Here is a 57,060-nt window from a genome sequence, read left to right as displayed (position 1 = left end):
CGACCCACGGCGCTATAGTCTGAAACTCTCGGACGGAACCTGGCGCTATTACGCGATGGAAGGCGCAGTCTACCGGGTCCAGAACGAGACGGGTGTCGTGCTGGAGGTGATCCGCAACCGCCGCACGGCGCATCTGCGCTGAGTCTTGCCGACCCCAGCGGCAAACGTCGAAGTGAATGGAACCTTTTGTGCGCCGCTGGCATTCCGTCTGGCAAAGACAGGAAACCCAATGATAACGAAGCCCAGCATCATCACCGCCGTAACTCTTGCCATCGCGCTGACCGGGTTCTCGGTCGAGGCAAAGGACGCCCGCCACTGTCCGCCGGGCCTTGCCAAGAAAGAGGTGCCTTGCGTGCCGCCCGGGCAGGCGAAAAAGGGGAACAAGCACGCTCATGACGACTGGCGTCATGGCGACCGCGTCTATGGAGATTACGTCCTGATCCCGCGGTCCGACTGGGAACGTCTCAAGCTGCGGGACTACCGCGATGGCAGCACATACCTGACCGTGGACAGCCAGATCCTGCGCGTTGCGCGGGATACCCTTATCGTCCTCGAGGCCGTGCGGATACTTGATCGCGCGCTTGACTGACGCGGGCTGGCCGGGCGGAGTGTCCGGCCTTACTCGGCAGCCAGACGGCGCGGTTTCAGGAGGTCCTTGAGGTAGCGGCCGGTGTGGCTGCCCTCGACCTTTACCACGTCCTCGGGCGTGCCGGTGGCCACGATCTCGCCCCCGCCATCGCCGCCTTCGGGGCCGATGTCGATCACCCAGTCGGCGGTCTTGACCACGTCCAGATTGTGCTCGATCACCACCACCGTATTCCCCTGTTCCACAAGGGAATGAAGCACTTCCAGAAGCTTCCTCACGTCCTCGAAATGCAGGCCAGTGGTCGGCTCATCGAGGATATACAGCGTCCGCCCGGTGGCGCGGCGGCTGAGTTCCTTCGAGAGCTTCACCCGTTGCGCCTCGCCGCCTGACAGCGTCGTCGCCTGCTGGCCGACCTTGATATAGCCAAGGCCCACCTCGCTCAGCGCTTCCATCTTCTCGCGGATCGCCGGGACTGCCTGGAAGAACTCGCGGGCATCTTCGCATGTCATGTCAAGAACGTCGGCGATGCTTTTGTTCTTGAACTTGATTTCCAAGGTTTCGCGGTTGTAGCGGTGGCCCTTGCAGGTCTCGCAGGTCACGTAGACATCCGGTAGGAAGTTCATCTCGATCTTGAGGACGCCATCGCCCTGGCAGGCCTCACAGCGGCCGCCCTTGACGTTGAAGCTGAACCGCCCCGGTCCGTAGCCCCGCGCCTTGGATTCGGGCAGTCCGGCAAACCAGTCGCGGATCGGGGTGAAAGCGCCGGTGTAGGTCGCGGGGTTCGACCGGGGGGTCCGACCGATCGGCCGCTGGTCGATGTCGATCACCTTGTCGAGGTGTTCGAACCCCTTGATCGTCTCGCAAGGCGCCGGGGTTTCGTGGGCACCGTTCAGGCGCATGGCGGCGGTCTTGAACAGCGTCTCGATGGTGAGCGAGGACTTTCCGCCCCCCGACACGCCCGTCACGCAGACGAACTTGCCCAAGGGGAACTCGGCCGTGACGTTCTTGAGGTTGTTGCCCGTGGCGCCAACCACGGTCAGTGTCTTGCCGTTGCCTTTCCGCCGCGTCTTCGGCACGGAAATCTCCCGCGCGCCAGAGAGGTACTGGCCCGTGAGGCTCGCCGGATCGGCCGCCACTTCGGCAGGTGTCCCATGGCTGACCACCACCCCGCCATGCACCCCAGCCCCCGGCCCCATGTCGAAGACATAATCCGCCTCGCGGATCGCGTCCTCGTCATGTTCGACCACCAGCACCGTATTCCCCGCGTCGCGGAGGTTCTTCAGCGTGGTCAGGAGCCGGTCATTGTCGCGCTGGTGGAGGCCGATGGAGGGCTCGTCCAGCACATAGAGCACCCCGGTCAGGCCGCTGCCGATCTGGGACGCCAGACGAATCCGCTGCGATTCCCCGCCGGACAGCGTACCCGCCGCGCGGCTCATCGTCAGATAGTTCAGGCCGACATTCACAAGGAATCCAAGGCGTTCGCGGATTTCCTTCAGGATGGCCCGCGCGATTTCGTTCTGCTGTTTCGTCAGTGTGCCGGCCACACCTTCCACCCAGGCGAAGGCCTCGGTGATCGACATCTGCACCACCTGCCCGATGTGCAGCCCGGCGATCTTGACCGCCAGCGCCTCGGGCTTCAGGCGATAGCCGCCACAGGCCCCGCAGGCGCGGTTAGACTGATAGCGCTCCATCTCCTCGCGGCTCCAGGCGCTGTCGGTCTCGCGGTATCTGCGTTCCATGTTGGGAATGATCCCCTCATAGACCCGCTTCACCTGATAGACCCGCCCGCCCTCGTCATAGCGGAACTCGATCTCCTCGCCTTTCGAGCCGCGCAGGAACAGGTCCTTCACCGTGTCAGGCAGGTCCTTCCACTTGGCTTTCAGATTGAAGCCATAGTGCTTGGACAGCGCCTCCATCGTCTGGGTCAGGTAGGGCGATTTCGACTTGGCCCATGGCGCGATAGCGCCTTGCATCAGGGTCAGGTTCTGGTCGGGCACGACGAGGCGTTCGTCGAAGAACAGCTCCATCCCCAGCCCGTCGCAGACCGGGCAGGCGCCGAAGGGCGCGTTGAAGGAGAAGAGCCGCGGTTCGATCTCGGCGATGGTGAAGCCGCTGACCGGGCAGGCGAATTTCTCGGAATAGGTGATGCGGGTGGGCTCCGCGCCCTCGGCGACATCGGCCAGCTCGATGACCGCAATCCCGTCAGCAAGGTTCAGCGCGGTGCGGAAGCTGTCGGCCAGCCGCGTCTCGATGCCTTCCCGCACGACGATCCGGTCCACCACAACGTCGATGTTGTGGCGGAACTTCTTGTCGAGCGTCGGGGGTTCCTCCAATTCGTAGAAGGCCCCGTTGACCTTGACGCGCTGGAAGCCTTGCTTCCGAAGCTCCAGGAACTCTTTCTTGTACTCACCCTTGCGGTCCCGGATGATCGGGGCCAGCAGATAGGCCCGCGTCCCCTCTTCCATCGCCATCACGGCATCGACCATGTCCTGCACCTGCATCGCCGTGATCGGCAGGCCGGTCGCGGGGGAGTACGGCGTACCGACCCGGGCGAACAAGAGGCGCAGGTAGTCGTAGATCTCGGTCACCGTCCCGACGGTCGACCGAGGGTTCTTCGAGGTGGTCTTCTGCTCGATGGAAATCGCCGGGGACAGGCCCGAGATGTGGTCAACATCCGGCTTGCCCATCATGTCGAGGAACTGGCGCGCATAGGCCGAAAGCGACTCGACATAGCGCCGCTGGCCTTCGGCATAGATCGTGTCGAAGGCGAGGGACGACTTGCCCGACCCCGACAGCCCGGTGATCACCACCAGCTGATCGCGCGGGATCGCGACATCCACGCCCTTCAGGTTATGTTCGCGCGCGCCGCGCACTTCGATGAACTTCTGTTCGGCCATGACCTGTCCCTTGGACCAGCAGGCGCAAGACATAGGTCACTTTTGATGAGTCTCCAACCCGAAAGTGTGAACGTATCATGAACAATACAGCCGGATCAGCCGGGCTTTACTTTATCATCTTCCAAGCTATATAGGTTTTATCAACCAAACGAGGTCTCCCATGTTCTCTGCCTTCCGCTCTGCACCTTCTGCCGCCCGCCCCAGCGTGACCGAGGTGGCCGAACTGGTCGCCGAGGAACGGATGATCCTGATTGATGTCCGTGAGGTCGCCGAAGCCAAGGCTTCGGGCGTGGCCAAGGGTGCAAGACTGATCCCGCTGTCGCTTCTGGGCCTCAAGGCCGATCCCAAGCACTCGGATTGCGAGCTGCCGCATGGGCTGCCCATCGCGGTCTATTGCGCTTCCGGCGGGCGGTCGGGAATGGCGGCTGACGTGCTGACCCGGCTGGGCTATGGCCCAGTCCACAACCTTGGCGGCCTGCGCGACTGGGCGGCGGGCGGCGGGGCTGTCGTCGCCTACTGAGGCACCGCTTCGCGGCGGGCCTTTTGCAGGGCGTGGATCGCTATCCCCAGCCCGCACAGGATGACCGCCGCCACCACAAGACCCGTAGGGCCCGCGCTAGCCAGCAGTGCCGCGAGAACCGGGGTCCCGGTTGTCGTGCCAAGGTTCCCAAGCTGCGCCACCGCCCCGGCGGCCCGCGCGCGGTCTTCGGGCGTCGCGTTCAGTTCGGGGATCGAGGCGAAGCTGGCGCCCTGAACGATGCCAAGCGCGGCAGAGAGCAGGAACCCACCCGCCACCATTCCGGCGCCCTGCCCCCATGTCAGCCAAAGCAGCAGAAAGCCCGGGATCGCCACCGCATAGCCCGCCTGTACCAGCCGGACGGCGGACATGCGGCCAAGAAGCCGCACCCCCAGCGTCAGTGAGACGGCTATGGAAACCAGCGGCATCCCGGCGGCGATCAGGGCGCGGTGGCTCTCGGGCGTCTCGGGCGGGAGGAGCGTCAGGACCGCGACATAGAGGAAGGTGTAGCAGCAGAACCCCATCGCCGGGGCGGCGAGGCGGGGGGAGAGGTAGATCGCCGCGTGCTGGGAAAGAAGGTTGCCCATCGGCAGGGCCTGCCCGCGCGGGTCGGGCGGCAGGGTCAGGGCCAAGATGACGGCGAGGGCGGCCATGTAACCGGCGTGGCCGAGGAAGAGGCCGGTCGGCGTCGCATGGGGACCGATCACGGCCAGGATCGTGTAGGTCACGCCAAAGAAGGACGACCAGAGGGTCATCGCCAGCGGTCTTCGGTGCTCTGGGGCCAAGGCCGCGATCATCGTAGGGCCGACAACGACGATGGACAGGTGGGATGCGCCCTCGATGATACGGGAGGCGAGCATCAGGGGATAGGCGGGCATCAGGCTTTGAAGGGCGGACATCGCAGCCCCGGCGGCCAGCGCGGCGACGATGGCGCGGCGGGGGCCGATGAGGGCGACCAGCAGTCCGGCGGTCGTCCCGAAGATCAGGCCAACCATGCCGACGATCGAGACGACGAGGCCGAGGGCGACCTCTCCGTTGCCACCGTAGGAGGCGCGGAGGTCCTCATAAAGGATCGAGATCTTTCCGAACTGGGCGGCGGCCCCCAGGCCAGCGGCCCAGAGGAGGACGACGACGAGCATGGGGGGAAGCGGGCGCATTCCGGATTGGTAGCCCGTTTGGGGATGGGATACCAGAGGGCCGTCCACGGTGGCAGAAACCCCGTCATTCAATGATTCCAGACACTTGCTTGCGCGCGTCAGGAGAGTCTCAACATCCGGATTTTCGCTTTCCGGCCAGGCGGCACCCACGTCACAAAACGTGGCTGCACAGCTTCATGTCAGGCTTGCAAAGTTTTCATGAAGCTGCAGCATGGGTTTCATGAAGCCCCTTGCTGCCATCCTGCTTCTGGCCCCCGTCCTGCTGGCCCCATCGGTCCGGGCCGCGGACCTGTGCCCGCTGGTGGCCAAGCTGAATCTTGCGCTGGTCGATACCACGGACTACCAGCCGGTCCCCTGCCCCGAGATCGGCTTTGCGGCACTGGAGGGTCTGCCGGGAATGCGCTCTCAGGCCGGGGCCTATTTCCCCGAGACCGGGCGGATCGAGCTGGCCCCGGACCTGGACCTGACCACGGCCTATGGGCAAAGCTTCCTGTTGCACGAAATGGTCTACGCCGCCCAGTTCGCCGAGGGGGCGGACAGCCGCGCGCCCTGCCCAGCCGCGCTGGAGGCCGAGGCCTATCGGGTGCAGGCACAGTTCCTGCACGAGGCAGGGCTGGTGCGGGATGCGCTGTTCACGCGGATGCTGGGCGACCAGTTGGGGAGTTGCGGGGAGCCACCGGATTACTAACGGGCCGCTCCTCGTCGACTTCGTCGCTCCTCGCTGCGCTCTCCGACGCAACGCCGAAGGCGCAGGAGGAGGCGTCAGTCCTTCTGCGCCATCGCCCAGGCAACGACCGGAAACTCGGGGTCATTGGTCAGGTCGTCGTCGTCGCGCAAGACGGGCGGCCAGGGGACCTCAAGATTGCGCTGCGCGACGTGGCGGTTGCCCCATTGGAAGGACTGCACCCGGTCCGCCTCGAACCCAGCCTCGACCAGCAGGTTCTTCAGCCCCCGCGCAGTCCAGCGCGAACAGTCGACTGGGGCGCCGTGGAACGGCGCGAAGAACGGGACCGCGACCCAGAACCAGCCGCCCTTGCGCAGCATCCGGTAGATGTTGCGCGTCGCGGCATAGGGGCGATCCAGATGTTCCCACACCTGGTTGGCGAGGATCAGGTCAAAGCGGATGACCTTGCCGTTGCCATCCAGCATCGGCCCCTTGCAGGGATCGAATTTCCAGCGGTTCAGCGCCTGATAGCTGCGGAAGGGGAAGGACTCGCCCCACTTCCCCGACAGTTCCAGCACGTCCAGCCGTTCGGGGCCAAGACCAGAGATCCAGTCCCGGCTTTCCTTCTGCATCACCACCCGGTTCAGTGAGCGCATTCGTCGGCCATGCCCTGGATACCCGGCCCACCGATACGACATTCCGGATCAGCGGCCAATCCCCGGCCGCAGCGACCCGTCACGCGGTTGTGACGTGGGACGCGGCGACATCCCGCACTACCTTTGACGGGACCCCAGCACGGAAGGACCCCGCCATGCTCAGCCGACGCCTGCTTCTCGCTGCAATCCTGACCCTGGCCACCCCTGCCCTTGCCCATCACGGCTGGCGCTGGACCGACGATGGCGAGTTCGAGTTGAGCGGGATCGTCACCGCCGCCGAGTTGGGCAATCCGCACGGCCTGCTGACCGTGGACGCGGCAGGAGAGGTCTGGACGGTCGAGGTCGGCCAGCCCTGGCGGAACGATCAGGCAGGGATAACTGATGACATGCTGGCCCCGGGGGTCGAGATCGTGGCGCGTGGCCACCGCTCGGCTGATCCCGCGCAGCTGGTGATGAAGGCGGAACGGCTGATCCTGGGCGGCGTGACCTACGATCTTTACCCTGACCGGTCGTGACTTTGATCGAGACCCTGGAAGCGAGCACCCTGGCCGAGCATCTGCGCAGGTCGCGCTGGACTTATCCGCTGGTCAGTTCGGGGCATATCGCGGGAATCGCGCTTCTGTTCGGGACGGTGGTGCCGATGGCGGTGACCTCGCTTGGCGACCGCCGGGCCGGAAGGGCGACGATCCGCGCGCTGAGACCCTATGCCGTGTCCGGGCTGGTGCTGGCGGCGGGCTGTGGTGCGCTGCTGTTCATCGCCCAGGCCGGGGATTATGTCGGCAACCGCTGGTTCCAGGCCAAGCTGGCGCTGATTGCCCTGGCCCTGGCCAATGCCGCCTGGCACCTGCGGGCCGGGGAACTTTCCGCCCCGGCGGCGCTGGCCTCGCTTCTGCTGTGGAGCGCGGCGCTGGTCGCGGGGCGGATGATCGGCTTCAGCTGACTAGATGTGCAGCGCGCGTCCGTAGGCGTCGAGCACGGCTTCGTGCATCATTTCAGACAGGGTCGGGTGCGGGAAGACGGTGTTCATCAGGTCTTCCTCGGTCGTCTCAAGGCTGCGGCCGACGACATAGCCCTGGATCAGCTCGGTCACTTCCGCGCCAACCATGTGGGCGCCCAGAAGCTCCCCCGTATTAGCGTCGAAGACGGTCTTTATCATGCCTTCGCTTTCACCCAGAGCGATGGCCTTGCCATTGCCGAGAAAGGGGAAACGGCCGACCTTCACCGTATAGCCAGCCTCTTTCGCCTTGGCTTCCGTCAGGCCGACGCTGGCGACCTGCGGATGGCAATAGGTGCAGCCCGCGATGGAGTTCGGCTTGATCGGATGCGGATGGCCGCCCGCGATCAGTTCGGCAACCATAACGCCCTCATGGCTTGCCTTGTGCGCAAGCCAGGGCGCGCCGGCGATGTCGCCGATGGCATAAAGACCCTCGACGCCAGTGCGGCAGTATTCGTCCGTGACGACATGGGTGCGGTCGATCTTCACGCCCAGGGCTTCGAGGCCGAGGTTTTCGACGTTGCCGACGATGCCCACGGCAGAGATGACGGTGTCAAACTCCTGCGTGGTGACTTTCCCGTCCTGCTCGATATGGGCAGTCACACCGACGCCCGGCTTGCGGTCCAGCTTCTTGACCGCGGCCTTTTCCAGGATCTTCATCCCCTGCTTGACGAAGGACTTCTTGGCGAAGGCGGAGATTTCGGCGTCTTCCACCGGCAGGATGCGGTCCATCACTTCGACAACCGTGGTATCGGCGCCCAAGGTGTTGAAGAAACTGGCGAATTCGATGCCGATGGCGCCCGAGCCGATCACCAGCAGCTTCTTCGGCATCCGCGCGGCGACGAGGGCATGCTTGTAGGACCAGACGAGATCGCCGTCCGCCTCCAGCCCCGGCAGTTCCCGCGCCCGCGCACCGGTGGCGAGGATGATCGACTTCGCGGTCAGCTCTTCCGTGCCCTTGTCGGTCTTGACCGAAACGGTGCCCTTCTTCGGCAGGGTGGCCGCGCCCATGAAGACGGTAACCTTGTTCTTCTTCATCAGATGGCCGATGCCGCCCGACAGCTGCTTCGCGACGGCGCGAGACCGCGCCACAACGGCGGGCAGGTCGTAGCCGATGCCTTGCGCGGAAAGGCCGAATTCCTTGGCGCGATGCATCAGGTGGAAGACCTCGGCACTGCGGAGAAGCGCCTTGGTCGGGATGCAACCCCAGTTGAGGCAGATGCCGCCCAGGTGTTCCCGTTCGACGATGGCGACCTTCTGGCCAAGCTGGCTGGCACGGATGGCGGCAACATAGCCCCCCGGTCCGGCACCGATCACGATTACGTCGAAGCTTTGGGCAGCCATCTTTCCCTCCTCCAGAAAAAGTAGTTTGCCATTAAACTATCTGAAATCCTCAAGCAACACTGGCCTTGCCGTGGCCCTATGCACCGGATGCATGGCTTTTCAGCCGGTTGACGACGGCCATGTAGCCCCCGTCAGCGAGGTAAGTCTGTTCCTCGGCACTGCTGGCCCGCCCCAGCGCCTCGTTGCGGGTCGGAAAGCGGCCAAAGCGGGCGATGACCTCTTGATGCGCGCGGGCGTGCAGCGCCATTTCGGGATCCGAGGCCAGCCGTTCGGTCAGAAGCTGCACCGACAGAGCCTGATCGGCGGGGTCCTCGGAATGCTCGAACGGCATGTAGAAGAACTGGCGTTCGGGTTCCGGGGCGTTCATGTCCCAGCCCGCCTCAAGCGCCTTGCGGGCGGCGGCCCGGGCGCGGGCGTCGGTGGCGAAGGCGAGCGCGGTGCCGCGATGGATGTTGCGCGGGATCTGGTCGGTCAGGATCAGGTAGGCCAGCGTGCCCACGGTGCCGTCGACCCAATGGTCGAGGCCTCCGTCATGGGCGGCTTGCCAGAGATCCTCGAACCGATCGCGACAGAGAGTGTCGATCTCTTCCCCGCCCGCGTACCAGCCGTCCGGCCCGATCTCATGCAGCCAGAAGTCCAGAAGCTCGATCGGATCGGACATCGGTTTCCTCCCTGCGTCAGGCAAAGCCTTGCAGGGATTGGCCGATATCGCAACCACCGATCTCAGGTGGCGGTCCCGGGCGGGGGATCTTCCTTAACGGCCTCGTCCAGCACGGCCTCGACCGCGAGGGGCGAGGCGCCGGGGGTGACGCCGCGGAACGCGCCGGAGACGGTGGGGGAGGCCCGGCGGGTCATGCGGTAGACCGCGTAACCGGCAAGGGCGGCGTAGAGGATGCCGATGAAGAGAAAGAAGCCCGAGGGGCCGATCTGCTCCATCACCCAGCCGGTCGAGGTGGGTCCGAAGATCGCGCCAAAACCGTTGAGGAAGATGAGACCGGCCGAGGCGCCCGCCATCTGTTCGCGCGACAGGAAGTCGTTCGTGTAGGCGATGAGCAGCGCATAGACCGGGTTGGTGATGCCGCCAAGGATCAGGGCGACGCCGACATAGGCCGGGAAGGGCAAGGGAACGAAGGCCGCAAGGGTCATGACAACCGCTGCAACGGCCGATAGACCCATGATGAGCGTCCGGCGGTCCATCCGGTCCGAGGCCCAGCCGATCGGGTACTGCAGGACCAGGCCGCCGACATAAAGCGCACCGACGAAGATCGAGATCTGACCCAGCGTCAGTCCCTCTTGCGCGCCCCAGACCGAGGCCATGCCGAACATCGCCGAGAAGACGCCGCCGGTCAGCAGCATCCCGACGCAGCCGAGCGGGGAGATTGTGAAGAGCCGTCGGAAGGAAAGGCGGCGGGTGGAATCGAAGGCGGGCGCGGGCGTGGGGGCAAGGAGGATCGGCATGAAGGCCAGCGACACCAGCACGGAAGGCAGGATGAACAAGGCAAAGCCCGAGGGGTCGGGCAGGTTCAGCAGCACCTGGGAGGCGATGATGCCGATCATCTGCACGATCATGTAGGCCGACAACGCCTGGCCGCGGGTGTCATTGCTGGCGGTGTTGTTGATCCAGCTTTCGGCGGTGATGTAGATGCCGGAAAAGCAGAAGCCCGCGAAGACGCGCAGCAGGGTCCAGATGACCCAGTCCGGGTAGACCGGATAGATCACCAGAATCGCCGAAATCAGCGAGCCGAGGGCGGCAAAGACCCGGACATGGCCCACCCGGCGGATCATCCGGGGCGCAGCCCAGGAGCCGAAGAGGAAGCCCAGGAAATAGGCGGCCATCACATAGGACAGCTGATAGGTCGTGAAGCCCTCGATATTGCCGCGGATGCCCAGAAGCGTGCCCTGGATGCCGTTGCCGACCATCAGAAGCATGACGCCCATCAAGAGCGGCCAGGATTGGGTGAGAACCTTCAGCATGGGCGGAGCCTTTTCAGAGCGGAAGGTTGAAGCGGGGTGCCAGCCACATCAGACCGAAGTACAGCGCGACCGTCAGGGCGCAGCCAAGCGACAGCGCGGGCCAAAAGCCGACATCCTGCCGCATCAGCCAGGGCACCAGCAGAAACATCGGCAGCGAAGGCAGGACATACCAGAACGTCGCCTCGGAATGCGAGGCGATCCGGGCGCCGTCGCGCGTATCGTTCCAGAGCCAGATCATCCCCAGGATCGACACCAGGGGCAGTGACGCCACCAGCGCGGCAAAGCCGGGACTGCGCAGGGCGATCTGGGAAATCGCCGCGATGAGAAGCCCGGAGAGGATGGCCTTGACGGCAAGGTAGCTCATGCTTCGTCCTTTCCCTGCTTTGTCCTGTTCCCTGCCCGAACTCCCCCGCTCTGGCAAGCCGCACGCGATTGTTTCCGGTTTGGCCTGTTGAAATCCCCAACCGCCTTCCCATCTGCGGGATCATAGTAAATCAGCATTCTTCTGGAGGACGTATGGCACGGCACGGCAACGATCTTCGCAAACGATTTGACGGTGTCCTGGATGCGCGCGAGTTGGAAGAAGCCCGCGTCGTTGGTGCCGATCTTGCCTATTGTCCGCTCCAGCAGGGCTGGGTCCACTATGTCCCGGAGGAGGACGAAGACCTCGCCGCGCCACTCTCTTGGCAGGTGGGCGCAATTCCGCTGCACAAGCAGATCGGTGGCACGCCGGTCTACCACAAGGACCCCGCACTGACCCTGCGGGTCTGGGTCGAGGATGACCTGGCCGTCTATCGCGCCCTGATGTCCGACCCCGGCCTTTGGACCTGGATGTTGGAGGATCGGCCCGCGGCCCTCAATGACGACACGGCGCGGGCCCTGATCGCGCTGTCGACCGAAGGCGGCCATCACAAGGTCCGGGTCGCGACGCTGGGCGGCCAGCCCATCGGCCAGGTCCGCCTGGAATATGGCGTGACGCCCGACACGGGCGAGTTGAGTTACTGGATCGGCGCAGCCCATCGCGGCAAGGGGCTGGGACGGCAGATGGTGCAGCGGTTCCTGGATCGGCTGGCCCTTCGCAAGCCGCAGATCACCCGGATCACCGCGCGCGTGCACCCCGAAAACCGGGCCTCGGCACGGCTGCTTCTGTCCTGCGGCTTCAAGGCCTGCGACCGGGCGGCGCTGGACCTTGCCCCGCGCGGGCGGGACCGGGGCGACTGGCAGGGCTTCGTCTTCACCCGTTAGGGATCAGAAGCGAGCTGTCGCCATAGCTGAAGAAGCGATACCCTTCGCGGATCGCATGGGCATAGATTTCGCGGATGCGCGCCTCGCCCATCAGGGCCGAGACCAGCATCACCAGCGTCGATTTCGGCAGGTGGAAGTTGGTCATCAGCGCATCGGTGACCCGGAAACGATAGCCGGGATAGATGAAGATGTCGGTCGCGGCCTCATAGGGGTGCAGGACGCCCTCCTCGTCGGCCGCACTTTCGATCAGGCGGAGCGCGGTGGTGCCGACCGGGATTACCCGGCCCCCTGCCCGTTTGGTCGCGTTGATCTCCTCGGCCGCGGCCGCCGAGACCCGGCCCCATTCGGCGTGCATCCGGTGGGTGGTCACGTCCTGAACCTTGACCGGCAGGAAGGTTCCCGCGCCGACATGCAGGGTGACTTCGGTGAACTCGACCCCTTTGGCGGCAAGGGTCTTGAGAAGATCCTCGTCGAAATGCAGCGAGGCGGTCGGCGCGGCAACGGCCCCGGCATGGCGGGCAAAGACCGTCTGGTAGTCGGTGCGGTCCTGGTCATCCGCCGCGCGCTTGGCGGCGATATAGGGCGGCAGCGGCATCACGCCTGCCTCGGCCAAGGCGGCATCGAAATCCTCGCCGGTCAGGTCGAAGGCCAGCGTCAGGTCGGTTTCCGTCTTCTCGGCCACGGTGGCAGACAGACGGTCAGAGAAGCGGATCACCTCGCCCGGCTGGACCTTCCGCAGGGGCTTGGCCAGGGCGCGCCAGCCCCTGGGCTGGGGTTCCAGAAGCGTGACCTCGACCTTCGCTACGGCCTCGCCGCGCTGGCGGGTGCCGAAGAGGCGCGCGGGCAGGACCCTGGTGTTGTTCAGGACCAGACGGTCGCCGGGACGGAAGATGTCCACCAGATCGGAGACATGCCGGTCGCTGATCCGGTCGCCCTCGGCCAGCAGCAGCCGCGCCGACGTGCGGGGCCGGGCCGGCCGAGTGGCGATCAGGCCCTCCGGCAGGTCAAAGTCGAAATCGTCCAGCTTCATCCGCCCGTATCCCCTTCGGCGTCCTTCAGGTTCGGCGGGCGCTGGCGGAACAGTTCGCGGAACATGCCCGGGGTCAGCACCGACAGCGGGTTGACCGACACATTGGGATCGGCGGTCGTCCCGGTCAGCCGGTAGTTGAAGCCGAAGAGCCCCTCGCCGCGCCGTGTCAGGATCTGTCCCACCCCGTTCACCAGATAGATCGGCGAGATCACCCCCTGAAGGTCGATCCGCCCGCTGCCGGTCAGATAGAGGCCTGCAAAGGAAATGCCAAGCGAGGCCCCGACCGCCGAACCTTGCGTGATCTCGACGGCCTTCGGCGACAGGATGAACGAGACTTCGCCGTTGTTGAAGGCAAGGCCTTCGCCGTTCATCTGTTCCAGCAGGCCCACGACAGATACCGCGGACAAAAGCTCGGCCAGTGCGGGCGCACCTTGCACGCGCAGGCGGGTGAAGGTCGCCTTGCCGCTGTATTCGCCCTTGGGACCGCGCGGAACCATCGTCATGTCCAAGGTCCCGCCGCGCCCCTGATCGAAGATGCCTGCCGCGGCCATCACCGCGCCTGCGTTCTGCGAGGTGATGCGGACGGCGGTGCCAAACTTGGCCGGCGCAGCGACACCCGCGATCTCGGCGCTGCCGTTGACCCCTGCGGTGAAGGTCCCGTTGAACCCGCCATTCGATCCGAAATCGCCGCGGAAGTCGGTCAGCCGGATGCCTTCGGAAATCCGCAGCGCATCAAGGCGAACCCTGATCGGCCCGCCGCCCCCGGCGCCACTGTCGCCTTCGGGCATCCTGCGCATGTCCAGCGTGCCGCCAGTCAGCGCGACATCGACCGCGGCTCCCTTTCCGCGCCCGGTCAGCGTGACGGGGGCGTCCAGCCAGTCGCCCGCGACCACCCGGTCGAATTCGGCCTTGTCGAGCCCGCCGTTCTCCCGCGTGGTGATCCGACCCCGCGCGTCCAGCCCCGCGGCCTTCAGGGTCAGACGCTCCACCACCGGTTGGCGGGACAGCGTCGCCTCCAGGTCAAGCGCGGCCTTGGCCGTGGCCCCCTTCGACCAGCCAAGCGCATCCAGCCGCAGGGCAAGGCCGGTCAGATTCGAGGTCAGGGTCAGCTGCGGGGGTTCGTCCTTGACCATGGCCACGTCAATCGCCGCTGGCCCCTCGCCCCTGACCGATCCGGCGGGCAGTTCGACCCCGAAGTCGCGCAGGACGGCGTCGGACAGCATCACCGTCCCGTTGACCCGGGCGCGTCCCTTCTGTTCCGGCCCGAAGCCCTGCAGGTAGGTCAGGTCGACGGGCATCAGGTCAAGCTTGCCCTTGCCAGCCAGCTGCAACCCGTCGGTATTGACCGCCACGGCCACCTCCGGCGCGGTCAGGATGCGGCCCGGCACCAGCACGGGCGAGGTGAAGTCGCGGATCGTCCCGGCGACGGTGAAGTTCACCTCTTCGAAGGGGATCTTCGGCTTCATCGGCATCAGGATCGTGGCCTGAAGCTCGGCGCGCCCGTCGCCGAGGTTGTAGGGTTGCCCGGCCTTGGAAAAGAAGCTGAACGGTTCCTGGTCCAGAAGCGACAGCGTGGCGGTCAGGCTGGCCGAAGTGACAAGATCGACCTTGGCCGTCGCCGGGCGCTGGGTGATGTCGAGGATCTGGAAGACGGTCCCGTCCGCCTCGATCCGCCCCCCCTCGGGCGCGATGACATGGCCCTGGTCCAGCGCGACAAGGTAGGTCTTGTTGTCCAGCGTGGAATGGCCGCGCCCGTTCAGGATCGGCGGCAGGGTGCGCACAAAGCGGACCTCGGTATCGAAGAATTCGTAGGACAGGTTGAACTGCGGCTGCCCGCCGGGTTCCAGCCGCAGGGCCGCCTGCACGTCAGTCAGCTGCCCCTGCCCCACGTTGTCGGCAAACCAGACCCGGGTCCTCGGCACGACCGAGACCGGCCAGACCTTCAGAAGCCGCTCGGTCGCGATCTGGTTCAGCGACAGGTCCAGCGCCCCGCCCCAGCCTGCCTCCTCGGCCGCGACCGAGCCGGAGAGGAGGAGGCGTTCGTCGCCTTCGACCAGCGACAACTGGCCGATGTCCATCCGGAACGGGTCTAGGCGCAACCGCAGGTCGAGGGCGCCCTGGTTGAAGCGGACCGGCGCTTCGAACAGGCCCTCGGGGTCGACCATCACCCTGTCGAAGGCGATCTGTGTCTGGATGCTGTCGGGCAGCGCGCCGGGCACCACGGGCGCGCCCAAGGCGTCCAGCAGGTCGCCATGCCCGCGGGCCGTCAGCCGCAGCGAGGCACTTTCGACCGACAGGTTGGCAAGGTCGATCCGGGCGGCGAAGGGATCATAGCTGAGCGAGAGCGAGGCCCTGTCAAAGGCCACAGGTCGCGCACCCCGGCCCGGGGCAAGGCTTCCGGCGCCAAAGCCAAGAGTGCCCGACAGGCTGGCAAAGCTGCCGGCGTCATCCAGCCGCGCCTCCAGCCGGCCCGAGATCGGCGCATCGACGAAGGCCAGGAACGCCAGTGGCGGGGCCATCGCGGCAAGGTCGGTCGCGGCGATGTTGTCGACCTTGGCGGCAAGCCGGGCCGTTTCGGCATCCTTGTCGGACACAAGTGTCAGCACGGCCTGCGCCGGATCGGCCCCGTCCAGCAGCGTCAGCCCCAATTCGGCGGAAATCGCAGTCGCGCCGTTTTCGATGACCAGACGGCCGTCTCCGACCTGCCAGCTGCGCCCGGCGCGGTCGTCGGTCAGGTTCAGGGTCAGGCCTTCGGCCTCGATCGTCTGCAGCGAGGCGAACGTCGGGCTTGCAAACAGCCGTTCCACCGCCGCGAGCACGGCCGCGGCGTCCCTTGGTCCGGCAGCCGGGGTGCGCCCCTCGAACTGCAGGTCGATCCGGCCCGCCGCATCCCGGCGGACGGCGATGCGGGCCCCGGTCAGGCGCACATGGCTGGGTCGGATCTTGCCCGACAGAAGCGAGGTCGGATCGAAGGACAAGGACGCCTCGGGCAGGGTCAGAAGCGACCGGCCCGTGCTGGCGATCAGCCGGATGTCCTGCATCCGGAAGCGCGGGACGAAGTCGCTGTCGACCGCCAGTTCCACCGCGCCAAGCGACAGGGCCGACCCTTTCGGCAACCGCGCGCCGTCAAGGCTTTCGTTCAGCCGCGCCTCGATTTCGGCCACGCTCCAGGTCGGCAGGCGCAGCGTCTTGCCGGTATAGGAGAGCGTCAGATAGCCGAAGGCCAGCGCCATCACGACCAGCGTCACGATCACGGTCAGACTCAGGCGGCCCCGCCTGCGGGGGCGTCTGACCGGCGGTGATGGCGCAATGTCGGACGGGCCGCGCTCTGCCCGGCTCAGGCGCAGCGTCGGCAACCTTGATCGCGGCGGTGCGGCAACGGGGCCGGCCCCGTCTTCCAACCCCGCCGACTGGTCCTGCATCTTCTGCCTTCTGCCTCGCTACCCCGACCTGCCTTGCGGCATGTTCTTTGCCCGCCGTGCCCAACCAGCCCACGACGCATCTTTATCTTTGCGGATCATCCGCTAGATGGAAAGTCACAATCCCTGACACGCCCGCGACCGGGCAAGGAGCCGCGCATGATTTCCCAAGGACAGATCGCCCCCGATTTCACCCTGCCACGCGATGGTGGCGGCACCGTGACGCTGTCGGCTCTGCGACCGGGCAAGGTGGTGCTGTATTTCTACCCCAAGGACGACACGCCCGGCTGCACGCTGGAGGCGCAGGATTTCAACGCCCGTAAGGCCGAGTTCACCGCCGCCGGAACCACGGTGATCGGCCTGTCGAAGGACAGCGTGAAGAGCCATGACAAGTTCTGCAAGAAGCATGGCTTGGACGGGATAATCCTGGCCTCGGACGAGACCGGGACGACCAGCGAGGACTACGGCGTCTGGCTGGAGAAAAGCATGTACGGCAAGACCTACATGGGGATCGAGCGGACGACGGTGCTGATAGACGGGACGGGCAAGGTGGCGCGGGTCTGGAACAAGGTCAGCGTCAAGGGCCATGCCGACGAGGTTCTGGCGGCAGCGCAGGCATTGTGAGATAGGGCCCAAATTCCTTCGAAGGAATTTGCAAAAGTCTTCGAAGACTTTTGGGGGGACAGTGCGATGACGCAAAGCCTGGCGGAAATGGCGGTGGAAGTACTGACCACCGCTGATGGCCGTGCCAAGACCGCGCTCGGTCGCGCCCATGCCGCGCGCTGGTTCGCTGCGCGTGCGGCGGGTCGGCCCCTGCTCATCGGCCAGGCCACCCCGCCCCTGCGCCCGGCCCGGCCCGACCGGCCCGAGCTTCTGGACCCAAGGGACGTCCCGCGCCGCCGCCCCGGTTCCTCCGAAGGCCGCATCGCGCTGCTCCACGCCGTGGCGCATATCGAATTGAACGCGGTCGACCTGCACTGGGACATCATTGCCCGCTTTACCGACCAGCCGATGCCGATGGGATTCTACGACGACTGGGTGAAGTCGGCGGACGAGGAAGCCAAGCATTTCAACCTGATCTGCGACTGTCTTGAAGCGATGGGCAGCCATTACGGCGCCCTGCCCGCCCATGCCGGCATGTGGCGCGCCGCCGAAGATACCGCCACGGACCTTCTGGGCCGCCTTGCCGTCGTGCCCATGGTGCTTGAGGCGCGGGGACTGGATGTGACCCCCGGCATGATCGAGATCTTTCGCAAGCACGGGCAGACCCAGGCGCTGGCCGCGCTTGAGGTGATCTATGCCGAGGAGGTCGCCCATGTGGCCTATGGCTCGAAATGGTTCAACTGGCTGTGCGGCCGGGAGGGCAGCGATCCGAAGGAGGAGTTTCACCGTCTGGTGCGGCGCTATTTCCACGGGTCCCTGAAACCCCCTTTCAACGAGGAAAAGCGCGCCGACGCGGGCCTGCCGCCCGACTTCTACTGGCCGCTGGCCGAAAGCGCGGAGTAATCGGCGGTTTCTTGCCGATGAAAAGCCTATCCCGCGCGGAAAAACCCCGGATATGGTCAAAATTGTTGCGGCCCTGAAATGGGCTGGCTAATCAGGGCAAGCCCGGGGCCTTCGCCTTGGGGTAACGTAGCGAAGCCTCTGCCAAGGCTATGAACGGATGACCCCAACGTGCTGAATCGCCTCGCCTATCGGTTCCATCAAAGCCTGGAACGGCACTTTCCCGAACAACGGCTCTTCCTGAAATCCGATACCGAGACGCGTTTTATCCGGCTGCGCCCGGCAACCCAGATCATCGCGCTGGTCGGCGGCACCCTGGCCTTGGCCTGGACCATTGTCGCCACCGCGCTGATCATGATGGACAGCATTGGCGCCGGATCGGCACGCGAACAGTCGGTGCGCCAGCAGGCCCTGTATGAACAGCGGCTGAACGCCCTGTCGTCAGACCGCGACCTGCGGGCCGAGGAAGCCGTTCGCGCCCAGGAACGGTTCAACATCGCCCTGACCCAGGTGTCCGAGATGCAGGAACGGCTTCTGGCGTCCGAAGACCGGCGGCGGGAGTTGGAAACCGGGATCGAGGCGATCCAGAACACCCTGCGCGAGACGATCAAGGAGCGCGACACCGCCCGCGCCGAGGTGGAGCGCGTGACGCTGGCGCTGAACCAGCAAAGCGGTGGCACCTCCGAGGCCGGCCGCGCGGCGGACACCATTGCCACGCTGGAATTCCTGACCGGGGCGCTTGGCGATGCCGCCGAGGAGCGCAACGAAGAGATTGCCGAAGCCGAGGCCGCACGCGAGGAAGCCCGCCTGATCGCCGACGCCAAGGAAGCGATGGAGATGCGCAACGACGCCATCTTCTCCAAGCTGGAAGAGGCGCTGACGATTTCGGTCGAACCCCTGGACAACATGTTCCGCGAGGCCGGAATGTCGCCCGACGACCTGATCGGCGCGGTCCGTGATGGCTATTCCGGCCAGGGCGGTCCGCTGACGCCGATCTCGTTCGCGACCTCGGGCGGGGTCCTGTCGCCGGAAGAAGTGCGTGCCAATGCGATCCTGGGCGGGCTGGACCGGATGAACATGTACCGGATCGCGGCCTTCAAGCTGCCCTTCGCTATGCCGGTCAAGGACAGTTTCCGCTGGACCTCCGGCTTCGGCTACCGCCGCGACCCCAAGGGAGCAGGCACCCGGATGCATGAGGGCACCGACATGGCGGGCAGCTATGGCACCCCGATCTACGCCACTGCCGATGGGGTCGTCGTGCATGCCGGCTGGGACAACGGCTATGGCCGTCTGGTCAAGATCCGGCACGATTTCGGCGTCGAGACGCGGTATGCGCATCTTAGCCAGATCCGGGTCGAGGTGGGCCAAAGGGTCTCGCGCGGCGACCGGATCGGTGATATGGGCAATTCAGGCCGGTCCACCGGCACACACCTTCACTACGAGGTTCGCCTTGGCGGTGAAGCGGTAAACCCGATGACCTTCATAAAGGCAGCGAAGAATGTTTTCTAAGAGCCGCATCAACGAGCCGGGCCCGAAGGCCGAGGCCGAGAAGCCCAAAGCCCCGGAGACCCCGATGACCAAGCCCAGCATGGATTTCACCCCCTCGTCGCCGAAGGGCAAGGCGGGGGCCTCGGTGCTGTCGTCGGACCTGACCGTGGTGGGCAACCTGCGGACCACCGGCGACATCCAGGTCGAGGGCACCGTTGAAGGCGACATCCGCGCGCATCTTCTGACCGTCGGCGAAAGCGCGACCATCCGCGGCGAGATCGTGGCCGACGACATCGTCGTCAACGGGCGCGTCATCGGGCGCGTCCGTGGCCTGAAAGTCCGCCTCACCTCGACCGCACGGGTCGAGGGTGACATCATCCACAAGACCATCGCGATCGAGTCCGGCGCGCATTTCGAAGGCTCGGTCCAGCGGCAGGAAGACCCGCTGGCCAATGGCCGCACCCCTGCCGGGACTGTCCGCCTGGACACGCCTGCCGCGGCCAGCGACGCCGAATAAGCCTGACCGACCATGACGCTTTCGCGGGCATCGGAGGGCACTCCGGTGCCCGTTTCCTTCTGTGCAGAGGGCGACCGCAGGATCATCCTCTGGGCCGCGATCCTGGCCTCGTCGATGGGCTTCATCGACTCTTCCGTCACCTCGATCGCCCTGCCCGCGATGCGCGAGGCGCTGGGGGCGAGCCTGCCGCAGGCGCAGTGGATCAACGCCTCCTACCTTCTCGCCGTGTCCTCGCTGGTGCTGGTCGGCGGGGCGATGGGCGACCGGTTCGGCATCGCGCGCATCTTCTCGTTGGGCATCCTGGTCTTCGTCGCCGGGTCGCTGGCCTGTGCCTTCGCACTGACGCCCGAACAGATGATCGCCGCCCGCGCTGCCAAGGGCGTCGGCGCTGCGCTGATGGTGCCGGGGTCGATGGCGATGGTCTCGCGCGCCTATCCACGCGATGAACGGGGCCGGGCACTTGGCCTCTGGGCGGCGGCCTCGACCCTGACGACGGCGCTGGGGCCGGTGCTGGGCGGCATGTTCGTCACCTGGGGGGGCGAGCTTGGCTGGCGGCTGGTCTTTGCGCTGAACCTGCCGCTGGGGCTGATCGCGCTGTGGCTGGTGCATGGCCGCACGCCCGGCGACATCGGCAAGCCCGGGGTCCGGGTGGACCTGCCCGGTGCGGCTCTGGCGACGCTGGGCCTGGGTCTGATGGCTTGGGCCTTGACGGAAGCAGCCGCCCCCCTCTGGGTCGCGCCTGCCGCCATGGCCAGCCTTCTGGCCTTTGTCGCCTGGGAGGCCATCGCCCCTGCCCCGATGCTGCGGCTGGGCCTGTTCCGCAACCGGACGCTGGCGGTGACCAACGTGGTGACCTTCGTTCTGTATTTCGCGCTGAACGGGGTGATGTTCTACCTGCCGATGACCGCCGTTTCCGCCTGGGGCGTCTCGGCGCTGGAGGTGACGGCGGCCTTTCTGCCGATCTCGATCCTGATCGGGGTGATGTCAGCCCCGGCGGGCCGAATGGCTGACCGTTGGGGCGCGGGGCCTTTGATGGCGGTGGGGTCGGCGCTGGTGGCCATAGCCTATGCGGGCCTGTGGCACTTTGCGCCGGACGGGCAATTCTGGACCCATGTCGTGCCCTTCACCGCGCTGGCGGGGTTGGGTCTGGGACTGGTTGTCGCGCCCCTGACGGCGGCGGCGATGCAGGGGGCGGAGGATGGCGAACAGGGCGCGGCCTCGGGCGTGAACAACGCCGTGGCGCGGGTCGCGGGGCTGATCGCGGTGGCGCTTCTCGGCCGGATGGCGGCCAGTGCCTACGGGCCGGGCGCGCCGGGGTTTGGTGTCACCGGGGACACGGCCGAACACCTTGCGGCAACCGGTGCGGCCTTCGGAACCGTGGCGCTGACTGCAAGTCTGATGGCCGCCTTGGCCGCAGTGTTGGCGCTGCTGGTGGCCCGCCCGACCCGTTGACGGATGTCAGGTGATGGCGCGGCGGTAGAGGTGCCAGCTGGCGTGTCCGAACAGGGGCAGGACCAGGAACAGGCCAAGGAAGCCCGGGATCATGCCGACGAACAGGCACACCGCAATCAGCGCGCCCCAGGACAGCATGACGCGCGGGTTCTCGCGCACCAGCGCGAAACTGGTCAGCATCGCGGTGACGAAATCCACCTCGCGGTCCAGAAGCATCGGCAGGCTGACCACGGTCAGGCAGAACAGAAGTGTCGCGAAGGCCGCGCCCACCGCCGTCCCGAAAGCCAGCATCGCCAGCCCCTGCGGCGACAGGAACACCGCCAGCGAGGAGGACACGTTCGTCATCACCGCGTTGCCCAGGAACAGCGCGAAGATCATGTGCGACAGGAAGTTCCAGAACAGGAAGTAGACCACGATAACCGCCGCCATCGCCGGGATCTGGCGGTCCTTCTGCCGGAAGATCACGCCGAAGATTTCGGATGCGACCAGCGGCTCGCCTGCCTCCAGTCGACGCGAGATCTCGTAGAACCCGCAGGCGATGAAGGGGCCAAGGATCGGGAACCCGGCGCTGGCAGGCAGGGTCCACCAAAGCTGACCCTTGGCCGTCATCGCCCAGAGGATCAACCAGCCGCCCAGCACATAGACCGCCGAGAACACGAGCCCCAAAAGCGGCGCACGCCTGAAATCGCGCCAGCCCAGGTAAAGGCTTTCGCGCAGGTCGGACATCTCGACCAGGTTGATCTCGGGCGTGGCGGGCGGGTGCGTAACGCTCATGCCCAAAGATTAAGCGGGCTGCGAAGCGTCAGGCAAGGGGCTTGCGGGGTCAGTCGACGTCGGCGATCTCGCCGCGCTTCTTGCCAGATGCGTTCAGCGCCAGCGTCGCCGCCATGAACCCGTCAAGGTCGCCGTTCAGCACGCCTTGGGTGTCACTGGTCTCGTACCCGGTCCGCAGGTCCTTCACCATCTGGTAGGGCTGCAGGACGTAAGAGCGGATCTGGTTGCCCCAGCCCGCATCGCCCTTGTTCTCATGCGCCTCGTTGATGGCGGCGTTCCGATTGTCCAGTTCCATCTGGTAGAGACGGCTTTTCAGCGCCTTCATCGCGATGTCGCGGTTCTGGTGCTGGGATTTGAGCGACGAGGTCACCACGATCCCGCTGGGGAAGTGAGTGATCCGCACGGCGGAGTCGGTCTTGTTGACGTGCTGGCCGCCCGCGCCCGACGACCTGAAGGTGTCGATGCGGATATCCTTGTCCTGCACGTCGATCTCGATGTTGTCGTCGACGACCGGGTAGACCCAGACCGAGCAGAAGCTGGTGTGGCGGCGGGCGGCAGAATCATAAGGCGATATGCGGACCAGCCGGTGCACCCCGGCCTCGGTCTTCAGCCAGCCATAGGCGTTCTTGCCGCTGATCTTGTAGCTGGCCGACTTGATCCCCGCGCCGTCGCCTTCGCTTTCGGACTGCAGTTCCACGGTGAAGCCATGCGCCTCGGCCCAGCGGACATACATGCGCGCCAACATGCTGGCCCAGTCGCAGCTTTCCGTGCCGCCTGCGCCCGCGTTGATTTCGAGGAAAGTGTCGTTGCCGTCCGCCTCGCCGTCCAGAAGCGCCTCGAGCTCTTTCGCCTCGGCGACCTTCACAAGGTCCGAAAGCGCGGCCTCGGCTTCCTTGACGATCTCGGCATCGCCTTCCAACTCGCCCAGTTCGATCAGCTCGACGTTGTCCTTCAGCCCGCCCGAGATCAGCTTATAGGCGTTGACCGCGTCCAGCAGAGCCTGGCGGTCGCGCATCAGCTTTTGCGCCTTGGCCGGGTCGTTCCACAGGTCCGGGGATTCGATCATCGCATCGAATTCTTCAAGCCGGTGCGGCGCGGTTTCCCAATCCATCCGCTGGGCCAGCAGTTTCAGCGTCTTTTCGATGGCTTCGACATTGCCTTGGGTTTCGGCGCGCATGGATCGGTCCTGTACTCAGTCGCTGGCGGTCATAAAGCGAAGGCCGCGCCCCGGCAAGGGTGCGGCCCCGGTGCTGTGGGTGGTTCAGTAAAGGCCGCCGGACGAGACGGTGCCGAAATCGGCCTTCTTCGGCACGATGACCTGTTGACCTTCAGAGTTGGTGACGGTCTTGCCCTGGTCGATGGGTGCTTCGCCCTCGCCATAGGCGAAGAGCGGCAGGTTTTCCCCCATCGCGAAGCCGCCGTCGACGACGAGGCCTAGGCCGATCAGCGCATCCTCGCCCTCGCGGAAGTATTCCGACACCACATAGTCGCCCGCGGCATCATCCGGCAGGGGCTGGCCGGTAAAGCGGTCGATCTTGCGGAAATAGCCGCCAGGCGGGACCTTGAACTCTCCCCCGCCGTATTTCTTGACCGCGGTTTCCATGAAGTCCTGGAAGACGGGAACGCAGAGCGTGCCGCCAAAGGCGCTTTCGCCAAGCGTCCGGGGCTGGTCGAAGCCGATGTAGCAGCCCGCGACGATGTTCGAGGAATAGCCGATGAACCAGACGTCCTTGGCATCGTTCGTGGTCCCGGTCTTGCCCGCGATCGGGACGGGCAGGTTCAGACGACTGGCCGAGCCGCGCTGGACCACGCCCTGCATCATGCTGGTCAGCTGGTAGGCGGTGATCGCGTTCATCACCCGCTCGCGGTTGGTGTCGATGCGGACCCCCTGCCCGGCCGGAAGGCTGGCGTCGGCGCAATCCTCGCAGACGCGCTGGTCGTGGCGGTAGATCGTCTTGCCGAAGCGGTCCTGGACCCGGTCGACCAGGGTAGGCTCCACCCGTTCGCCCCCGTTGGCGAACATGGCATAGGCCGCAACCATCTTGAACAGCGTGGTCTCCTGCGCGCCAAGGGCATTCGCAAGGAACGGCCCAAGCCGGTCATAGACCCCGAAACGCTCGGCATAGCCCGCCACGGTCTGCATCCCGATTTCCTGCGCGATGCGGATGGTCATCAGGTTCCGCGACTGTTCGATCCCGGTGCGCAAGGGGGTCGGTCCGTAGTACTTGCCCGAAGCGTTCTTGGGCGTCCACAGGCCCTGCGGCGTGTCGATCTCGATCGGCGCGTCGACGACGATGGTTGCCGGGGTGAACCCGCTGTCGAGTGCGGCGGCATAGACGAAGGGCTTGAAGCTGGACCCTGGCTGGCGAGTGGCCTGCGTGGTGCGGTTGAAGACCGAATCCTGGTAGGAGAAGCCGCCCTGCATCGCCAGGACGCGGCCCGTGTTCACGTCCATCGCCATGAAGGCGCCCTGCACCTCGGGCACCTGGCGCAACGACCAGCGCGCGAAGGTGCCGTCGTCGTTGGTCACGGCGCGGACAAGGACAACGTCGCCCACGGCCACCAGATCGCCCGCGACCTTTGCCCTGCGGCCCAACTCGCCGCCTTCCAGCCGCTTGCGCGCCCAGGTCACGTCCTCGGCCGGAATGTAGTGGCCATCCTCGTCGTCCATCACCCCTTCGATACCGATGCGGGCATCGTTCTCGCCCACTTCCAGCACCACTGCCGGGAACCAGGCCTCGACATCGCGCGGCACCTCGACCTTGGCCAGCGCCTCGCGCCAGCTGGCCTCGGACCCCAGCACCTCGGCCGGGATGGTCTTGCCGGTCCCGCGCCAGATGCCCTGGTTCCGGTCGTACTGCTCCAGCCCCTTGCGCAAGGCCTCCGCTGCGGCCTTCTGCATGTCGGGATCGACCGTCGCCCGGATCGTCAGGCCACCCGAAAAGAACTCCTGCTCGCCGAAGACGCCCGACAGCTGGCGGCGGATTTCGTCGGTGAAATAGTCACGCGGCGGCAGCGCCTCGCGGAAGGCCTCGAAGTCGCCATTCTGCACCGACTGCAGCGGCATGTCCTTTTCGGCCAGATAGGTTGCCTCGTCGATATAGCCGTTCTGCCACATCTCGCGCAGGACATAGTTGCGCCGTTCGGTCACCCGCTCCTTGGCGGTCACCGGGTGATATTTGCCCGGCGCCTGCGGCATGGCGGCCAGCATAGCCGCCTCATGCGGGGCGAGGGCACTGAGCGGCTTGTTGAAATAGGTCTGCGCGGCCGCGGCGACGCCATAGGAATTCTGGCCGAGAAAGATCTCGTTCAGATACAATTCCAGGATCTTGTCCTTGGACAGAGTCTGCTCCAGCCGGGTCGCAAGAATGATCTCCTTGATCTTCCGCTCGACCGACCGCGAGCCGTCGAGGAGGAAGTTCTTCATCACCTGCTGGGTGATGGTCGAAGCCCCGCGCATGCTTTCGCCGCGGCTTTGCACCGCCTCGATCAGTGCCGCGACCATGCCACGGGTGTCGTAACCGTGGTGCTTATAGAAATTCTTGTCCTCGGCACTGATGAAGGCCTGCTTCACCAGGTCGGGGATATCCTCGGAAGCAACGAACAGCCGCCGTTCCTGCGCGAATTCATCGATGATCCGGCCTTCGCCGGAATAGATCCGGCTGATCGTGGCAGGCGTGTACTGCGCAAGGTTTTCGTGGCTGGGAAGGTCGCGGGAATACATGAAGAAGATCCCGCCCAGCGTCAGCGCGGCAAAGACCAGCCCCAGCGTGACGAAGGAGAAGACACCGCCCAACACGTTTCCGACGAACCGAAGCACCCACAACCCTTTCTGATTTCGTCCCGCAGTATAGCAGACGCGCGCCTACGTCAAAACCTTGGCCAGTCACAAGTCACGGCGCAGGCAGGCTTTCGCATGCCTTAGGGGCTGGCCGTCGCCCGCAGCGCCGTATCCTCGACCGACCAGGCGATGATGCCCTGCACCACCGCCTCGGCCAGCTTGGCCCGCCACGCGGGATCCGACAGCCGCTTGAAGTCCCGGTCCGAGGACAGGAACCCCACTTCCAGAAGCGCCGAGGGAATGTCAGGGGACTTCAGCACGGAAAATCCCCCCTGCTGGTGCGGATGGCGGTGCATCCGCAATTCGGCCGCCTTGATCGCACCTACCACAGCGGCGGCCAGCCGGTCGGTGCGGGGCTGGGTTTCGGTGCGCGCCATGTCCATCAGCACCTCGGCTACCACGTCGTCCTGTTCGGACAGGTCCACCCCCGCCAGAAGGTCGTCGCGGTCATGCCGTTCGGCCAGCGCCGCCGAGGCCGCGTCCGACGCCTCTTCGGCCAGCGTATAGACCGTGGCCCCCTGCGCGTCGCCCTCGGCCAGGGCATCGGCATGCAGCGACAGGAACAGGTCCGCCCCGGCCTCTCGCGCGACAGAGGTGCGGGTTTCCAGCGGAACGAAGATGTCGTCGTCGCGGGTCAGGACCACCTGGAACCGCCCGTCGCGCACCAGCGCCTCTTTCAACTCGCGCGCAAAGGTCAGCATCAGCGCCGCCTCGCTTTGCCCGTCGCGTTCGGCGCCGGGGTCGATGCCGCCATGGCCGGGGTCCAGCACCACGACCACCGGGCCGCCGCCTTCTGCCACGGGCGCTGCAAGGTCGGCCGCGTCGGGCAGGCCCCATTCCGGCAGGTCGGGCCGCGCAGCCTCGGCGGCAAAGCTGGCAGCATCGGTCGGCACCAGCACCAGGTTCAGCCGCGGTGTCGCGCCGGTCGTCATCTCGGCCTTGTCCACCCGGTGCGGACCGTCAAGTTCCAGCACCAGCCGCGACCAGCCCGGCCGGAACGATCCCGCCCGCATCGCCACGGCAGGCCGTACCAGTGCCAGCACCTCGGCCCCGGCCCAGTCGATCTCGCGCGTGTCGATCACCATGCGCGGCGGATTGTCCAGCATCCGCACCCGCCAGGGCACCGGCTGGCTGAGCGCGAGGCGCAGTTCCAGCCCCGTGCCCGTCGCGACCAGGGCCGAGCGCATCGGATCGACCCGCGCCAGCGCCGACAGCCCTTCGGCCCGCAGCGGCAGGGCCAGAAGCAGCATCAACAGCAGGAAGACGGGGCGCAGAAGGATCATCGCAGCCTTATCCCCCCGCGCCGCGCGGAAGTAAATTCCGTGACTTGCGGGCAAAGGCCGCCGTTGCCCCCCGACAACATGCGCCCGGGATCACAAAGCGGCGAGCGGCTTGTCACGTCTCGCCCCCGCCCCTATCCTGCGCACCGCATTCCCACCCGCAGGAGACCCCATGAACCGCCTCGCCCTTGGCCTGATCGCAGGCCTTGCCAGTCTCCCTGCCTTTGCCGAAGAACCCGTCGCCCCCAAGATGACCGATGCCGAGCGGTCGGCCTTCCGGGACGAGGTGCGGGCCTATCTTCTGGAAAACCCCGAGGTGCTGATCGAGGCGATGGACATCCTGCAGGCGCGCGAGCAGGAAGCCGCCTTGCTGCGCGACGTACAGATGGTTTCGTCGCTGAACGACGTGATCTTCAACAATCCCAACGACTGGGTCGGCGGCAATCCGAACGGCGACATCACCTTGGTCGAGTTCATGGATTACCGCTGCGGCTACTGCCGTCAGGCCTATGCCGAAGTCGCAGAGCTGATCAAGACCGATGGCAATATCCGCTTTGTTGTCAAAGAGTTCCCGATCCTGGGCGAAGCCTCCCTGATCTCGTCGCAGTTTGCGATCGCAGTCCTGCAACTGCACGGGCCCGAGGCCTATGACAAGGCGCATGACGCGCTGATGACGCTGCGGGGCGAGCCGTCGCCGGAATCGTTGTCGCGGCTGGCCACCGATCTGGGGCTTGAGGCGCAGCCGATCCTCGAGCGGATGAACTCGGCCGCGGTGATGCAGGTCATCCAGGACAACCATGAACTCGCGACCCAGATGGAGATCACCGGGACGCCGGCCTTTGTGCTGAAGGACATGGTGATGCGCGGCTATGCACCTTTGGACGTGATGCGCGATTTCGTCTCGGACGCGCGCAGTTAAGGTCAACACCGGCTGTGGATTGAAACGGGCGGCCCAACAGGGCCGCCCGTTGTCGTTATGCTTCCAGGGCGGTCGGTTCCGGGCGCAGCCCCTGCGCGATCCACAGCCCGACACCCAGCATGACCAGCGTCGTCCCGATGACCGCGAAGGTTCCGGCCAGCCCGAACCAGGCCACCAGCGGGGCCGAGACGAGCGGCGAGGCAAACTGGCCCAGGAAGAAGGCCGTGGTCAGCAGGCCCGACGCCCGGCCCCGCATGCTGGCGGGAACGCGTGCCATGAACCAGGTCGTGTAGTTCGGCATCGAGATGCCCATGCCCAGACCCGCGATCAGCGACCCGGCCAGGACCCCGTGCCAGTCGCTCGCCAGGGCGTGGCACACCAAGCCCAGCCCGATCAGCACGAAGGACAGGCCAAAGATCGTCATCGCCGACAGCCGTGACCGGATTCGGCCATACATCAGCGACACCGGGGCCGAAACCGTGACCAGCGCCGCCATCAGCGCACCGACGACCAGCGGGCTGGTGACCCCAAGTGCCTCCAGATGGAAAGGCAGGCGGGTGGGCGTGATGTAGAAGGCGGCCTGGAACAGGAATGCGAGTGGTGCGATGAAGGCATAGGCCGACCAGGGAAAGCGGTCGGCGGTGGACTGCGCAGGACGGGGCCGGTCGCGTTCCGCCGCGATGCGCCGGGCATGCGGGCCAAGAGCCAGATAGGCCAGCGCCGAGATCGGCAAGATCAGGGCGTAAACGGCAAAGGCCCCGCGCCAGTGGTAGCTGGCCAGTAGCCCGCCCAAGAGCATGAAGACGATCCCGGCCGCGGAAATGGCCGCCCCCTGCATGCCCAGGAACCGCGCCCGCGCCGGGCCCTGCCACAGGTCCGATGCCCAGGTCATGCCAAGGTTCATCGTCCCCGCCACCCCCAGCCCCAACGCCAGCCGCCCGGCCAGCATCCCCCACAGGCTTTCCGCCCACAGCCCCGAGGTCCCGCCGATGGCATAGAGAGCGGCGGTCAGCAGCAGCAGCTTCTGCCGGTCCCAGCGGTCGATCAGCACGCCCATCACGCCCGCCGACAGCACGATGGCCAGCGAGGGCAGCGTCACGATCAGCCCGGCCAGCGTGTCGATATGGGGAATGTCGGTGAAATGCTCGCTCAGACCCGGCAAGGACGAGGCGACCGTGGCATTCGCCATGATCGTCATCGAGGCCAGACCCAGAACGGCGAATGTCACCGCGCGGCTTTGCGGTGCTGTCTCTACCTGGTCCATGTGATTTCCTTCATCTTGTCTTGCGCAAGATGTCAAAATCCACGATCCTGCACCAGATGGCCATTCTTGCAAGGTGTGTCCAAAATCATGGACAATGATCTCGACCTCTCTGCCCTGCGCGGCTTTCGCACCGTGCTGCGCGAAGGCTCCTTCTCTGCCGCCGCCCTGGCGCTGCGGATCCCGAAATCGACCCTGTCCAAGCGCGTCGCCGATCTGGAAAGCCATCTTGGCGTGCGGCTGATCGAGCGGTCCACCCGCACGCTGCGCGCCACGCAGGAGGGCGAGGTGCTGGCCGCCCGCGCCGACCGCCTTCTGGGCGAGGCCGAGGACATCCGCCGCGCGCTTGGCGAATCCGGCGGCACCCCGCGCGGGCATCTGCGGCTGGCGGTGCCGCAAAGCTTCGGCAACGTGCTGTTGGGCGCGATTGCCGCCGGGTTCCGCAAGCTGCACCCAGACGTGACGCTGGAGGTGCATTTCCTGGATCGCGCGCCCGACCTGCTGGAGGAGGGTTTCGACGGCTGCATCCGGTTCGGCCCGCTGGAGGATTCGACGCAGGTCGCTCGTCGGCTGTCGCATGGTCAGGCGATGATGGTTGCCGCCCCCGATCTGCCGGGGCTGGAGACGTTGCGCCATCCGCAAGATCTGGCGCACTTCGATCTCGTCGGCCTTGCCGCCCCCTGGCCCGGCGGCCTGCCTTTGCAGAACGGCAGCGAAGAGGTCGTCCTGCCCTACCAGCCGCCCCTGCGGCTTGGCTCACACCTGGCGGTGCGGGATGCGGTGGTTGCGGGCGCGGGTGTGGCCGCCCTGCCCGGCATCGTCGCCCGACCCGACATTGCCGCCGGACGGCTGGTGCGCGTCCTGCCGGACTGGTCCACACCGCGGAAGGCGATCTACTTCGTCTACCCTTCGGCACAGTCGGTAACCGCCCGTCTGCGCGTCTTCATCGACCATCTGGCGCAGGTGATGGCCGAGGACTAGGCCGCTCTCCGGGGCCGCTCGTCGATGACGTCGTCACTTCTCGCTGGACCACCGACGAGGAGACGAAGTCGAACGAGGAGACTTACTCTGCCGCCAGCTTCTCGGCCGCCTCGATCTCGGCCGCCTTCTGTTCCACCAGCCCGACGATGTGGTCGATCATCCGGTCGTTCGACAGCGTGTGGTCCTGCTTGCCCGCCAGATAGACCATGCCCTTCCCCGCCCCGCCGCCAGTAAAGCCGATATCGGTCATCAGCGCCTCGCCCGGGCCGTTCACCACACAGCCGATGATCGAGAGCGACATGCTGGTCGTGATGTGGGCCAACCGCTCCTCCAGCGCCGAGACGGTCTTGATGACGTCGAAGCCCTGCCGCGCGCAGGAGGGGCAAGATATGATCGTGACGCCCCGGTGGCGCAGGCCGAGCGATTTCAGGATCTCGAAGCCAACCTTGACCTCTTCCACCGGGTCGGCGGATAGGCTGACGCGGATCGTGTCGCCGATCCCCATCCACAGAAGATTGCCCAGCCCGATGGCCGACTTCACCGTGCCAGAAACAAGGCCCCCGGCTTCGGTGATCCCCAGATGGATCGGCGCGTCGGTGGCGTCGGCCAGTTGCTGGTAGGCGGCGGCGGCGAGGAAGACGTCGGAGGCCTTCACCGAAATCTTGAACTCGTGAAAATCGTTGTCCTGCAACAGCTTGATATGGTCCAGGCCGGATTCCACCATCGCCTCGGGGCACGGCTCGCCGTATTTCTCCAAGAGGTGCTTTTCCAGCGACCCGGCATTGACCCCGATGCGGATCGAACAGCCGTGATCCTTGGCGGCCCGGACCACCTCGGCCACGCGCTTCGCGTCGCCGATGTTGCCCGGGTTGATCCGCAGGCAGGCGGCACCGGCCTCGGCCGCCTCGATCGCGCGCTTGTAGTGAAAATGGATGTCCGCGACGATCGGGACCGGGCTTTCGGCGACGATCTCCTTCAACGCGCGGGTCGACTCGACGTCCGGCGTCGAGACTCGAACAATATCCGCCCCGGCCACGGCGCAGCGTTGGATCTGCTCGATGGTGGCCGCCACGTCGGTGGTCAGCGTGTTAGTCATGGTCTGCACGGAAATCGGCGCGTCGCCGCCTACCAGCACCTTGCCCACCCTGATCTGCCGCGAAGTCCGACGCTGGATGTTGCGCCAGGGGCGGACGGGGTTGTGGGTCATCGGTCAGGCTCCGGTCTTTGCCCGGTCAGCATAGGCCGCGGGGCAGGCACGGGCAATGGTCGGCAGGTTATTCCGATGCCGCAGGGGCCAGAACGTCGGTCGCATCCGCCGTGGCGAAGTTCGCAAGATCCTGGTCTGCGGTCAGGTCGGCCAGGGCGAAGGTCTGTGTCAGCGCCTCGGGCGACAGGGCGATGTCCTTCACGACCTGCGCGCCGGGCGCCACCGGGCCATAGGTTACACCATCCACCACAAAGTAGATCGACCCGGAGTTGCCGGTGCGGAACACGGCGGCGGTTTCCAGCGGCGGGACGGAATAGCGTTCACCGGCGTCGAGAATCTTTTCGAACAGAATTGTCCCATCGGCGGCATTCACCCGCACCCAGGAGGGGCGGACGGCCAGCACTTCGACGCCTTCCTTGGCATCAGCGATGACCTGGACTTCGCTGCCAAGCGCCTCGTCCATCGCGGCGTCGACGGCGTCTGCCTCGGCCACCTCGGCCAGAACCCCGGTTTCCCGCGGGTTGATCGCGGCAATCGGGCCATCGCGCGAGGTCAGGACCGGCACGTCCAGCGCCTGCGGACGGTAAAGGCGATCCAACACGTCCACCGATGCCGTGCCTTCGGCGCTTGCCACCGCTTCGGCAGCGGGCTCGGCGGGGCGGGTTGCGACAACGTTTGGCGTTGCGGTGCCGACGTTCGACAGCGGGTCGATCTGCGCCACCACGGTCGGGGCTTCGTCCACCGGGGCCAGCTGCACACGCTGCACTTCCTGCAGGACCGACCAGCCGCCATAGCCGATGGCCCCGATCAGCGCGACAAGCACGGCGATAGACCCGACGGCGCCGGGTTCGACATGGCTCCAGATCGCTTCGCCACGCGGGATGAAGCTGGCATTCGGATCGCCCAGCGGGTCCGAGAAATCACGACGCGCACGCGCCTTGACGATCTGCTGCGGTGCGGCGGCGGCGGACAATCCGTGCGACACGGAATAGCCGGCCTCGGCGCAGAAACGTTCGAAGGCCCACTCCGGGTCCATCGCCAGGTAGCGGGCATAGGACCGGACGTAACCTGCCACGAAACCGGGGGTCTCGAAGGCGGAAAGGTCGGCGTTTTCGATGGCAGCGATGTAGGTGGCCTTGATCTTCAGCTCGCGCTGGACGTCAAGCAGCGATTTCCCAAGCGTGGCCCGCTCGCCGCGCATCAGGTCGCCGAGACGCAACTCGAAGTCGTCAAAGCCCTTTGGCTTGTCCTCTTCGGTTGTCGAAGGTTTCGACCTCCAACCGATCATCCGCCCGCTGTCCCCTTCGGTGCACTACTCTACGCGGTCGCCTTCCCCAGCGACTCACTGCCTTGTTCTATTGGGCAAACCCTACCACAGGGCAAGGGGTTTTCCACAGGCCAAAGCCCTCACGCGACGGCTTCGGCGCGATTCAGCGCACAATGTGCCCAAAGCCTGTCCATCGCGCGGACGAGTTGGTCGATCTCCTGCGGTCCATGCACCGGCGAGGGCGTGAAACGCAGCCGTTCCGTACCACGCGGAACGGTCGGGAAGTTGATCGGCTGGACGTAGATGCCGTGGTCTTCCAAGAGCATGTCCGACAGCATCTTGCAGTGCACCGGGTTGCCGACATGGACCGGCACGATATGCGACCCATGGTCGATGATCGGCAGGCCCATCGCCTTGAGCCGCATCTTCAGGATCCGCGCCTGCGTCTGGTGCTTTTCGCGAAGCTCCGCTCCGCCCGCGCCCTTCAGGAACCGGACCGAAGCCGCTGCCCCCGCCGCAACGGCAGGGGGCAGCGAGGTGGTGAAGATGAACCCCGGCGCATAGGACCGCACCGAGTCCACCATCCGGGGCGAGGCCGCGATGTAGCCGCCGAAGACACCATAGGCCTTGGCCAGTGTCCCGTTGATGATGTCCACGCGGTGCATCTGCCCGTCGCGTTCCGCCACCCCTGCCCCGCGCGGTCCGTACATGCCAACGGCGTGGACCTCGTCCAAGTAGGTCAGCGCGTCGAATTCTTCTGCAAGATTGCAGATTTCCCTGATCGGGCCAAAGTCGCCGTCCATCGAATAGATCGATTCGAAGGCGATCAGCTTCGGCGCCGCCGGATCATCCGCCGCCAACAGCTCACGCAGATGCGCGACGTCGTTGTGCCGGAAGATCCGCTTCTCGCCGCCGCCGCGCCGCACGCCCTCGATCATCGAGGCATGGTTCAGCGCATCGGAATAGATGATGAGGCCCGGGAAGATCGTCCGCAGCGTCGACAGCGTCGCGTCATTGGCGATGTAGGCCGAGGTGAAGACCAGCGCCGCCTCTTTCCCGTGCAGATCGGCCAGCTCTGCCTCCAGCCGCTTGTGCCAGACCGTCGTGCCACTGATGTTCCGCGTGCCCCCCGACCCCGCCCCGGTCGCGTCCAGCGCCGCGTGCATCGCGCCCAGCACCTCGGGGTGCTGACCCATGCCCAGGTAATCGTTGCCGCACCAGACGGTGATGTCCTTCTGCGACCCGTCGGGCCGCGTCCAGACCGCATGGGGAAACTGGCCCTGCGCCCGCGCAATGTCGATGAAGGTGCGATAGCGCCCCTCGTCGTGCAGGCGTTGCAGGCTGGCGTCGATGGCGTCGGTGTATCTGGTCATGCGTCCCGGTCCCTTGTGCGGCGGTCTTCACAGACGCCGCGCCGTGGTGCCTTGATTTCGGTCAATCAGCGGTTAGCCGCCAGAGGGCGAATTGTCACCCCCCGCTGTCGTCAGCGCCTGCTTAGCGCAGACCGCCCGCTCTGGACAGCGTCAACCCGGCTGCTAGGCTGGATCTTGATCAAATCCCGGAGAGCTTCATGACCCTCGACGCCGTCCTTAACCGCATCGACGAAACCCTGCCGCAGGCGCTGGACCGGCTAATGGAGCTGTTGCGCATCCCTTCGATCTCGACCGACCCTGCCTACAAGGCCGACTGCGCCCGCACGGCCGAGCATCTGGCCGCCGACCTCGCCTCGCTTGGGTTTCAGGCCCGGGCAGCGCAGACCCCGGGCCACCCGATGGTCGTGGGCCACGGCGGCGAAGGCAAGCGGCATATCCTGTTCTACGGCCACTACGACGTGCAACCCGTTGATCCGCTGGAACTTTGGGACCGCCCGCCCTTCGACCCGGAAGTGCAGGACACGCCCAAGGGCAAGGTGATCCGTGCCCGCGGCGCGTCGGATGACAAGGGTCAGCTGATGACCTTCATCGAGGCCTGCCGCGCCTGGAAACATGTCCACGGCACCCTGCCCGGCAAGCTGACCATCTTCCTGGAGGGCGAAGAGGAATCGGGCTCTCCCTCTCTCATCCCCTTCCTGGAACAGCACCTTGAGGAACTGTCCGGCGACCTGGCACTGATCTGCGACACGGGGCTTTTCGAGGGCGCCACGCCCGCGATCACCACCATGCTGCGCGGGATGGCCAAGGTCGAATTCACCATCCGCGCGGCAAACCGCGACCTGCATTCCGGCATGTATGGCGGCCTGGCGCAGAACCCGCTGCACCTGATGTCGCGCCTTCTGGCCGGCCTGCATGACGCGCAGGGCCGCGTGCAGGTCCCCGGCTTCTACGACGACGTCGACGAACTGCCCGACACGCTCCGCCAGCAATGGCAGAACCTGTCCTTCGATCATGCGCGCTATCTGGGCGATGTGGGCCTGTCCGTCCCCGCAGGCGAACAGGACCGCACGCCCCTGGAAAAGATCTGGTCGCGCCCGACTGCGGAAGTGAACGGCATGTGGGGCGGCTACACCGGCGCGGGCTTCAAGACCGTGCTGCCCTCCGAAGCGCACGCGAAGGTCTCGTTCCGCCTCGTCTCGCGCCAGGACCCCGCCAAGATCAGCGCCGCTTTCAAGGCCTGGGCCGAGGCGCAGATGCCCGCCGATTGCGAGATCCTCTGGCACGGCGGCAGCGACGGCGCACCCGCTTCGGTCATGGAAATCTCTGACCCCGCGTTCGAGGCCGCACGCCAGGCCCTGACCGAGGAATGGGGCCGCCCCGCCGCCTTCGTGGGCGCCGGTGGGTCGATCCCCGTGGCAGGCTACTTCAAGTCGATCCTCGGCATGGACGCGATGCTGGTCGGCTTTGGCCGCGACGACGACCAGATCCATTCCCCGAACGAGAAGTACAATCTCGAATCGTTCCACAAGGGCATCCGGTCCTGGGCCCGCATCCTGGCCCGCATCGCATGACACTTGAAGTTCGCGACGCAAAGCCTTCGGATGAAAGCCATTTCCTGCGCCTCTGGCAGGGGTTCTGCGATGGCTACGGCATGACCCTGCCCGACGAGGTGACCGCCTACACCTGGACCCGGCTGATGGACCCGGCGAATCCCCTGACCGCCCGGCTGGCCGTTATCGATGGCACGCCCCAGGGCTTTGCCATCCACCAGCACCACCCCTCGACCTGGGTGATGGGCGACGATGGCTATCTGGAGGACCTCTTCGTCGCGACTGAAGCCCGAGGCAAGGGTCTCGGTCGCGCCCTGATCGAGGACCTGATCGCCATCGCGCGCCGGAACGGCTGGCGGCGGCTCTACTGGTTGACCGAGATCACCAACACCACGGCCCGTCACCTGTACGACCAGTTCTGCGACAATGACGGCCATATCCGCTATCGGATGGTTCTGTAGGCCGGGCTTCAGTCCGGTTCCCTAACTGCGCTGCACCGCGATCCGCACCAGCTTGGCAGCCAAGAGCAGCCAAGGTGCCGCGTGCATCAGAAGGTCGAAGATATCGACGGGCTTGCCCAGTTCGCCCGCGACCAGCATCTTGAGCTTCTCCCAGATATGCGGCTCGGGGAAGAACGGCGCAAGACCAAGCGTCAGCGCCGCCAGGACAAGGATCGACAGCGGGATCTGGTCCAGAATGGCCATAGGAAGCTCCTTCGGCCGGACAGTCCCAGCCTATCGGCAACAGGCCTACCCCAAAACCGGTCAAGGCCGCCATGCGACACCCTGACTGAGGGACTTGGAGGACATGGGGAAAAACTGGCGCGGTGGACGGGGCTCGAACCCGCGACCCCCGGCGTGACAGGCCGGTACTCTAACCAACTGAGCTACCACCGCGCGCTGAGGGGCCAGATAAGGGGTCCGGCAGGGGGCGTCAAGCGGGAAACGATGGGAAATGAAGAAGGCGAAGGTCAACGGCTGGACGAAGATCGAAGCCAAGGAAAATGCTTGACAAGTCGATTGAATTACAAACCAAGTAACTATACACTATCTGGTTTGCTCGCTCGCATGCAATTGAACAGGATCACTTCACGAATCAAATCTGGAATTCGCGCACGCATCGCTCGAGTGGCGCCGTCAAATAACCGAGGGAGCTTATCGCTCATTTCAATTCCTACGACTTGCATCTATCGTCCGCGAGTGCCCAAGCTTCCGTAGCTGCACCCCAACTAAATTGAAATGAAATTGACGGCAACTCAGGATTTCCACGATTCGACCACTCAGTGAAGGCAGGACTATACTCAGCAAGTCGCGGTACAAGCATGACTTCAACAAGTTTGCTCGACCGAAAAAATTCATCTTCGTAGGTTCCGTGTGTAATTGGAATACTCACGATCAACTCAGGAATTCCAAAATCGAACTGAAGGTCAAACGGAATTTGCACTCCCCAGATAGCGGCATTCCACTCTGTTTGTGGCTCAATACCATTGGCCACCAAGGTCTCATTCCGCTCGTTCTTGAAGACGGTCGCAGAGTAGACAGGCTTCGACTTTGACCCATAACGTACATTTTCATTGCTCGATGCCTCGCTCAGATACCTCGAAACGTCATCGCCATTCTTTCCATCAAGCACTACAAAGCTAATGAAGTACTGCGGATCAAAATCGCAGTGAACCAAGGCACCAACATTGAACGGGGAGGCAGAATCCGCCACTGAATACATCACAGTAGCCTGTTGGCCTTCATATTCCGTGATCCAAGGGTCAGCGAATGCGCCGAATGAAAGGGCTACAGAAACTGCAACAGCTAAAGGACCTGCATTCAGCGGCATTGTTCAAGTACCCATCCTATTGCATCTGACATGCCGTCGGTCAGAAACACAATCTTTCCACTTAGAACTTCGCTCGGAATATCCAACTCCATCTCATCCAATACAGCATCCCTCACCACTGGATGAAACTCAAATTCAACTGTTGAGCTTTGACCCAGCAAAACAGCATTCTCTGATCTGGGGTCGTCTGAAAGAAGATAATTACCTACACCGCTTCCCAAGGAAACAAGCGCACCTCCGGAAGCGAAGGGTGCCAAGAAAAGACCATCTGCATAATATGCTTGCCTATCGATAGTCATTATCATCCCCAATGGCTCGGGATCGGGAGGATGTGCGACATCGGGAAGAGCTATTGTGATATCGATCTGACCGCCTATCGCACAGTGAATCCGCAGAAATCCTGCCAATGTGCTAGTCGCATCAGCGGCGACCTGGACACCAGTCAATTCGGGGAATGTCGTCCAATTGCCGGCTACAACCGTCTGAGACAGCGAGACACAAGGAGACAACACCAAGATGCCGATCCCGAAAATTGGACCTGAGAATCTCACATTCATCAGCAGCATCTCATCGAAAACGGTCGATATCGCAGTCTGTACCCGAATCGGGTGACGAATCAAGCTTTGCATCGCCCCTCACTCTGAGGGTCGATTGAACCGCGCCGGGTTTGCCGGAGGCTCCTTTCGGTTAGTTACGCGGCCATGGCATCAGTTTTGGTTTCTTTACCTATTTGTTAGTCACACACAGCAAGGGGTAGGATGCAGATGTGCCATCACCGCCCGCCTCGCCAGAACTGCTTCACGCTATGGTACGGGACGCTCAACCAAGGTCCTAGCGGAAGGACCTGCAAGCCGTAGGGTGCGTGAATTCACGCACCAAACACGTTTAACAGGCGCGCACCAACCGTCCACTCCCCACCTCACGTCACCCGACTGCGTCACCCAGCATCGCGACATGGCCGGAAGCATGGCTATGATACGCTAAGAAACCCCTAACGCCCACGACCAACCCGTTGTAATCAATGAACTATCCGGAAATGTCCACCGTGGACACCCTTGCGGCTGTCACGGATTCATCTGGGGGGAAAACTGGCGCGGTGGACGGGGCTCGAACCCGCGACCCCCGGCGTGACAGGCCGGTACTCTAACCAACTGAGCTACCACCGCGCGTGGAGGGCGGGATAGACGCTTCCCCCGGGGGCGTCAATGGGGGAAGCGCGGGTTTTTCACCGCTCCGGGGCCGGGATGAACTCACCGTCATCGCCGGGGGGCAGGCTGAAGCGGCCGTGCATCCAGTCGCCCGCCCGCCAGGCCTCTTTCGCGGCCTCGATCTTCTCGCGCGAGGAGGCGACGAAGTTCCACCAGATGAAGCGGGGGCCGTCCATCGTGGCGCCGCCGAGGAGCATCACCCGGGCGCCCTCGGGTCCCGCCTGAACCGACACCCGATCGCCGGGGCGGAAGACGAGCATGCGGCCCGCCTCGAAGGTCTGGCCCGCGCAGGTGACCTCGCCTTGCAGGACGTAGATCCCGCGGTCCTCGTGGTCGTCGGGGAGTGGGATGGAGGCGCCGGGTTGAAGGACGGCGTCGGCGTAGAAGACCTCGGAGGGCATGGCGAGGTCGACCGTCTCTCCCCAGGCGTGCCCGAGGATGAGGCGCACCTGCTTCCCCTCGCCTTCGAGTTCGGGGAGTTGGTTGCGGCCGAGGTGGATGAAACCTGCGGCGTCCTCCTCGCGGTCCTTGGGAAGCGCGAGCCAGGTTTGCAGGCCGAACATCGAGAGGGGGGCTTTGCGGGCGTCCCCATCCGTCCGTTCCGAATGGGTGATCCCCTGCCCCGCCAGCATCCAGTTCACCGCGCCGGGTTCGATCCAGGCGTCGGTGCCAAGGGAGTCGCGGTGATGGAGACGGCCTTTCATCAGGTAGGTCACGGTCCCGAGGCCGATGTGGGGGTGGGGACGGACGTCGATGCCTTCCCCGGTCAGGAATTCGGCCGGGCCCATCTGGTCGAAGAAGATGAAGGGGCCGACCATCTGCCGCTGGGCGGAGGGCAGCGCCCGGCGGACCTCGAACCCGCCGAGGTCGCGGGCGCGGGGGACGATGACGGTCTCAATGGCGTCGACCTGGGTGCCGATCGGGATCGAGGGGTCGAGAAGCGGGTTCCACATGGGGGATCTCCTTTGATGGGCAAGGTAGACCCGGGGGAGCGGAATTTCATCCCGGACTGCGCGCGCGGGGGCTGTGCGGGGGTGAACAGGTGGAGATGTCCACGGTGGACAAACGCTGGATGGTGTTTGGAATCAATTGGTTGGTCGCGGGCGTTATCGGTTTCTTTACACCTGCGGAGATTGGAAGATCGGGCGGCTCGTCGTCGACTTCGTCGCTCCTCGCCGGGGCCAAACCGACGAGAAGCCGACGGCGCACCAGGAGGCAAAGAGGCGCTTGAATTGCACGAACGGATAATATCCGATGGGGTCAAAGAATCGGAGAGGTGACGCGTGACAGTTCGGTCTGAGTTTCCCGAAAAGATCACCGAGATCGAGGACCTGTCCATTCCGATGCCCGACGGCACTAGGCTTTCGGCGCGGGTCTGGATGCCTGCGAACGCCAACACAAAGCCCGTCCCGGCCGTTCTGGAATACATCCCCTATCGCAAGCGCGACGGCACCCTGCCCCGCGATGAGCTGATGCACCCTTATGTTGCCGGGCATGGCTATGCCTGCGTCCGGGTCGACATCCGGGGCAACGGCGACAGCGACGGGCTGATGGAGGACGAGTATTCGGCGCAAGAGTTGCAGGATGCCTGCGACGTGATCGCCTGGCTGGCCAAGCAGGATTGGTGCAGCGGAACCGTGGGGATGATGGGGAAAAGCTGGGGCGGGTTCAATTGCCTGCAGACCGCGTTTCTGCAGCCCCCGGCGCTGAAGGCGGTGATCTCGGTCTATTCGACGACCGACCGCTTTGCCGATGACATCCATTTCAAGGGCGGCGCGCTTCTGGGGGAAAACTTCGGCTGGGGCTCGGTCATGCTGAGCTATTCGTCGCGCCCCGGCGATCCCTTGTTGCACAATGGCTGGCGCGAGACCTGGTTGCAGCGGTTGAACGCCCAGCCTTTCCACGCCCCCGGCTGGGCGGCGCACCAGACGCGCGACGCCTATTGGAAGCACGGGTCGATCTGCGAGGATTGGGACCGGATGACAGTGCCGATCCTGTCCATCGGCGGCTGGAACGACAATTACATGAACACGGTCGCCAAGCTGATGGAGAATGCGCGCGGGCCGGTGAAGGGGATCATCGGGCCTTGGGTGCACCAGTATCCGCATACGGCGGTTCCGGGGCCGAAGATCGGGTTTCTGCAACTGGCAATCCGCTGGTGGGACCGCTGGTTGAAAGGGGTGGAGAACGGGGCCGAGGACGACCCGGCCTTCCGCGCCTATATGCTACACTCTGCCCCGCCGAACCCCAGCGCCGCGCATCGGGACGGGCATTGGATCGCCGAGGACGAATGGCCGACGCCGCGCGTCAATCGACGGGTGATGCTGGTGTCGGACGTCGGTCTTGGCGAAGCGGGGCCGCTGTCGGCCAGCGTCTGCACGCCACAACACCTGGGGATGACGGCGGGCGAGTTCTTTCCGATGGGGTTGAATGCCGAAATGGCGGGCGACCAGCGGGCGGACGATGCATTGTCGGTCTGTTTTGACGCGGCACCTTTGGCCGAACCACTGGAGCTTCTGGGGGCCGCGACGCTGACTTTGCGGCTGTCGTCGGACAAGCCCCTGGCCTTTCTGGTTGCGCGACTGTGCGATGTGGCGCCGGATGGATCCTCGGTGAGGATCGCGCATGGCATCCTGAACCTGTGCCACCGTCGCAGCGCCGAGGCGCCCGAGCCGATGCTGCCGGGCGTGCCCGAGGACATCACCCTGACACTGGACCAGATAGGCTATCGCGTCGCAGCGGGCCACCGGCTGCGGCTTGCCTTGTCCACAACCTATTGGCCCTTCGTCTGGCCCAGCCCCGAACCCGCGACACTGGAGATCACGCAGGCCAGCCTGGACCTCCCGGTCCACAAGGGCACGGGTGAGGCGGAATGGACCCCGCCGCCGGCCGAGACCGCGCCGCCCTGGAAGCACCGGATGCTGCGGAGCGCAAGTGCCAGCCGTCGGATCGAGACCGATCTGATCGCGGGCCGTCATGCGCTGCTGGTCGAGGACGATCAGGGCGACCCGGAGAACCTGACACATGGGTTGGTGACGGGCGAACATACCAGCGAGCGGTGGGAGATCGGGTCCGACCCGCTTTCCGCCCGGGCCGAGATCAGCTGGGAACAGCGGCTGTCGCGCGGGGACTGGCAAGTCCGGACGAGGGCCGAGACGGTGATGACCGCGACGGCCACGCATTTGCGGATGACGGCAACTCTGACCGCATGGGAGGGAGAACAGGTCGTTTTCCAGCGCGACTGGGACGAGGAGGTCGCACGAGACTTTGTGTGAGGTCGCGCGAGAAAACGTTTGTCGCACGGGGAAGTTCGCGGTTTATTGATTCTGTAGTCAACAAAAGAATCCCCGACACGGGGACCACAACAGGGAGACGACAATGGACGACAAGCACAAGCAGCTTGACTGGATGGTGGCGCAGGCGAAGGCCGGGCGGATGACCCGGCGCGAGTTCGTCGGCCGCACGACGGCACTGGGCGTTTCGGCCGGTCTCGCCTCGGCGCTGTTCGGCAAGGCGGCGATGGCGCAAGAGGCCAAGAAGGGCGGCGTGATCCGCCTGGGCATGCAGGGTGGCAGTTCCACCGACAGCCTCGACCCGGCGCTGGCTGCCTCGGAAGTGCCGTTCCAGGTGAACATGACCTGGGGCGAGATGCTGTGCGACGTGAAACCCGACGGCACGCTGGACCTGCGGATCGCTGAAGAGATCTCGTCCAACGCGGATGCGACCGAATGGAAGTTCAAGATCCGGCAGGGCGTGGAGTATCACGGTGGCGGCACGGTTACGGCGGATGATGTCGTCGCTACGCTGAAGCGGCACACCGACGAAAGCGCCCAGTCCGGCGCGCTGGGGATCGTGCAGGGCATCTCTGAAATGACAGCTGAAGGTGACATGGTCACGCTGAAGCTGAACGCGGCCAACGCCGACCTGCCCTTCCTGATGGGCGACTATCACCTGATCATCCAGCCCGGCGGCGGCGTGGACAATCCGGCGGCGGGGATCGGCGCGGGGCCGTACTCGGTGGTCGTGAATGAGCCCGGCGTGCGTTTGACGTTCAAGAAGCACGCGAACTACTTCGACAGCACCATCGGCCATGCCGACGAGGTCGAGATCCTGATCATCAACGACAACACCGCGCGGACGGCTGCCTTGCAGTCGGGCCAGATCCATATGATGAACCGGGTCGATCCGAAGATTGTGGAACTGCTGAAGGGCGTTCCGGGCGTGCAGATCAAGTCCGTGGCTGGCCGCGGGCACTATGTGTTCATCATGCATTGCGACAAGGCGCCCTTTGACAACAACGACATGCGGATGGCGCTGAAACACGCGATCAACCGGGGCGAGATGGTCGAGAAGATCCTGGGCGGGCTTGGCACCCCCGGCAACGACTTCCCGATCAACGCGGCCTATCCGTTGTTCGAGGACAAGTTCGAGCAGCGCGAGTATGACGCGGCGAAGGCGGCGGAATACTATGCGAAGTCGGGCCATGACGGGTCGCCTATCGTGCTGGCGACAGCTCCGGGCGCCTTCCCGGGGGCGGTCGATGCGGCGAACCTGTTTGCGGCATCCGCCAACGCGGCGGGCATCCCGCTGCAGGTGAAGCTGGAGCCCGATGACGGCTACTGGTCGAACGTCTGGAACGTGGCACCCTTCTGTGCGTCCTACTGGGGCGGGCGTCCGGTGCAGGATCAGATGTACACCACCGCGTACCTGTCGACGGCGGAATGGAACGACACCAAGTTCAAGAACGCCAAGTTCGACGAGCTGCTGCTGGCGGCGCGGGGTGAACTCGACGCGGCCAAGCGGTCCGGCATGTACACCGAAATGGCGCAGATCCTGCGCGACGAAGGTGGGCTGATCCTGCCGATGTTCAACGACTTCGTGTCGGGTGTCAGCGACGTGATCGGCGGCTGGGAGGATGATCCGAACGGCGAGCTGATGAACGGCCGTGCGCAGGTCCGCTGCTGGCTGAACGCTTGAGGCGGCCGCGGTGCATCCGATCCTGAAACTGGTGGTCCAGCGCATTGCGCTGGGCCTCCTCCTGTTGCTCGCGGTGTCGGCGCTGATCTTCCTGGGCGTCGAGGCGCTGCCCGGGGATACGGCGCAGGCGATCCTGGGCCAGCAGGCGACGCCCGAGGCGCTGGCAAACCTGCGCGAGAAGATGGGGCTGAACGAGCCGCCGCTGACACGGTATTTCCAGTGGCTGGGCGGGGTCCTGACCGGGGATCTTGGCACTGCGCTGACGAATGGCGCGGACATCGCCACCTCGATTGGGCAGCGCCTGGGGAATACGCTGTTCCTGGCCGGATGTGCGGCGGTGATCGCCGTGCCGCTGGCGATCCTGCTTGGCCTGATCGCCGCGCGCTATGCCGGGAAATGGCCGGACAAGGTCATCTCGGGGATCACGCTGACCACGATTTCCCTGCCCGAGTTCGTCGCGGCCTATTTCGTGATTTACCTGCTGACCCAGCTGATCCCGATCTTCCAGCCCGTCGCCATGGTCTTCCCGGGCATGAGCTTCTGGGCAAAGTTGAACGCCATCGCCCTGCCCGTCGTTGTGCTGGTCCTCGTGGTGCTTGCCCACATGATGCGGATGACGCGGGCCGCGATCCTGAACGTGATGCAATCGGCCTACATCGAGACGGCCGAGCTCAAGGGCCTGTCGCCGATGACTATCATCTGGAAGCATGCCTTCCCCAACGCCATCGCGCCGGTCGTGTCGGTAGTCATGCTAAACTTGGCCTATCTGGTGGTGGGTGTTGTCGTCGTGGAGGTCGTCTTCGGCTACAACGCCCTTGGCCAGTACTTGGTGGACCACGTCACCAAGCGTGACCTGCCGGTGGTGCAGGCGGTGGGGCTGATCTTCGCCGCCGTCTATATCTTCCTGAACATGCTGGCGGACGTCATCGGCATCCTTGCCAACCCGCGCCTGAGGCATCCGAAATGAGAATACCCATTTCCGCCCTCATCGGCCTTGTCCTGACCGGGATCTTCCTGTTCGTGGCGATCTTCGCGCAATGGATCGCGCCCTATGCCATCACCGATGTCTCGGGCGGGCAATGGGAGGCGCCCTCGGCCAAGTTCTGGCTGGGGACCGACACCATCGGTCGCGACATCCTTTCGCGGCTGATCTACGGCGCGCAGATCACGATCTTCGTGGCGCTGGCGTCCTCGGTCCTCGCCTTTTCGCTGGGGGCCTTCCTGGGCTTTCTGGCGGCGGTCAAGGGCGGTTGGATCGACCAGGTCCTGTCGCGCGTGGTCGACATGGTGATGGCAGTGCCCTCGCTGATCGTGGCGCTGGTGATGCTGTCGGTGCTGCCCCTGAACCTGACGGTGCTGATCCTGGTGATGGGCTTCCTCGATTCCACCCGCGTTTTCCGCCTGTCTCGCGCCGTCGCCGCCGACATCGCAGTGATGGATTATGTCGAGGCTGCGAAACTGCGGGGCGAAAAGGGAACCTGGGTGATCTTCCGGGAAATCCTTCCGAACGCCCTGTCGCCGCTAGTGGCCGAGTTCGGACTGCGCTTCATCTTCGCGGTCCTGTTCATCTCGACCCTGTCGTTCCTGGGCCTTGGCATCCAGCCACCGCTTGCCGACTGGGGCGGGATGGTCAAGGAAAACAAGGATGGCCTGATCTATGGCAAGTCTGCTGCCCTGCTGCCTGCCGCCGCGATTGCGGCCCTGGCGATCAGCGTCAACCTGGTCGCGGACTGGATCCTGACCCGGACCTCCAGCCTGAAAGGAGGCCGCGGTGGCTGATCCCATGCTGCTGATCAAGGGCCTGGTCATCGAGGCCACGTCCTACCCGCCCGGTGAGCCGCCAAAAGAGGTCACCCTGGTGCATGGCGTCGACCTGACGCTGCAGAAGGGCCGCGTTCTGGGGCTGATCGGGGAATCCGGCGCGGGGAAGTCCACCATCGGGCTTTCCGCCATGTCCTACGGGCGTGGCGGGGTGCGGCTGACGGGCGGGACGATCCACCTGAACGGCCGGGAAATCCGCCTGGCCTCGCCCAAGGCGCTGCGGGCCTTGCGGGGGCGCGAGGTGACCTATGTCTCGCAGTCTGCGGCGGCGAGTTTCAACCCGGCCCGGCAGATCATGGAGCAGGTGATCGAGACCTGCCTGAGCCATGGGTTGTGCAGCAAGTCCGAGGCCGAAAAGCGCGCGGTGGCACTGTTCAGGAAGCTGGGCCTGCCGAACCCCGAGACGATCGGCTCGCGCTATCCGCATCAGGTGTCGGGCGGGCAGTTGCAGCGCTGCATGACGGCTATGGCTTTGTGCCCGAAGCCGGACCTGGTGATCTTTGACGAACCCACGACCGCGCTGGATGTGACGACGCAGATCGACGTGCTGGCGGCGATCAAGGAGGCGATCCGGGATACCCAGGTGGCGGCGCTGTATATCACGCATGACCTGGCCGTGGTGGCTCAGGTCGCGGACGAGATCATGGTGCTGCGCCATGGCCGGATGGTGGAACTGGGCGAAACCGGGCAGATCATCCACCGTCCGACGCAGGACTACACCAAGGCGCTGGTTTCGGTCCGCAGTCTGGAGCACCACGAGAAGCCCCCCGCCCCGCCGGTCCTGCAGGTGCAGAACCTGACCGCGCGCTATCGGGGAACAAACTTCGACGTGCTGAAGAACGTGTCGGTCGATCTGCCGGTGGGCCAGACGCTTGCCGTTGTGGGGGAAAGCGGCTCGGGCAAGTCGACGCTGGCGCGGGCGATCACCGGGCTTTTGCCGCCCACATCGGGCCGCATCACCTTTGCCGGGCGGACGCTGTCGGCGGACCTTAAGGGCCGCACCAAGGACGACCTGCGCGAGATCCAGATGATCTACCAGATGGCCGACACGGCGATGAACCCGCGCCAGACGGTGGGGACGATCATCGGGCGGCCGCTGGAGTTCTACTTTGGCCTCAAGGGGGCCGAGCGGGACCGTCGGGTGCAGGAACTGCTGGACCAGATCGAGATGGGCAAGGGCTTTGCGGCCCGCTATCCGGCGGAACTGTCGGGGGGCCAGAAGCAGCGGGTCTGCATCGCCCGAGCGCTGGCCGCGAAGCCGAAGCTGATCATCTGCGACGAGGTGACCTCGGCGCTGGATCCCCTGGTTGCCGACGGCATCCTGAAGCTGCTTCTGAACCTGCAGGCCGAGGCGGGGGTGGCCTACCTGTTCATCACCCATGACCTGGCGACGGTGAAGGCGATTTCCGACAAGATCGCGGTGATGTTCAAGGGCGCGGTGGTGCGCTACGGGCAGAAGTCGGACGTGCTGACGCCGCCCTTCGACGATTACACGGACCTTCTGCTGTCCTCGGTGCCCGAGATGGAGCAGGGCTGGCTGGAGCAGGTGATCGCGCACCGGAAGATGGAGAGTGCGGGGAACTGAACCGCCGTTTGTCGTTGGACTTCGTCCCTCTTCGCCGAGGGCATTCCGACGAGAAGCCGAAGGCGCACGAGGAGGCGCGACCGGAAAATGACCAAGCTGCTGCTAATCATCCTGGACGGGGTGCCCTACCGCAACTGGCGGCGGCTGTTCGGCAACCTCGAAGGCTGGGTCGAACAGGGCGAGGCCCGCGTGCGCCGAATGCGGTCGGTGCTGCCCTCGACCTCGGCGTCCTGCTATGCCTCGATCCACACGGGCGTGCCGCCGCAGCAGCATCATATCTGGGACAACGCGGGCATCCGGCGGCTGGAGTTTCCGGACGTGTTCAGCGAGTTGACGAAGGCCGGCCGGAAGACCGGGGCGGTCACCCACAGCTACTGGTCCGAGTTCTTCAACCGCGCGCCCTTTGATGTGGTCCGCGACATCGAGTATGACGAGCCCGGGGGGCCGATCACCCATGGGCGGTTCCACACGATGCACGGTTACGGCCATGCGAACCAGATGACGCCGTCGGACTATGACCTCTTCGGCACGCTGACGCGGCTGTGCGAAGTGAAGGGGATCGACTACGGCATCCTGCACACCTGCACGCTGGACAGCATGGGGCACCGCTTCTTCCATGACTGCGAGGAAATGGACCACGCCTGCGGCCACCTGGACGCAATTCTGGCCCCGTTCATCCACCGCTGGCGGAACGCGGGCTACGAGGTGATCGTGACCGCCGACCACGGCCAGGACGCGCGGGGGCATCATGGCGGGACAGGCGAGGAGCAGCGGGACTTTGCGTTCTACTACTTCGGCACCAGCAGCCTGCCGCCCGAGGATCAGGTGCTGGACCAGCTGGCGCTGGCGCCGTCGATCCTGACCCGGATGGGCGTGCCGCTGCCCGCAACGATGACGGCGGCCCCGTTCCTGACCGCCTGACCTGCCCGTTCCCGGCCCTGACTGCTCATCCGATCGCCACAACCGGTGATTTACGGTGGACATCGCTACCCGCGTCTGTTGAAAGCCCGCGCGTCTATGTGCATCGTTAACGAAATCTGCTCAGAGGGCTGAATGTTCCGGTTTCAAGTCGATCTCCTTGGCTCCTGCCGGGTTGCACGCTGTGCGACCGGGGACGAGGTCGCCTTCCGGACCCGCAAGACGCGGCTTCTTCTGGGGCTGCTTCTCCTCAGCCCCGGCAGCCGGATGAACCGGGAACAGCTGGCCTCGCTGCTGTGGGACCCGGCGCCGGAGACGCTGGCCCGGTCAAGCCTGCGGCAGGCCCTGCGCGAGTTGAAGGACGTGCTGGGCCCCGAGGGCGAGGATGTCATCGATGCGGACCGGTTCACGGTGGGCCTGAAGGCCGCGGCCTTCGATCTGGACGTGCGGCGGTTCAAGGAGCTGCTGGTGACCGGGTCGCATGACCAGGCCGCGCTGATCGCCGCGGCAAACCTGTGGCAGGGAGAGTTGTTCGGCCCGGCCCAGCCCAGCGCGCCGGTGTTCGAGGCCTGGCTGCAGATCGAACGGTCGCAGTTGCGATCGGTGCTGACCACGGCGCTGACCGACCAGCTGGAGAAGCTGATCGCCCTGGGCACCTATGCCGACACGCGCATCGCCGAGGAACTGGTGCGCATCGAGCCGAGCCACGAACTGGCGCATCAGTTCATCATGCGGTTCCACGCCCAGCGGGGTGACCAGTCGGCAGCGTTGCGGCAATATGGGCTGTTGGAACAGGCGCTGGCCGAGGAACTGGACAGCGAGCCGAGCGAGGCCTCGAACGAGCTCTTGGTCGCGATCAAGAGCGGCGAGGTGTCGTTGCAGCGCGCGCCCGCGATGCCCGTGTCCCCTGCCCCGGCCCGGTCGCGCAACGGGCCGCCACGGATCACCATCCGCCCGCCGCTGACCCGCTATGTCGACGGCAGCAAGGACTATCTGGGCGAGGGCTTTGCCTTCCTGGCCAAGTCCTGCCTGTCGCGCTTTCGCTGCTGGATCGTGATCCCCTGGCCGTCCAGCGGGTTCGAGTCGGCGACGGCGGTGGACTTCACCGCCGTGGGCCAAGTGATCGACGCCGATTTCGCGGTGGACTGCGTGCTGGACTGGCGCACGGGGGACGGCAAGCTGTTCGTCACCCTCATCGACTGCCGCGACGGCAGCGAGGTGTGGTCCGCGCTGTATCCCGTGGGCGAGAACGAATTGCAGGAAGTCAGCTCCTCGGTCGCAGGTGCGGTGGCGGCGAACCTTGCCAGTCAGGTCAACCACATCACCTTGTTGCGCCATGCCCGCAGCACGCCCGGCAACCCGGTGGCCTATGATCTGTGGCTGAAGGGGCACCAGTTGTCGCGGCTGTGGACGGCCGAGGCCGATGCCGAGGCGGAGGCCATGTTCCTGAAGGCGATCGAGCTGGACCCCGGCCTTGCGGGCAGTCATGCAAGCCTGGCGCAGGTCCTGTGCAGCCGCAGCCTTGTCCGCCCGGGCTACCCGAATCGCAAGGCCGATTGCGCGGCGGCGTTCCGCCACGCGCGGGAAGCCATCGCGCTGGACCCCTATGATCCGCGCTGCCACATCAGCATGGCCTGGAACTGGCTGATCGCTAAATCGCCCGAGCGTGCGAACACGCATTTCCGGATGGCGGTCGACCTGAACCCGAACGATGCCGAGGCGCTGATCGCCGCGGCCTGCGGCCTGGCCTTCCTTGGGCATATCCAAGATGCCAAGGGTCTAGCGGAAAAGGCCGTCCAGATGAACCCGGTCTATCCCGAGTATTACACCGACTACCTGTCGGCCATCCAGTTTCTGGACGGCGATTACGAGGCCACGATCGAGACGGTCGAGAAGTGCTACGAGGGCTTTCCCGATCGCGCGGCGCTTGCCGCGGCCGCCTGGGCGCTGCAGGGCCATATCGAGAAGGCCGAAGCCACCTACCAGTATTTCACCACGTTGACGTCGTCGAAATGGGAAGGGCCGGGGCGCGCGGAAGACGTCGACCTGGAACGCTGGATCATGGAAGTGCTGCCGATCCACTGGCCCAAGGGCCAGCAGACCCTGCTGAAAGGCCTGCGGCTTGCCCGCCAGATGGCCGAGCAAGCCTGACGCAGCCGGACCCTAGCGGCATTTGCGCATGAAATACCGCGCGAGGATGACCTTGGAGCGCACCTTGTTCGTGGTGCCGTAGGGTTCTTCGTCCTTGACCGGATGGGTCTTCAGATCGCCCGCCCACGGCACTTTCACATGCATGCGGTTCGGGGTGTCGTAGACCGGCACGATCTCGATGCTGTCCGGGATCTCGCCATTCGGGCCTGCACCCGGGCCGTCATAGCGGTAGCCATTGTCGAACAGCCACTGCCTGGTGTTGTCGTTGAACTTCTTCCATTCGGAATTCGGCGTGTCCCGGAAGGCGCTTTTGGCGACCCGGGTGATCGCCTCACCAGTTGCCTCCTGGTCTGCCAATGCATCGCTCTTCAGCTTGAAGAACCCTACCATTCCTGTCTCCCTCCACCTTGCTGGGCTGTGTAAGATGTTGCCTTGTCCGACTATTCCGCCGGTTCGTGATGCCAGCGTGAAATGCGTGGGCCGGCTCTGATTCCGCGCTTGAACCCGAAGGCCATCCTGCCTTGAATGTGGGCATGAAGCAAAACCCGGGTGAAACGATTTCGCGGCTGTCGCGTGCGCTGGATCAGGATTTCCGGATTCTGCCGCTGGATGAACCGGATGCGCCGCTGTTCCTGGCGGTGGCCGTTCCACTGGACGAAGGCGTGACCGGTCTGAAGCCGCGGCTGCCGGCCGGGCGGGGCATGACTCTGGCTCAGGCAAAGCTGTCGGCGGGGGCAGAGGCGCTGGAGTTGCGGGCAAGTCTGGCGCAGCAGCATATGGCGGAACTGGCAGACAGGCCGCGCGCGGACGGGCTGGCCATGGTGCGGGCGACCGACATGGCAAGCGCCGAGGTTGTCGAGGTCCCGGCACAAAGCGTCTATCTCGACTGTGCGGCGGTTCTGGGCGAGCCGCTGCAGGAGGATGCCAATTCGACCGGCTGTGCGGTTGGCCCGGACCGGGACACCGCGATGCTGCGGGCGCTGTGGGAATGTGTCGAACGCGATGCGGTAGCGCTGTGGTGGCATGGCAACCGGCAGGGTGGCGCGGTTCAGACCGAGATCATCGACGCGCATCAGCCACGGCTGTTCTGGTGGCTGCACCAGCGAAGCCGCGTGACGCGGCTGATCGAGATCACCACGGACATCGGGCTGCCGGTTGTGGTGGCGGTGGCGGCCGATCCGGATGGGCGGCAGGTCGCGGTGGGCTCGGCCGCGCGGCCGGTGCTGGCAGATGCGGCGCTGGCTGCGGTGACCGAGATGGTGCAGACCGAAGTCAGCCTCGACCATGCCCGCGCGGCAGAGGACCCGGAAGCGGCGGCATGGCTCGCCGAGGCGTCGCTGCTGACGCAGTCGCAGTTCCAGCCGGGGCCGCCCCGCTTTGCCGACCCGATGGCCCTGCCCGCACTTCTGGCCCGGTTGGCCGATCTGGGGCACCGGGCGCTGGCGGTGGACCTGACATTGCCGAACGATCCCTTGCCCACAATGCGGGTTCTGGTCCCCGGTCTTTGCGGGATGCGGGAGCGCACCGACTTCCCGCGCTTCGCGCGTCTCTGCCCGGGGCAGCCCAGGTTGAACCTGCCCGAACCCTTCTAGCGAGGCCGCCATGCCGCCGATCACCAGCCCGCACAGCCTTTTCGGCGCCGATCCGACCGCCGCACCCCTGGCCGAGAGCGCAGGGGAATCGCAGTCGGGCTATTGCTTTCTTTACCCCGACCTGGCGCAGCGCGAGGATGTCGGCTGCTTCACGGGGCGTCCGGCTGCGCTCAGCTTCAAGCACCTGCAGGCATTCGAAGCGGCCAGCCGCGGGCCGCTGAGCGCGCCGCAGGTCCTGCCGATGCGGCTGCCGGCGGTCTATACCTACTTCGGCCAGTTCGTGAACCACGATATCTCGGCCCCGGTGGGGGATGTGGTGACGCCGGCCTCGCCGCCCGAGGGGGTGGGGGTCATCACCGACACTTCGCCTCCGGGGCTGGATCGGTCAGACCGGGCGGCGCCCGAGGTGATCCTTGGCAGTTTCCTGAACGAACAGGCGAATCCGCTGGCGCTGGACAGCCTGTACGGCGATGGGGGGCCGGACAGCACGGACCCGGATATCCGGGCGCTGTATGCCCCGGACCGCAAGCGGTTCAGGCTGGGCTTGACCCGGGTCGAGGACCCGCAGGTCTTTGTCAACAAAAGGAAAAACCCCGCGCGCGTCATCCATGCGACTGGCGCGCCGGACATCCTGCGAAAGGATGGCAAGCCGCTGATCGCCGATCACCGCAACGATGAGAACCTGATCATCAGCCAGCTGCATCTGGCGCTGATGCTGTTTCACAACAAGGCCGTAGCGGCGCTGGAGCCGAAGTTCCCTGACGCGGCGAAATGCTTTGCCGAGGCGCGGCATCTGGTGACGTTGCACTATCACTGGCTGATCCTGAACGACTTCCTGCCCAAGCTTCTGTCGCCCAAGGCGCTGCAGACACCCCTGGCCCAGCGTCCACAAAAGCTGCCCGCGGCGCGGACGGTGCCGCTGGAGTTCACCACGGCGGCCTTCCGCTTTGGCCATTCGATGGTCGGCGCGGCCTACGATTTCAACGCGAATTTCGGGCGTGGCGGGCGGGTCGAACGGGACGGCGCCAGCCTGATCGAGCTGTTCACCTTCACCACGCACCGCAACATGGGCCATCCGGACAAGCCGACGCTGCAACTGCCGGACCACTGGGTGATCGACTGGGAGCGGATAACCCGCGCGCCGCGCCCCACGCCGGGGCCGGGCGGGGCGGAACGGATCGACCTGACCTTTGCGCCGGACATGCTGAATGTGATGGGAAGCTCGGATATCGCGGTGCACGGGTCGATCCTGTTCCGCAACCTGATGCGCGGTTTCCAGCGCCGGATCGCCTTCGGGCAGGAGCTTGCCAAGGCTTGCGGGCTGGATGCGATGAAACCAGAGGAAGTGCGCGCGGCCCTGCCCGACGTGAACCCGGCGCGACCCGGGGAGAAGTCGCTGCGCGAGATCGCCGAACAGATGGACATGCTGACGCAGACCCCGGCCTGGCTGTATTTCCTGTGCGAGGCGCGGCATTTCGAACAGGGTGAAAGACTAGGCCCGGTGGCCAGCGACATCATCGCCGACACTTTCGTCGGGCTTCTGCGCCACATGCCGCAGTCGATCCTGAACCATGCGGGGGGCAGCTGGCATCCCCGGAAAAGCCCGCTGCGATCTGCGGGCGGGCGGTCGCTGACCTCGATCCGGGCGCTGCTGAAATGTGCTGTGGCCAAATAGGCGGCCTCCGGTTCCGGTGACGCAATCGTCAGGGGCATTGGGCTGGACAGGCGGGCGATTTCATTTCATAGACCCAGCGTCGGACAAGGCACGCAGCCCTGGCCCGGCTGCTTGAGCCCGTGACGTCCCTGCAGAGACACCGCCGCCCATGACCCGCGAACCGACCACTTCCCTTTCACGCCGCAGCCTGGCGCTGGTGTTGATCCTGCCGCTGGCGGCCTGCGCGGCCAGCACGAGTTCGATGCAGCTTTACCCGCTGCAGGGCGAGATTGCGGATGCCGATCCGACCCTGGTGATCCGCGCCGTGGCAAAGAACACCAACAGCACCTCGGGCACCCTGTCGTTCCGGCTGCCCAAGCGCGGCAAGTGCACGGGCACCTGGAGCTCGCTGACCCCGCGCAAGGTGTCGAATTCGCAAGGGCTGGCGCTGACCTGGAAAAAGACCGGCGGCGAGGTCGGGTCCGAGCGTGAGACGGTGGCGGGCGTCAACAACGGCGAGATCTACGCGGTCTGCGATGACGGCACCCGGGTGCAGGGCACCTTCGTGATCGGGTCGGGCACGGCCAGCGGCACGGGTCAGGCGTCCGACACCAACGGCAACGTCTACAAGCTGTTGTTCTGATCAGCGCGGACGGCGGCGGAAGGCCTCGTCCAGCACCGCCTTGACGGCGTCACCCGGCACGTCCTCTGCCACGAAGGCCTGACCGATCCCGCGCGCAAGGATGAAGCGCAGGCGGCCGTCGATCACCTTCTTGTCCTGCCCCATCAGCGCGATCAGCGCGTCTGACCCCGGCAGGTCGCCCGGAATGTCGGCAAGATCGACCTTCATCCCCATGTCGGCCAGATGCGCGCGGACCCGGCTGGGGTCTTCCTGACTGCACAGCCCAAGCCGGGCTGAGAGTTCAAAAGCCAAAGCGCAGCCGATGGCGACACCCTCGCCGTGCAACAGGCGGTCGGAATATCCGGTCGCCTTTTCAAGCGCATGGCAGAAGGTGTGACCAAGATTCAGAAGCGCGCGTTCGCCTTCCTCTGTTTCGTCACGGGAAACGATCCCGGCCTTCATCTCGACCGAGCGGGTCACCGCGCGCAGACGGGCGGCGGCGTCGCCAGCCCGCAGCGCGGGGCCGTCGCGCTCCAGCCAGTCGAAGAAGGCGGCGTCACCAAGGAGGCCGTATTTGACCACTTCGCCATAGCCCGACAGAAGGTCGCGGTCGGGCAAGGTGGCAAGGACGTCGATATCGGCCAGCACCAGGGCTGGCTGGTGGAAGGCACCGACCAGGTTCTTGCCCTGCGCGGTGTTGATCCCGGTCTTGCCGCCGACCGAGCTGTCAACCTGGGCCAGAAGCGAGGTAGGAAGCTGCACGAAGCGCACGCCCCGGCGCAGGATGGCCGAGGAAAAGCCCACCAGATCGCCGATCACTCCACCGCCGAGCGCCAAAACGACGTCGCGGCGTTCGACCTTCTGTTCCAGCAGCCATTCCGTGCAGCGGGCGAGGTTCTCCCAGTTCTTCGTGCCCTCACCCGGCGGCAGGGCCAGGGAGGAGACTGCGATCCCCTCAGCCTCAAGTGCGGCGGTCAGGGCGGGCAGATGCAGCGTGGCCACGGATTCGTCGGTCACCACCGCCACACGCTTGCGGCGCAGAAGCGGGGTGATCTCGGCCCCGGCGCGCGCGATCAGGCCGGGGCCGATCCGGACTTCGTAGGACCGGTCGCCAAGAACGACTGCAACTGTGTTCACGCTGTTCCCCCAAGTACGTCGGGCCGCGCCTTCAGCGCTTCGCGGACCCGTGCGGCCATGTCCTCGACCGACAGATCCGCCTGGCTTTCGACGATGATATCGGCTTGCGCATAGAACGGCTGGCGCTTGTCGTAGAGTTCGCGCAGCGTCTCGCGCGGGTTCGCGGTGCGCAGAAGCGGCCGCGTCGACTTGTGCCGCACGCGCTGCCACAGAAGGTCAAGGTCGGCCCGGAGCCAGACCGAAACGCCGACGTCGTGGATCAGATTGCGATTCGTCTCGGACAGGAAGGCGCCGCCGCCAGTGGACAGCACGCACGGGGTGCCGCGCAGCAGGCGGCCGATCACCTCGGTCTCGCGGGCGCGGAAGAAAGGCTCGCCGTCGCGTTCGAAGATCTCGGCGATCGCGCGGTTGGCGGCGCGGACGATCTCTTCGTCGCTGTCGCGGAACTCGACGCCCAACTGCCGGGCAAGTGCGGTGCCGACGGCAGTCTTGCCCGCCCCCATCATCCCCACCAGCACCACGGTCTTCGCCAGCCTCGCCATGACCCCCCGGTCCCGCCGCATCGCCCTTCCCGGGCAAGGACTTGCCGACGGGAAATCTTTCCCCCTCAATGGCGTGAACTCTTGCCGAATGCTATATACATTCGCAACGAAACCCGCAGGGGCGCCCGATCGGGCGGCTTCACGCGGCAAGAATCGTCGGGTGGATGAAGCCACACGGCAGAAGTCGAGGAAGGGCTATACCATGGGTCGGATCATCAAGGCCTTGCTGTTGCTGGTGATTCTGGGCTTCGTTGGCCTGACCGTCTATGCCTATCTGGGCGACCTGACCCCGGTGCAGGGCGAGGTCACGAAGCCAGTGGTGTTGAATGCGGGCGAGTAAGGCCAGTGTCCTGTCGCTGATCCTGGCCGCCAGTGGGTCCGCCCTGCCGGTCGCAGCGCAAGAGACGGGCGCGGGGACTGGCCCGCTTTCTGCCATCGACTGGCTGTCGCAATCGGTTGCCACCCCGGCGACGGCAGGCACCACGTCCCGGGCCATAGACGAGCCGCCCGTTGCCGAGGCGGGGCGCGCGCTGCCGGCAACAGTCACGACCTCATCGCTGGACGGGCCATCGCCGGACGGGGTGGGGCTGATCCCGGTGGCGGTCTCGGGCCTGCCGCGCGATCTGTGGGGCGCGGGTCTGACGCGCGAGATCGCCGAGGCGTTGGTGAAGCATCCCGATGAGGACCTGCCCGCCCTGCGCCAGCTGTTCCTGACGGTGCTCTTGGCCGAGGTCGCGGCTCCGGTCGATGCCGGGGGCCGGGGTGAGTTGCTTCTGGTGCGGATCGACAAGCTTCTGGCGCTGGGGGCGCTGGAACAGGCGGCGGCGCTGATCGAGGCGGCAGGGGAGACGTCGCCCGAGCTGTTCCGGCGCGCCTTCGACGTGGCGCTTTTGACGGGGGCCGAGGAACGGGCCTGCCAGTCGATGGCAAGCGAGCCGCATCTGGCGCCAACCGTGCCCGCGCGCATCTTCTGTCTGGCGCGGTCGGGCGACTGGGACACGGCGGCGCTGACGATCCGGACCTCGCAGGCGCTTGGCCAGATCAGCACGGATCAGGAGGCGCTGTTGTCGCGCTTTCTGGACCCCGACCTGTACGAGGGCGAGCCGGTCCCCCCTGCCCCGAACCCG

52 protein-coding genes and 2 tRNA genes (2 of these 54 cut by a window edge) are annotated in these 57,060 nt (G+C 65.4%); 28 read left to right on the top strand and 26 right to left on the bottom strand.

What is annotated here, in order from left to right; genetic code table 11:
• Together E8M84_RS15460 and E8M84_RS15455 are read left to right on the top strand one after the other, a co-directional pair.
• Positions 1–142, top strand: partial view of a hypothetical protein gene (locus tag E8M84_RS15460; protein WP_137112114.1) — the 3' portion only. Its footprint begins 215 nt before the window's first position; only the last 142 of its 357 coding nucleotides appear in the window; its start codon lies off the left edge, out of view; its stop codon occupies positions 140–142.
• Positions 143–229: 87 nt separating this feature from the next.
• Positions 230–589 carry an excinuclease ABC subunit A gene (locus E8M84_RS15455; RefSeq protein WP_137112113.1) on the top strand — a complete coding sequence of 120 codons (360 nt, stop codon included), beginning with the start codon at positions 230–232 and terminating at the stop codon, positions 587–589.
• Positions 590–618: 29 nt separating this feature from the next.
• Here the strand turns inward: E8M84_RS15455 and uvrA are convergent, their stop codons facing one another.
• A complete protein-coding gene (gene uvrA / locus E8M84_RS15450; protein WP_137112112.1) occupies positions 619–3,483 on the bottom strand; it encodes an excinuclease ABC subunit UvrA in 2,865 nt (954 codons plus the stop codon).
• A 160-nt stretch (positions 3,484–3,643) separates the two neighbouring features.
• On the opposite strand from uvrA, the gene E8M84_RS15445 reads away from it, so the two are divergent.
• The gene (locus E8M84_RS15445; RefSeq protein ID WP_137112111.1) at positions 3,644–4,003 is read left to right on the top strand and encodes a rhodanese-like domain-containing protein; all 360 of its coding nucleotides are present in this window, start codon (positions 3,644–3,646) and stop codon (positions 4,001–4,003) included.
• Here the strand turns inward: E8M84_RS15445 and E8M84_RS15440 are convergent.
• On the bottom strand, positions 3,997–5,157 hold the full coding sequence (locus E8M84_RS15440) for an MFS transporter (protein ID WP_137112110.1): 1,161 nt from the start codon (positions 5,155–5,157) through the stop codon (positions 3,997–3,999). The two genes, E8M84_RS15445 and E8M84_RS15440, sit on opposite strands and share 7 nt — an antisense overlap.
• Positions 5,158–5,377: 220 nt before the next feature.
• Between E8M84_RS15440 and E8M84_RS15435 the strand changes: the two genes are divergently transcribed.
• Entirely contained in the window at positions 5,378–5,845 is a 468-nt protein-coding gene (locus E8M84_RS15435) for a DUF6647 family protein (RefSeq protein WP_137112109.1), read from the top strand.
• A 74-nt stretch (positions 5,846–5,919) separates the two neighbouring features.
• On the opposite strand, the gene E8M84_RS15430 is transcribed toward E8M84_RS15435, so the two are convergent.
• Positions 5,920–6,477: a class I SAM-dependent methyltransferase gene (locus E8M84_RS15430; protein ID WP_137112108.1), complete on the bottom strand. Its 558-nt coding sequence runs from the start codon at positions 6,475–6,477 to the stop codon at positions 5,920–5,922.
• A gap of 155 nt (positions 6,478–6,632) precedes the next feature.
• Between E8M84_RS15430 and E8M84_RS15425 the strand changes: the two genes are divergently transcribed.
• Entirely contained in the window at positions 6,633–6,992 is a 360-nt protein-coding gene (locus E8M84_RS15425) for a DUF6152 family protein (protein WP_137112107.1), read from the top strand.
• A gap of 2 nt (positions 6,993–6,994) precedes the next feature.
• Positions 6,995–7,417, top strand: a complete 423-nt coding sequence (locus E8M84_RS15420; RefSeq protein WP_240790413.1) for a hypothetical protein — start codon at positions 6,995–6,997, stop codon at positions 7,415–7,417.
• Here E8M84_RS15420 and lpdA read toward each other — a convergent pair whose 3' ends face one another.
• From lpdA to E8M84_RS15400, 4 genes are all read right to left on the bottom strand, one after another.
• Positions 7,418–8,815, bottom strand: a complete 1,398-nt coding sequence (gene lpdA, locus E8M84_RS15415) for a dihydrolipoyl dehydrogenase (protein ID WP_137112105.1) — start codon at positions 8,813–8,815, stop codon at positions 7,418–7,420. It lies immediately after the preceding gene.
• 76 nt (positions 8,816–8,891) lie between these two features.
• Positions 8,892–9,476 (bottom strand): DUF924 family protein, encoded by a 585-nt coding sequence (locus tag E8M84_RS15410; protein ID WP_137112104.1) that lies wholly within the window; start codon positions 9,474–9,476, stop codon positions 8,892–8,894.
• Between the two features lie 62 nt (positions 9,477–9,538).
• Positions 9,539–10,789 carry an MFS transporter gene (locus E8M84_RS15405; protein ID WP_137112103.1) on the bottom strand — a complete coding sequence of 417 codons (1,251 nt, stop codon included), beginning with the start codon at positions 10,787–10,789 and terminating at the stop codon, positions 9,539–9,541.
• A 13-nt stretch (positions 10,790–10,802) separates the two neighbouring features.
• Entirely contained in the window at positions 10,803–11,153 is a 351-nt protein-coding gene (locus E8M84_RS15400) for a DUF3147 family protein (RefSeq protein WP_137112102.1), read from the bottom strand.
• Positions 11,154–11,305: 152 nt separating this feature from the next.
• On the opposite strand from E8M84_RS15400, the gene E8M84_RS15395 reads away from it, so the two are divergent.
• Positions 11,306–12,034, top strand: a complete 729-nt coding sequence (locus E8M84_RS15395; protein WP_137112101.1) for a GNAT family N-acetyltransferase — start codon at positions 11,306–11,308, stop codon at positions 12,032–12,034.
• Here E8M84_RS15395 and queA read toward each other — a convergent pair.
• Both queA and E8M84_RS15385 read right to left on the bottom strand, forming a co-directional pair.
• Positions 12,024–13,064, bottom strand: coding sequence for a tRNA preQ1(34) S-adenosylmethionine ribosyltransferase-isomerase QueA (queA, locus tag E8M84_RS15390; protein WP_137112100.1), 1,041 nt, complete (start codon positions 13,062–13,064; stop codon positions 12,024–12,026). The two genes, E8M84_RS15395 and queA, sit on opposite strands and share 11 nt — an antisense overlap.
• Positions 13,061–16,486 (bottom strand): AsmA-like C-terminal region-containing protein, encoded by a 3,426-nt coding sequence (locus tag E8M84_RS15385; protein ID WP_137112099.1) that lies wholly within the window; start codon positions 16,484–16,486, stop codon positions 13,061–13,063. The genes queA and E8M84_RS15385 overlap by 4 nt, the downstream gene beginning before the upstream one ends.
• Positions 16,487–16,642: 156 nt before the next feature.
• Between E8M84_RS15385 and E8M84_RS15380 the strand changes: the two genes are divergently transcribed.
• The 5 genes from E8M84_RS15380 to E8M84_RS15360 all read left to right on the top strand — a co-directional run bounded on the left by E8M84_RS15380 (position 16,643) and on the right by E8M84_RS15360 (position 21,443).
• Positions 16,643–17,107 (top strand): peroxiredoxin, encoded by a 465-nt coding sequence (locus E8M84_RS15380; protein ID WP_137112098.1) that lies wholly within the window; start codon positions 16,643–16,645, stop codon positions 17,105–17,107.
• 66 nt (positions 17,108–17,173) lie between these two features.
• Positions 17,174–17,989, top strand: a complete 816-nt coding sequence (locus E8M84_RS15375) for a ferritin-like domain-containing protein (protein ID WP_137112097.1) — start codon at positions 17,174–17,176, stop codon at positions 17,987–17,989.
• 168 nt (positions 17,990–18,157) lie between these two features.
• Positions 18,158–19,495, top strand: coding sequence for a M23 family metallopeptidase (locus E8M84_RS15370; RefSeq protein ID WP_137112096.1), 1,338 nt, complete (start codon positions 18,158–18,160; stop codon positions 19,493–19,495).
• Positions 19,485–19,991 (top strand): polymer-forming cytoskeletal protein, encoded by a 507-nt coding sequence (locus E8M84_RS15365; protein ID WP_137112095.1) that lies wholly within the window; start codon positions 19,485–19,487, stop codon positions 19,989–19,991. The genes E8M84_RS15370 and E8M84_RS15365 overlap by 11 nt, the downstream gene beginning before the upstream one ends.
• A gap of 45 nt (positions 19,992–20,036) precedes the next feature.
• Complete coding sequence (locus tag E8M84_RS15360; protein WP_240790412.1) at positions 20,037–21,443, top strand: MFS transporter; 1,407 nt, start codon at positions 20,037–20,039, stop codon at positions 21,441–21,443.
• Positions 21,444–21,449: 6 nt separating this feature from the next.
• On the opposite strand, the gene E8M84_RS15355 is transcribed toward E8M84_RS15360, so the two are convergent.
• The 4 genes from E8M84_RS15355 to E8M84_RS15340 form a co-directional block, all read right to left on the bottom strand.
• Positions 21,450–22,217: a DUF2189 domain-containing protein gene (locus tag E8M84_RS15355; protein ID WP_137112093.1), complete on the bottom strand. Its 768-nt coding sequence runs from the start codon at positions 22,215–22,217 to the stop codon at positions 21,450–21,452.
• Between the two features lie 49 nt (positions 22,218–22,266).
• Positions 22,267–23,394 (bottom strand): peptide chain release factor 2, encoded by a 1,128-nt coding sequence (prfB, locus tag E8M84_RS15350; RefSeq protein ID WP_137112092.1) that lies wholly within the window; start codon positions 23,392–23,394, stop codon positions 22,267–22,269.
• An 84-nt stretch (positions 23,395–23,478) separates the two neighbouring features.
• Positions 23,479–26,037: a penicillin-binding protein 1A gene (locus E8M84_RS15345; RefSeq protein ID WP_137112091.1), complete on the bottom strand. Its 2,559-nt coding sequence runs from the start codon at positions 26,035–26,037 to the stop codon at positions 23,479–23,481.
• A gap of 101 nt (positions 26,038–26,138) precedes the next feature.
• A complete protein-coding gene (locus E8M84_RS15340; protein WP_137112090.1) occupies positions 26,139–27,341 on the bottom strand; it encodes an N-acetylmuramoyl-L-alanine amidase in 1,203 nt (400 codons plus the stop codon).
• A 169-nt stretch (positions 27,342–27,510) separates the two neighbouring features.
• Between E8M84_RS15340 and E8M84_RS15335 the strand changes: the two genes are divergently transcribed.
• On the top strand, positions 27,511–28,257 hold the full coding sequence (locus tag E8M84_RS15335) for a DsbA family protein (protein WP_137112089.1): 747 nt from the start codon (positions 27,511–27,513) through the stop codon (positions 28,255–28,257).
• Between the two features lie 55 nt (positions 28,258–28,312).
• Here the strand turns inward: E8M84_RS15335 and E8M84_RS15330 are convergent, their stop codons facing one another.
• Positions 28,313–29,521: an MFS transporter gene (locus tag E8M84_RS15330; RefSeq protein WP_170971962.1), complete on the bottom strand. Its 1,209-nt coding sequence runs from the start codon at positions 29,519–29,521 to the stop codon at positions 28,313–28,315.
• A gap of 87 nt (positions 29,522–29,608) precedes the next feature.
• Here E8M84_RS15330 and E8M84_RS15325 point away from each other — a divergent pair, with 87 nt between their 5' ends.
• On the top strand, positions 29,609–30,499 hold the full coding sequence (locus tag E8M84_RS15325) for a LysR family transcriptional regulator (protein WP_170971961.1): 891 nt from the start codon (positions 29,609–29,611) through the stop codon (positions 30,497–30,499).
• Positions 30,500–30,581: 82 nt separating this feature from the next.
• Here the strand turns inward: E8M84_RS15325 and ispG are convergent, their stop codons facing one another.
• The 3 genes from ispG to hemA form a co-directional block, all read right to left on the bottom strand.
• Positions 30,582–31,706 carry a flavodoxin-dependent (E)-4-hydroxy-3-methylbut-2-enyl-diphosphate synthase gene (gene ispG / locus E8M84_RS15320; protein ID WP_137112086.1) on the bottom strand — a complete coding sequence of 375 codons (1,125 nt, stop codon included), beginning with the start codon at positions 31,704–31,706 and terminating at the stop codon, positions 30,582–30,584.
• A 67-nt stretch (positions 31,707–31,773) separates the two neighbouring features.
• Entirely contained in the window at positions 31,774–32,994 is a 1,221-nt protein-coding gene (locus tag E8M84_RS15315) for a helix-turn-helix domain-containing protein (protein WP_137112085.1), read from the bottom strand.
• Positions 32,995–33,113: 119 nt separating this feature from the next.
• A complete protein-coding gene (gene hemA, locus E8M84_RS15310) occupies positions 33,114–34,346 on the bottom strand; it encodes a 5-aminolevulinate synthase (RefSeq protein ID WP_137112084.1) in 1,233 nt (410 codons plus the stop codon).
• Between the two features lie 197 nt (positions 34,347–34,543).
• On the opposite strand from hemA, the gene E8M84_RS15305 reads away from it, so the two are divergent.
• Positions 34,544–35,917 (top strand): M20/M25/M40 family metallo-hydrolase, encoded by a 1,374-nt coding sequence (locus E8M84_RS15305; protein ID WP_137112083.1) that lies wholly within the window; start codon positions 34,544–34,546, stop codon positions 35,915–35,917.
• The gene (locus E8M84_RS15300; RefSeq protein WP_137112082.1) at positions 35,914–36,357 is read left to right on the top strand and encodes a GNAT family N-acetyltransferase; all 444 of its coding nucleotides are present in this window, start codon (positions 35,914–35,916) and stop codon (positions 36,355–36,357) included. The genes E8M84_RS15305 and E8M84_RS15300 overlap by 4 nt, the downstream gene beginning before the upstream one ends.
• A 21-nt stretch (positions 36,358–36,378) precedes the next feature.
• Here the strand turns inward: E8M84_RS15300 and E8M84_RS15295 are convergent, their stop codons facing one another.
• The 6 genes from E8M84_RS15295 to E8M84_RS15270 form a co-directional block, all read right to left on the bottom strand.
• Positions 36,379–36,600: an RND transporter gene (locus E8M84_RS15295; protein ID WP_137112081.1), complete on the bottom strand. Its 222-nt coding sequence runs from the start codon at positions 36,598–36,600 to the stop codon at positions 36,379–36,381.
• A 115-nt stretch (positions 36,601–36,715) separates the two neighbouring features.
• Positions 36,716–36,792 (bottom strand) — tRNA-Asp (locus E8M84_RS15290).
• A 277-nt stretch (positions 36,793–37,069) separates the two neighbouring features.
• Positions 37,070–37,726, bottom strand: a complete 657-nt coding sequence (locus E8M84_RS15285) for a hypothetical protein (protein WP_137112080.1) — start codon at positions 37,724–37,726, stop codon at positions 37,070–37,072.
• Positions 37,717–38,355, bottom strand: coding sequence for a hypothetical protein (locus tag E8M84_RS15280; protein ID WP_137112079.1), 639 nt, complete (start codon positions 38,353–38,355; stop codon positions 37,717–37,719). Before E8M84_RS15280 ends, E8M84_RS15285 begins: the two co-directional genes overlap by 10 nt.
• A 460-nt stretch (positions 38,356–38,815) precedes the next feature.
• A tRNA-Asp gene (locus E8M84_RS15275) sits at positions 38,816–38,892 on the bottom strand.
• A gap of 59 nt (positions 38,893–38,951) precedes the next feature.
• Positions 38,952–39,887 (bottom strand): pirin family protein, encoded by a 936-nt coding sequence (locus tag E8M84_RS15270; RefSeq protein ID WP_137112078.1) that lies wholly within the window; start codon positions 39,885–39,887, stop codon positions 38,952–38,954.
• A 330-nt stretch (positions 39,888–40,217) separates the two neighbouring features.
• On the opposite strand from E8M84_RS15270, the gene E8M84_RS15265 reads away from it, so the two are divergent.
• The 7 genes from E8M84_RS15265 (at position 40,218) to E8M84_RS15235 (ending at position 50,386) form a co-directional block, all read left to right on the top strand.
• Positions 40,218–42,209 carry a CocE/NonD family hydrolase gene (locus tag E8M84_RS15265; RefSeq protein ID WP_137112077.1) on the top strand — a complete coding sequence of 664 codons (1,992 nt, stop codon included), beginning with the start codon at positions 40,218–40,220 and terminating at the stop codon, positions 42,207–42,209.
• Between the two features lie 103 nt (positions 42,210–42,312).
• Positions 42,313–43,911: an ABC transporter substrate-binding protein gene (locus tag E8M84_RS15260; RefSeq protein ID WP_137112076.1), complete on the top strand. Its 1,599-nt coding sequence runs from the start codon at positions 42,313–42,315 to the stop codon at positions 43,909–43,911.
• Between the two features lie 10 nt (positions 43,912–43,921).
• Complete coding sequence (locus tag E8M84_RS15255; RefSeq protein WP_137112075.1) at positions 43,922–44,878, top strand: ABC transporter permease; 957 nt, start codon at positions 43,922–43,924, stop codon at positions 44,876–44,878.
• Positions 44,875–45,690 (top strand): ABC transporter permease, encoded by an 816-nt coding sequence (locus tag E8M84_RS15250; RefSeq protein WP_137112074.1) that lies wholly within the window; start codon positions 44,875–44,877, stop codon positions 45,688–45,690. The genes E8M84_RS15255 and E8M84_RS15250 overlap by 4 nt, the downstream gene beginning before the upstream one ends.
• Before the next feature lie 4 nt (positions 45,691–45,694).
• Complete coding sequence (locus tag E8M84_RS15245; protein WP_394347438.1) at positions 45,695–47,317, top strand: ABC transporter ATP-binding protein; 1,623 nt, start codon at positions 45,695–45,697, stop codon at positions 47,315–47,317.
• A gap of 87 nt (positions 47,318–47,404) precedes the next feature.
• Positions 47,405–48,238: an alkaline phosphatase family protein gene (locus E8M84_RS15240; RefSeq protein WP_137112072.1), complete on the top strand. Its 834-nt coding sequence runs from the start codon at positions 47,405–47,407 to the stop codon at positions 48,236–48,238.
• Positions 48,239–48,370: 132 nt separating this feature from the next.
• Entirely contained in the window at positions 48,371–50,386 is a 2,016-nt protein-coding gene (locus E8M84_RS15235) for a BTAD domain-containing putative transcriptional regulator (RefSeq protein ID WP_137112071.1), read from the top strand.
• Positions 50,387–50,398: 12 nt separating this feature from the next.
• On the opposite strand, the gene E8M84_RS15230 is transcribed toward E8M84_RS15235, so the two are convergent.
• The gene (locus E8M84_RS15230; protein ID WP_137112070.1) at positions 50,399–50,776 is read right to left on the bottom strand and encodes a hypothetical protein; all 378 of its coding nucleotides are present in this window, start codon (positions 50,774–50,776) and stop codon (positions 50,399–50,401) included.
• A 143-nt stretch (positions 50,777–50,919) separates the two neighbouring features.
• On the opposite strand from E8M84_RS15230, the gene E8M84_RS15225 reads away from it, so the two are divergent.
• The 3 genes from E8M84_RS15225 (at position 50,920) to E8M84_RS15215 (ending at position 54,275) form a co-directional block, all read left to right on the top strand.
• Positions 50,920–51,978 carry a YcaO-like family protein gene (locus tag E8M84_RS15225; RefSeq protein WP_137112069.1) on the top strand — a complete coding sequence of 353 codons (1,059 nt, stop codon included), beginning with the start codon at positions 50,920–50,922 and terminating at the stop codon, positions 51,976–51,978.
• A gap of 10 nt (positions 51,979–51,988) precedes the next feature.
• On the top strand, positions 51,989–53,653 hold the full coding sequence (locus tag E8M84_RS15220) for a peroxidase family protein (RefSeq protein WP_137112068.1): 1,665 nt from the start codon (positions 51,989–51,991) through the stop codon (positions 53,651–53,653).
• A gap of 148 nt (positions 53,654–53,801) precedes the next feature.
• Entirely contained in the window at positions 53,802–54,275 is a 474-nt protein-coding gene (locus E8M84_RS15215) for a hypothetical protein (RefSeq protein WP_137112067.1), read from the top strand.
• Here E8M84_RS15215 and aroB read toward each other — a convergent pair whose 3' ends face one another.
• Positions 54,276–55,391, bottom strand: coding sequence for a 3-dehydroquinate synthase (gene aroB, locus E8M84_RS15210; RefSeq protein WP_137112066.1), 1,116 nt, complete (start codon positions 55,389–55,391; stop codon positions 54,276–54,278).
• Entirely contained in the window at positions 55,388–55,954 is a 567-nt protein-coding gene (locus E8M84_RS15205; RefSeq protein WP_240790411.1) for a shikimate kinase, read from the bottom strand. The genes aroB and E8M84_RS15205 overlap by 4 nt, the downstream gene beginning before the upstream one ends.
• Before the next feature lie 139 nt (positions 55,955–56,093).
• Here E8M84_RS15205 and E8M84_RS15200 point away from each other — a divergent pair, with 139 nt between their 5' ends.
• A complete protein-coding gene (locus E8M84_RS15200; RefSeq protein WP_137112065.1) occupies positions 56,094–56,273 on the top strand; it encodes a hypothetical protein in 180 nt (59 codons plus the stop codon).
• Positions 56,260–57,060 carry the 5' portion of a hypothetical protein gene (locus E8M84_RS15195; protein WP_137112064.1) on the top strand. 774 nt of this gene lie beyond the right edge of the window, so only the first 801 of its 1,575 coding nucleotides appear in the window; it begins with the start codon at positions 56,260–56,262; the stop codon falls past the right edge of the window. Before E8M84_RS15200 ends, E8M84_RS15195 begins: the two co-directional genes overlap by 14 nt.

This window comes from Rhodobacter sp. SY28-1, assembly GCF_005222785.1.
Taxonomy (GTDB): domain Bacteria; phylum Pseudomonadota; class Alphaproteobacteria; order Rhodobacterales; family Rhodobacteraceae; genus Tabrizicola.
The sequence above is the reverse complement of the archived record's forward strand: the minus strand, read 5'-3'. Positions and strand labels throughout refer to the sequence as shown.

Coding starts and splice junctions, on each gene's coding strand:
- E8M84_RS15455 (WP_137112113.1), top strand. CDS start 230: ATGATAACGAAGCCCAGCATCATCACCGCCGTAACTCTTGCCATCGCG.
- uvrA (WP_137112112.1), bottom strand. CDS start 3,483: ATGGCCGAACAGAAGTTCATCGAAGTGCGCGGCGCGCGCGAACATAAC.
- E8M84_RS15445 (WP_137112111.1), top strand. CDS start 3,644: ATGTTCTCTGCCTTCCGCTCTGCACCTTCTGCCGCCCGCCCCAGCGTG.
- E8M84_RS15440 (WP_137112110.1), bottom strand. CDS start 5,157: ATGCGCCCGCTTCCCCCCATGCTCGTCGTCGTCCTCCTCTGGGCCGCT.
- E8M84_RS15435 (WP_137112109.1), top strand. CDS start 5,378: ATGAAGCCCCTTGCTGCCATCCTGCTTCTGGCCCCCGTCCTGCTGGCC.
- E8M84_RS15430 (WP_137112108.1), bottom strand. CDS start 6,477: ATGCGCTCACTGAACCGGGTGGTGATGCAGAAGGAAAGCCGGGACTGG.
- E8M84_RS15425 (WP_137112107.1), top strand. CDS start 6,633: ATGCTCAGCCGACGCCTGCTTCTCGCTGCAATCCTGACCCTGGCCACC.
- lpdA (WP_137112105.1), bottom strand. CDS start 8,815: ATGGCTGCCCAAAGCTTCGACGTAATCGTGATCGGTGCCGGACCGGGG.
- E8M84_RS15410 (WP_137112104.1), bottom strand. CDS start 9,476: ATGTCCGATCCGATCGAGCTTCTGGACTTCTGGCTGCATGAGATCGGG.
- E8M84_RS15405 (WP_137112103.1), bottom strand. CDS start 10,789: ATGCTGAAGGTTCTCACCCAATCCTGGCCGCTCTTGATGGGCGTCATG.
- E8M84_RS15400 (WP_137112102.1), bottom strand. CDS start 11,153: ATGAGCTACCTTGCCGTCAAGGCCATCCTCTCCGGGCTTCTCATCGCG.
- E8M84_RS15395 (WP_137112101.1), top strand. CDS start 11,306: ATGGCACGGCACGGCAACGATCTTCGCAAACGATTTGACGGTGTCCTG.
- queA (WP_137112100.1), bottom strand. CDS start 13,064: ATGAAGCTGGACGATTTCGACTTTGACCTGCCGGAGGGCCTGATCGCC.
- E8M84_RS15385 (WP_137112099.1), bottom strand. CDS start 16,486: ATGCAGGACCAGTCGGCGGGGTTGGAAGACGGGGCCGGCCCCGTTGCC.
- E8M84_RS15380 (WP_137112098.1), top strand. CDS start 16,643: ATGATTTCCCAAGGACAGATCGCCCCCGATTTCACCCTGCCACGCGAT.
- E8M84_RS15375 (WP_137112097.1), top strand. CDS start 17,174: ATGACGCAAAGCCTGGCGGAAATGGCGGTGGAAGTACTGACCACCGCT.
- E8M84_RS15365 (WP_137112095.1), top strand. CDS start 19,485: ATGTTTTCTAAGAGCCGCATCAACGAGCCGGGCCCGAAGGCCGAGGCC.
- E8M84_RS15355 (WP_137112093.1), bottom strand. CDS start 22,217: ATGAGCGTTACGCACCCGCCCGCCACGCCCGAGATCAACCTGGTCGAG.
- prfB (WP_137112092.1), bottom strand. CDS start 23,394: ATGCGCGCCGAAACCCAAGGCAATGTCGAAGCCATCGAAAAGACGCTG.
- E8M84_RS15340 (WP_137112090.1), bottom strand. CDS start 27,341: ATGATCCTTCTGCGCCCCGTCTTCCTGCTGTTGATGCTGCTTCTGGCC.
- E8M84_RS15335 (WP_137112089.1), top strand. CDS start 27,511: ATGAACCGCCTCGCCCTTGGCCTGATCGCAGGCCTTGCCAGTCTCCCT.
- E8M84_RS15330 (WP_170971962.1), bottom strand. CDS start 29,521: ATGGACCAGGTAGAGACAGCACCGCAAAGCCGCGCGGTGACATTCGCC.
- E8M84_RS15325 (WP_170971961.1), top strand. CDS start 29,609: ATGGACAATGATCTCGACCTCTCTGCCCTGCGCGGCTTTCGCACCGTG.
- ispG (WP_137112086.1), bottom strand. CDS start 31,706: ATGACCCACAACCCCGTCCGCCCCTGGCGCAACATCCAGCGTCGGACT.
- E8M84_RS15315 (WP_137112085.1), bottom strand. CDS start 32,994: ATGATCGGTTGGAGGTCGAAACCTTCGACAACCGAAGAGGACAAGCCA.
- hemA (WP_137112084.1), bottom strand. CDS start 34,346: ATGACCAGATACACCGACGCCATCGACGCCAGCCTGCAACGCCTGCAC.
- E8M84_RS15305 (WP_137112083.1), top strand. CDS start 34,544: ATGACCCTCGACGCCGTCCTTAACCGCATCGACGAAACCCTGCCGCAG.
- E8M84_RS15300 (WP_137112082.1), top strand. CDS start 35,914: ATGACACTTGAAGTTCGCGACGCAAAGCCTTCGGATGAAAGCCATTTC.
- E8M84_RS15295 (WP_137112081.1), bottom strand. CDS start 36,600: ATGGCCATTCTGGACCAGATCCCGCTGTCGATCCTTGTCCTGGCGGCG.
- E8M84_RS15285 (WP_137112080.1), bottom strand. CDS start 37,726: ATGCCGCTGAATGCAGGTCCTTTAGCTGTTGCAGTTTCTGTAGCCCTT.
- E8M84_RS15280 (WP_137112079.1), bottom strand. CDS start 38,355: ATGCAAAGCTTGATTCGTCACCCGATTCGGGTACAGACTGCGATATCG.
- E8M84_RS15270 (WP_137112078.1), bottom strand. CDS start 39,887: ATGTGGAACCCGCTTCTCGACCCCTCGATCCCGATCGGCACCCAGGTC.
- E8M84_RS15260 (WP_137112076.1), top strand. CDS start 42,313: ATGGACGACAAGCACAAGCAGCTTGACTGGATGGTGGCGCAGGCGAAG.
- E8M84_RS15250 (WP_137112074.1), top strand. CDS start 44,875: ATGAGAATACCCATTTCCGCCCTCATCGGCCTTGTCCTGACCGGGATC.
- E8M84_RS15245 (WP_394347438.1), top strand. CDS start 45,695: ATGCTGCTGATCAAGGGCCTGGTCATCGAGGCCACGTCCTACCCGCCC.
- E8M84_RS15240 (WP_137112072.1), top strand. CDS start 47,405: ATGACCAAGCTGCTGCTAATCATCCTGGACGGGGTGCCCTACCGCAAC.
- E8M84_RS15235 (WP_137112071.1), top strand. CDS start 48,371: ATGTTCCGGTTTCAAGTCGATCTCCTTGGCTCCTGCCGGGTTGCACGC.
- E8M84_RS15230 (WP_137112070.1), bottom strand. CDS start 50,776: ATGGTAGGGTTCTTCAAGCTGAAGAGCGATGCATTGGCAGACCAGGAG.
- E8M84_RS15225 (WP_137112069.1), top strand. CDS start 50,920: ATGAAGCAAAACCCGGGTGAAACGATTTCGCGGCTGTCGCGTGCGCTG.
- E8M84_RS15220 (WP_137112068.1), top strand. CDS start 51,989: ATGCCGCCGATCACCAGCCCGCACAGCCTTTTCGGCGCCGATCCGACC.
- E8M84_RS15215 (WP_137112067.1), top strand. CDS start 53,802: ATGACCCGCGAACCGACCACTTCCCTTTCACGCCGCAGCCTGGCGCTG.
- E8M84_RS15205 (WP_240790411.1), bottom strand. CDS start 55,954: ATGCGGCGGGACCGGGGGGTCATGGCGAGGCTGGCGAAGACCGTGGTG.